The 54,919-nt window shown below is 69.1% G+C and carries 56 protein-coding genes and 1 tRNA gene (2 of these 57 cut by a window edge); 24 read left to right on the top strand and 33 right to left on the bottom strand.

All coding sequences use genetic code 11. The features are described from left to right. Nucleotides 1-710: the 3' portion of an AMP-binding protein gene (locus V5F49_RS07390; RefSeq protein WP_394117996.1), read on the top strand. 889 nt of this gene lie to the left of the window's left edge; only the last 710 of its 1,599 coding nucleotides appear in the window; the start codon falls outside the window, past its left edge; it ends in the stop codon at nt 708-710. Between the two features lie 500 nt (nt 711-1,210). Here the strand turns inward: V5F49_RS07390 and V5F49_RS07385 are convergent, their stop codons facing one another. Continuing rightward, entirely contained in the window at nt 1,211-1,402 is a 192-nt protein-coding gene (locus tag V5F49_RS07385; RefSeq protein ID WP_394117997.1) for a hypothetical protein, read from the bottom strand. 108 nt (nt 1,403-1,510) lie between these two features. Further along, complete coding sequence (locus V5F49_RS07380; RefSeq protein ID WP_394117998.1) at nt 1,511-2,026, bottom strand: cold-shock protein; 516 nt, start codon at nt 2,024-2,026, stop codon at nt 1,511-1,513. A 591-nt stretch (nt 2,027-2,617) separates the two neighbouring features. Here V5F49_RS07380 and V5F49_RS07375 point away from each other — a divergent pair. Next, nucleotides 2,618-3,262 carry a nitroreductase family protein gene (locus tag V5F49_RS07375; protein WP_394117999.1) on the top strand — a complete coding sequence of 215 codons (645 nt, stop codon included), beginning with the start codon at nt 2,618-2,620 and terminating at the stop codon, nt 3,260-3,262. Between the two features lie 8 nt (nt 3,263-3,270). Here V5F49_RS07375 and V5F49_RS07370 read toward each other — a convergent pair whose 3' ends face one another. Beyond that, a complete protein-coding gene (locus tag V5F49_RS07370; RefSeq protein ID WP_394118000.1) occupies nt 3,271-3,528 on the bottom strand; it encodes a hypothetical protein in 258 nt (85 codons plus the stop codon). A 112-nt stretch (nt 3,529-3,640) separates the two neighbouring features. Here V5F49_RS07370 and V5F49_RS07365 point away from each other — a divergent pair, with 112 nt between their 5' ends. Then, a complete protein-coding gene (locus tag V5F49_RS07365; RefSeq protein WP_394118001.1) occupies nt 3,641-5,254 on the top strand; it encodes a gamma-glutamyltransferase family protein in 1,614 nt (537 codons plus the stop codon). A gap of 91 nt (nt 5,255-5,345) precedes the next feature. Here the strand turns inward: V5F49_RS07365 and V5F49_RS07360 are convergent, their stop codons facing one another. Both V5F49_RS07360 and V5F49_RS07355 read right to left on the bottom strand, forming a co-directional pair. Next, nucleotides 5,346-5,516, bottom strand: coding sequence for a hypothetical protein (locus tag V5F49_RS07360; RefSeq protein WP_394118002.1), 171 nt, complete (start codon nt 5,514-5,516; stop codon nt 5,346-5,348). A gap of 126 nt (nt 5,517-5,642) precedes the next feature. Further along, nucleotides 5,643-6,230 (bottom strand): CarD family transcriptional regulator, encoded by a 588-nt coding sequence (locus tag V5F49_RS07355; protein WP_394118003.1) that lies wholly within the window; start codon nt 6,228-6,230, stop codon nt 5,643-5,645. A gap of 547 nt (nt 6,231-6,777) precedes the next feature. Between V5F49_RS07355 and ahcY the strand changes: the two genes are divergently transcribed. The 5 genes from ahcY to V5F49_RS07330 all read left to right on the top strand — a co-directional run bounded on the left by ahcY (nt 6,778) and on the right by V5F49_RS07330 (nt 14,113). Continuing rightward, nucleotides 6,778-8,175 carry an adenosylhomocysteinase gene (gene ahcY, locus V5F49_RS07350; protein ID WP_394118004.1) on the top strand — a complete coding sequence of 466 codons (1,398 nt, stop codon included), beginning with the start codon at nt 6,778-6,780 and terminating at the stop codon, nt 8,173-8,175. A gap of 425 nt (nt 8,176-8,600) precedes the next feature. Further along, a complete protein-coding gene (locus V5F49_RS07345; protein ID WP_394118005.1) occupies nt 8,601-10,487 on the top strand; it encodes a potassium transporter Kup in 1,887 nt (628 codons plus the stop codon). 130 nt (nt 10,488-10,617) lie between these two features. After that, on the top strand, nt 10,618-11,721 hold the full coding sequence (locus tag V5F49_RS07340; RefSeq protein WP_394118006.1) for a putative bifunctional lysylphosphatidylglycerol flippase/synthetase: 1,104 nt from the start codon (nt 10,618-10,620) through the stop codon (nt 11,719-11,721). 146 nt (nt 11,722-11,867) lie between these two features. Continuing rightward, nucleotides 11,868-13,085: an acyl-CoA dehydrogenase family protein gene (locus V5F49_RS07335; RefSeq protein WP_394118007.1), complete on the top strand. Its 1,218-nt coding sequence runs from the start codon at nt 11,868-11,870 to the stop codon at nt 13,083-13,085. After that, complete coding sequence (locus V5F49_RS07330) at nt 13,082-14,113, top strand: phosphotransferase family protein (RefSeq protein ID WP_394118008.1); 1,032 nt, start codon at nt 13,082-13,084, stop codon at nt 14,111-14,113. The genes V5F49_RS07335 and V5F49_RS07330 overlap by 4 nt, the downstream gene beginning before the upstream one ends. A gap of 45 nt (nt 14,114-14,158) precedes the next feature. On the opposite strand, the gene V5F49_RS07325 is transcribed toward V5F49_RS07330, so the two are convergent. Together V5F49_RS07325 and V5F49_RS07320 are read right to left on the bottom strand one after the other, a co-directional pair. Further along, nucleotides 14,159-14,956: a TetR/AcrR family transcriptional regulator gene (locus V5F49_RS07325; RefSeq protein WP_394118009.1), complete on the bottom strand. Its 798-nt coding sequence runs from the start codon at nt 14,954-14,956 to the stop codon at nt 14,159-14,161. Between the two features lie 72 nt (nt 14,957-15,028). Next, nucleotides 15,029-15,247 carry a hypothetical protein gene (locus V5F49_RS07320; RefSeq protein ID WP_394118010.1) on the bottom strand — a complete coding sequence of 73 codons (219 nt, stop codon included), beginning with the start codon at nt 15,245-15,247 and terminating at the stop codon, nt 15,029-15,031. 215 nt (nt 15,248-15,462) lie between these two features. Between V5F49_RS07320 and V5F49_RS07315 the strand changes: the two genes are divergently transcribed. Continuing rightward, nucleotides 15,463-16,626: a type I restriction endonuclease gene (locus tag V5F49_RS07315; RefSeq protein WP_394118011.1), complete on the top strand. Its 1,164-nt coding sequence runs from the start codon at nt 15,463-15,465 to the stop codon at nt 16,624-16,626. 165 nt (nt 16,627-16,791) lie between these two features. Continuing rightward, the gene (locus tag V5F49_RS07310; RefSeq protein ID WP_394118012.1) at nt 16,792-17,613 is read left to right on the top strand and encodes an exodeoxyribonuclease III; all 822 of its coding nucleotides are present in this window, start codon (nt 16,792-16,794) and stop codon (nt 17,611-17,613) included. Between the two features lie 111 nt (nt 17,614-17,724). Here V5F49_RS07310 and V5F49_RS07305 read toward each other — a convergent pair whose 3' ends face one another. Next, nucleotides 17,725-18,432, bottom strand: coding sequence for a hypothetical protein (locus tag V5F49_RS07305; RefSeq protein WP_394118013.1), 708 nt, complete (start codon nt 18,430-18,432; stop codon nt 17,725-17,727). A gap of 238 nt (nt 18,433-18,670) precedes the next feature. Between V5F49_RS07305 and V5F49_RS07300 the strand changes: the two genes are divergently transcribed. The 7 genes from V5F49_RS07300 (at nt 18,671) to phoB (ending at nt 25,772) form a co-directional block, all read left to right on the top strand. Then, complete coding sequence (locus tag V5F49_RS07300; protein ID WP_394118014.1) at nt 18,671-20,026, top strand: ATP-binding protein; 1,356 nt, start codon at nt 18,671-18,673, stop codon at nt 20,024-20,026. A 123-nt stretch (nt 20,027-20,149) separates the two neighbouring features. Then, a complete protein-coding gene (gene pstS, locus V5F49_RS07295) occupies nt 20,150-21,190 on the top strand; it encodes a phosphate ABC transporter substrate-binding protein PstS (protein WP_394118015.1) in 1,041 nt (346 codons plus the stop codon). Between the two features lie 306 nt (nt 21,191-21,496). Next, nucleotides 21,497-22,474 carry a phosphate ABC transporter permease subunit PstC gene (pstC, locus tag V5F49_RS07290; protein ID WP_394118016.1) on the top strand — a complete coding sequence of 326 codons (978 nt, stop codon included), beginning with the start codon at nt 21,497-21,499 and terminating at the stop codon, nt 22,472-22,474. A 17-nt stretch (nt 22,475-22,491) separates the two neighbouring features. Then, nucleotides 22,492-23,325, top strand: coding sequence for a phosphate ABC transporter permease PstA (gene pstA / locus V5F49_RS07285; RefSeq protein ID WP_394118017.1), 834 nt, complete (start codon nt 22,492-22,494; stop codon nt 23,323-23,325). Nucleotides 23,326-23,376: 51 nt separating this feature from the next. Continuing rightward, entirely contained in the window at nt 23,377-24,201 is an 825-nt protein-coding gene (gene pstB, locus V5F49_RS07280; RefSeq protein ID WP_394118018.1) for a phosphate ABC transporter ATP-binding protein PstB, read from the top strand. Nucleotides 24,202-24,221: 20 nt separating this feature from the next. After that, nucleotides 24,222-24,950 carry a phosphate signaling complex protein PhoU gene (gene phoU, locus V5F49_RS07275; RefSeq protein WP_394118019.1) on the top strand — a complete coding sequence of 243 codons (729 nt, stop codon included), beginning with the start codon at nt 24,222-24,224 and terminating at the stop codon, nt 24,948-24,950. Nucleotides 24,951-25,070: 120 nt separating this feature from the next. After that, on the top strand, nt 25,071-25,772 hold the full coding sequence (gene phoB / locus V5F49_RS07270) for a phosphate regulon transcriptional regulator PhoB (protein WP_394118020.1): 702 nt from the start codon (nt 25,071-25,073) through the stop codon (nt 25,770-25,772). Nucleotides 25,773-25,991: 219 nt separating this feature from the next. Here phoB and V5F49_RS07265 read toward each other — a convergent pair whose 3' ends face one another. Then, nucleotides 25,992-27,344, bottom strand: a complete 1,353-nt coding sequence (locus V5F49_RS07265; RefSeq protein WP_394118021.1) for a flavin monoamine oxidase family protein — start codon at nt 27,342-27,344, stop codon at nt 25,992-25,994. Between the two features lie 465 nt (nt 27,345-27,809). Then, nucleotides 27,810-28,736, bottom strand: a complete 927-nt coding sequence (locus tag V5F49_RS07260; RefSeq protein ID WP_394118022.1) for a polyprenyl synthetase family protein — start codon at nt 28,734-28,736, stop codon at nt 27,810-27,812. A gap of 159 nt (nt 28,737-28,895) precedes the next feature. Here V5F49_RS07260 and V5F49_RS07255 point away from each other — a divergent pair, with 159 nt between their 5' ends. From V5F49_RS07255 to V5F49_RS07245, 3 genes are all read left to right on the top strand, one after another. Next, a complete protein-coding gene (locus V5F49_RS07255) occupies nt 28,896-29,567 on the top strand; it encodes a biosynthetic peptidoglycan transglycosylase (RefSeq protein WP_394118023.1) in 672 nt (223 codons plus the stop codon). 105 nt (nt 29,568-29,672) lie between these two features. Beyond that, nucleotides 29,673-30,260: a septation protein A gene (locus V5F49_RS07250; protein ID WP_394118024.1), complete on the top strand. Its 588-nt coding sequence runs from the start codon at nt 29,673-29,675 to the stop codon at nt 30,258-30,260. Nucleotides 30,261-30,343: 83 nt separating this feature from the next. Beyond that, a complete protein-coding gene (locus tag V5F49_RS07245) occupies nt 30,344-30,790 on the top strand; it encodes an RrF2 family transcriptional regulator (protein WP_394118025.1) in 447 nt (148 codons plus the stop codon). A gap of 10 nt (nt 30,791-30,800) precedes the next feature. Here V5F49_RS07245 and V5F49_RS07240 read toward each other — a convergent pair whose 3' ends face one another. Genes V5F49_RS07240 through V5F49_RS07230 form a run of 3 tightly spaced genes read right to left on the bottom strand, consistent with a single transcriptional unit; the run spans nt 30,801 to nt 35,687 of the window. Continuing rightward, nucleotides 30,801-31,979 (bottom strand): ABC transporter permease, encoded by a 1,179-nt coding sequence (locus V5F49_RS07240; RefSeq protein ID WP_394118026.1) that lies wholly within the window; start codon nt 31,977-31,979, stop codon nt 30,801-30,803. Nucleotide 31,980: 1 nt separating this feature from the next. Next, complete coding sequence (rbbA, locus tag V5F49_RS07235; protein WP_394118027.1) at nt 31,981-34,731, bottom strand: ribosome-associated ATPase/putative transporter RbbA; 2,751 nt, start codon at nt 34,729-34,731, stop codon at nt 31,981-31,983. Next, nucleotides 34,692-35,687: an HlyD family secretion protein gene (locus tag V5F49_RS07230; protein ID WP_394118028.1), complete on the bottom strand. Its 996-nt coding sequence runs from the start codon at nt 35,685-35,687 to the stop codon at nt 34,692-34,694. Before V5F49_RS07230 ends, rbbA begins: the two co-directional genes overlap by 40 nt. Nucleotides 35,688-35,935: 248 nt before the next feature. On the opposite strand from V5F49_RS07230, the gene V5F49_RS07225 reads away from it, so the two are divergent. Beyond that, nucleotides 35,936-36,238 carry a hypothetical protein gene (locus V5F49_RS07225; protein WP_394118029.1) on the top strand — a complete coding sequence of 101 codons (303 nt, stop codon included), beginning with the start codon at nt 35,936-35,938 and terminating at the stop codon, nt 36,236-36,238. 75 nt (nt 36,239-36,313) lie between these two features. On the opposite strand, the gene V5F49_RS07220 is transcribed toward V5F49_RS07225, so the two are convergent. Both V5F49_RS07220 and V5F49_RS07215 read right to left on the bottom strand, forming a co-directional pair. Next, entirely contained in the window at nt 36,314-37,252 is a 939-nt protein-coding gene (locus tag V5F49_RS07220; protein WP_394118030.1) for a DUF72 domain-containing protein, read from the bottom strand. A gap of 59 nt (nt 37,253-37,311) precedes the next feature. Further along, nucleotides 37,312-37,716, bottom strand: coding sequence for an Lrp/AsnC ligand binding domain-containing protein (locus V5F49_RS07215; protein WP_509210780.1), 405 nt, complete (start codon nt 37,714-37,716; stop codon nt 37,312-37,314). A 353-nt stretch (nt 37,717-38,069) separates the two neighbouring features. On the opposite strand from V5F49_RS07215, the gene V5F49_RS07210 reads away from it, so the two are divergent. Both V5F49_RS07210 and V5F49_RS07205 read left to right on the top strand, forming a co-directional pair. After that, nucleotides 38,070-40,391, top strand: coding sequence for a thiamine pyrophosphate-binding protein (locus V5F49_RS07210; RefSeq protein ID WP_394118084.1), 2,322 nt, complete (start codon nt 38,070-38,072; stop codon nt 40,389-40,391). A gap of 650 nt (nt 40,392-41,041) precedes the next feature. After that, nucleotides 41,042-41,131, top strand: a tRNA-Ser gene (locus tag V5F49_RS07205). Nucleotides 41,132-41,375: 244 nt separating this feature from the next. On the opposite strand, the gene V5F49_RS07200 is transcribed toward V5F49_RS07205, so the two are convergent. From V5F49_RS07200 to V5F49_RS07120, 17 genes are all read right to left on the bottom strand, one after another. Beyond that, entirely contained in the window at nt 41,376-42,977 is a 1,602-nt protein-coding gene (locus V5F49_RS07200; RefSeq protein WP_394118032.1) for a terminase large subunit, read from the bottom strand. After that, the gene (locus V5F49_RS07195) at nt 42,943-43,305 is read right to left on the bottom strand and encodes a phage terminase small subunit P27 family (RefSeq protein ID WP_394118033.1); all 363 of its coding nucleotides are present in this window, start codon (nt 43,303-43,305) and stop codon (nt 42,943-42,945) included. The genes V5F49_RS07200 and V5F49_RS07195 overlap by 35 nt, the downstream gene beginning before the upstream one ends. Before the next feature lie 46 nt (nt 43,306-43,351). Next, a complete protein-coding gene (locus tag V5F49_RS07190) occupies nt 43,352-43,696 on the bottom strand; it encodes an HNH endonuclease (RefSeq protein ID WP_394118034.1) in 345 nt (114 codons plus the stop codon). A 26-nt stretch (nt 43,697-43,722) separates the two neighbouring features. Beyond that, nucleotides 43,723-44,109, bottom strand: a complete 387-nt coding sequence (locus V5F49_RS07185) for a hypothetical protein (protein WP_394118035.1) — start codon at nt 44,107-44,109, stop codon at nt 43,723-43,725. Between the two features lie 26 nt (nt 44,110-44,135). Further along, on the bottom strand, nt 44,136-44,609 hold the full coding sequence (locus V5F49_RS07180) for a hypothetical protein (RefSeq protein ID WP_394118036.1): 474 nt from the start codon (nt 44,607-44,609) through the stop codon (nt 44,136-44,138). A 12-nt stretch (nt 44,610-44,621) separates the two neighbouring features. Further along, the gene (locus V5F49_RS07175; protein ID WP_394118037.1) at nt 44,622-45,800 is read right to left on the bottom strand and encodes a phage major capsid protein; all 1,179 of its coding nucleotides are present in this window, start codon (nt 45,798-45,800) and stop codon (nt 44,622-44,624) included. A 2-nt stretch (nt 45,801-45,802) separates the two neighbouring features. Then, nucleotides 45,803-46,306, bottom strand: a complete 504-nt coding sequence (locus V5F49_RS07170; protein ID WP_394118038.1) for an HK97 family phage prohead protease — start codon at nt 46,304-46,306, stop codon at nt 45,803-45,805. After that, nucleotides 46,306-47,412: a phage portal protein gene (locus V5F49_RS07165; RefSeq protein ID WP_394118039.1), complete on the bottom strand. Its 1,107-nt coding sequence runs from the start codon at nt 47,410-47,412 to the stop codon at nt 46,306-46,308. Before V5F49_RS07165 ends, V5F49_RS07170 begins: the two co-directional genes overlap by 1 nt. 547 nt (nt 47,413-47,959) lie before the next feature. Further along, nucleotides 47,960-49,297, bottom strand: coding sequence for a phage/plasmid primase, P4 family (locus tag V5F49_RS07160; protein WP_509210779.1), 1,338 nt, complete (start codon nt 49,295-49,297; stop codon nt 47,960-47,962). Between the two features lie 50 nt (nt 49,298-49,347). Continuing rightward, a complete protein-coding gene (locus tag V5F49_RS07155) occupies nt 49,348-50,250 on the bottom strand; it encodes a DUF7146 domain-containing protein (protein WP_394118041.1) in 903 nt (300 codons plus the stop codon). After that, entirely contained in the window at nt 50,247-50,636 is a 390-nt protein-coding gene (locus V5F49_RS07150; RefSeq protein ID WP_394118042.1) for a hypothetical protein, read from the bottom strand. Before V5F49_RS07150 ends, V5F49_RS07155 begins: the two co-directional genes overlap by 4 nt. After that, entirely contained in the window at nt 50,633-50,923 is a 291-nt protein-coding gene (locus V5F49_RS07145; RefSeq protein WP_394118043.1) for a hypothetical protein, read from the bottom strand. Before V5F49_RS07145 ends, V5F49_RS07150 begins: the two co-directional genes overlap by 4 nt. Then, nucleotides 50,923-51,267 (bottom strand): hypothetical protein, encoded by a 345-nt coding sequence (locus V5F49_RS07140; protein ID WP_394118044.1) that lies wholly within the window; start codon nt 51,265-51,267, stop codon nt 50,923-50,925. Before V5F49_RS07140 ends, V5F49_RS07145 begins: the two co-directional genes overlap by 1 nt. Beyond that, nucleotides 51,260-51,460, bottom strand: coding sequence for a hypothetical protein (locus tag V5F49_RS07135; protein ID WP_394118045.1), 201 nt, complete (start codon nt 51,458-51,460; stop codon nt 51,260-51,262). Before V5F49_RS07135 ends, V5F49_RS07140 begins: the two co-directional genes overlap by 8 nt. 151 nt (nt 51,461-51,611) lie before the next feature. Continuing rightward, nucleotides 51,612-52,196, bottom strand: coding sequence for a hypothetical protein (locus tag V5F49_RS07130; protein ID WP_394118046.1), 585 nt, complete (start codon nt 52,194-52,196; stop codon nt 51,612-51,614). A gap of 111 nt (nt 52,197-52,307) precedes the next feature. Next, nucleotides 52,308-52,850, bottom strand: a complete 543-nt coding sequence (locus V5F49_RS07125; protein ID WP_394118047.1) for a hypothetical protein — start codon at nt 52,848-52,850, stop codon at nt 52,308-52,310. Next, on the bottom strand, nt 52,847-53,584 hold the full coding sequence (locus V5F49_RS07120; protein ID WP_394118048.1) for a hypothetical protein: 738 nt from the start codon (nt 53,582-53,584) through the stop codon (nt 52,847-52,849). The genes V5F49_RS07125 and V5F49_RS07120 overlap by 4 nt, the downstream gene beginning before the upstream one ends. A gap of 115 nt (nt 53,585-53,699) precedes the next feature. On the opposite strand from V5F49_RS07120, the gene V5F49_RS07115 reads away from it, so the two are divergent. After that, complete coding sequence (locus V5F49_RS07115) at nt 53,700-53,927, top strand: helix-turn-helix domain-containing protein (protein ID WP_394118049.1); 228 nt, start codon at nt 53,700-53,702, stop codon at nt 53,925-53,927. A gap of 806 nt (nt 53,928-54,733) precedes the next feature. Here V5F49_RS07115 and V5F49_RS07110 read toward each other — a convergent pair. Then, nucleotides 54,734-54,919, bottom strand: partial view of a hypothetical protein gene (locus tag V5F49_RS07110; RefSeq protein ID WP_509210759.1) — the 3' portion only. The gene runs 33 nt beyond the window's last position; only the last 186 of its 219 coding nucleotides appear in the window; its start codon lies off the right edge, out of view; its stop codon occupies nt 54,734-54,736.

Genomic DNA, 54,919 nt, shown 5'->3' with positions numbered 1-54,919 from the left:
GCTTCGGCTTTGATCTGCGCACGGTGGGCTCGGCCGGCGAGGCGCTCGGGGCGGAGACCTTCGCCTGGGGCCGCGAGGCGCTGGGCGTGCCGGTGAACGAGTTCTACGGCCAGACCGAGTGCAACTACGTCATCGGCTCCTCCGCCGCGCTCGGCGTGGCGCGGGCCGGGGCCACGGGCAAGGCGGTGCCGGGCCACGAGGTGGCGGTGCTGGGCGAGGACGGCGCCGTCCTCCCGCCGGGCGAGATGGGGCAGATCGCCGTGCGCGCGCCGGACCCGGTGATGTTCCTGCGCTACTGGAACCGGCCCGAGGCGACGCAGGAAAAGACCCGCGACGGCTGGCTGCTCACCGGTGATCTCGCGACGCTGGACGAGGACGGCTATTTCCATTTCCACGGCCGCGACGACGACGTCATCACCTCGGCCGGCTATCGCATCGGGCCGGCGGAGATCGAGGACGTGCTGCTGCGCCATCCGGCAGTGGCGCTGGCCGCCGCGGTCGGCCGCAAGGACCCGCTGCGCACCGAGATCGTCAAGGCCGTGCTGGTCCTGATGCCCGGCGTGGAGCCGAGCGCGGCGCTGGAGGCTGACCTCAGCGATTTCGTGCGCACGCGCCTCGCAGCCTATGAATATCCGCGCGCGTTCGAGTTCGTGCGGGAGCTGCCGCTCACCACCACAGGCAAGGTGATCCGCCGCCTGCTGCGCGACTGAGCGGCCCCGGCACCGGTCGCAGCATCCGCCCTCGGACCGGCCGGCCGGTCGGTGCGATGGCCGGGTGGATCGAGAGACGTGGCTTGAGAGGCGTGGTCTGCCGGCAAGGCGCGGGGGCGGGAACCGTCACCCGCTCTGGAGCGGGCGCGCCCATGTCCAGACGCGGCCGGCGACTTCGCGTGGGTGCGCGACCGCGATCGCAATCTCAACGACGGCTTTGCGGTTGGGTGGCGGTCGCGTGGGTGCGGCCGACGCACTGGAAAGCCGCCGTTTCGTGGATGCTCGTATAGGTTGAGGTTGCGGCCGCGCTGCTCCTAGGCACCCGGATGGGCGCCTGCCGCAAGGGGGCTGCCCGCAAGGGGGGTGCCCGCAAGGGGGGTGCCGGTGGCTTCCGGACCGGGAACGATGCCGTTCGCGAAACCGGGCACCTCGGCCGTGCCGCGCGGTTTCGCGCCGCGGAAGCCCGAGGGCCGTATGCCCCAGAGCGGGATGTCGGGCGCTCAGCGGCGCGCGTCTTCTTCCTGAATGAGGGCCTCGGTGGCGGCGATGGCGCCTTCGAGGTCGGAAAGCTTGCGCAGCATGCCGTCGGAGGGGAGGGCGGAGCTGCGGGCTGCGGCGAGCAGAAGGTCGCGCTGTGCTGCCTTCAGGCGATCGAGGAGCCTCTGCAGGTCTGCCTCAGGCTGTTGGGCCATGTTGTTCTTCTTCTCCAGACAAAGCGAAAACAGGCGAAGCGCAGGGCTTCGCCTGTTCGTCAGATCCGTTGTCGCCGCCCCGGCGAAGGGGCGGCGGCAGGATATCTATCAGTCGGCGAGCTCGATGCCGCGGGCTTCCGGACCCTTGGGGCCCTGACCCACCTGCACCACGACGCGCTGGCCCTCGGCGAGGTCGCTGAGGCCCGAGCGGGAGATGACGGTGACGTGGACGAACACGTCCTTGCCGCCGCCTTCCACCGCGATGAAGCCGAAGCCCTTGTCGGGGTTGTACCACTTCACGGTGCCGACACGCTCCTCGGTCGGGCCGGTGGCCGCGCGGGGACCGCCGGAGCGGGGCGCGCCACCGAAGGCGCCGCCGGCGCCAGCACCGCCGCCGAAGCTGCGGCGCGGGGGAGCGGCCTCGGCGGTCGAGGTGTCGACCTCGAGCACCTCGGTCACCTGGCGGCCCTTCTGGCCCTGGCCCACGCGGACCGAGAGCTTGGAGCCGGGGGGGACGCTCTCCTGGCCGGCGGCCTCGAGGGCGCGGGCGTGCAGGAACACGTCACCCGAACCGTCGGAGAGCTCGACGAAGCCGAAGCCCTTCTCGGGGTTGAACCACTTCACGGTGGCGTCGAGGGGCGGGCCCGACGGGATGGGGGCGCTGAAGCTGCTGCTCGGCGAAGAAAACGGACGGTCCCCTCCGAAGCCGCGGTCACGCGGCGGCGCAAAGTCGTCGTCAAAGCCACGGCGGCGCGGCTCTCGGAAGTCTCGGTTACGGCTCATGTGTATTTCCGTTGAGGTCTATCGCCAATTTTGGCTTAAGGGTCATCCACCACTGCCGGATATATATGCGCTCTTCGTGCGGTTATTGTTTTGCACGGTCCCGGCGTCTCAAGATCCGCCTTCGCACAACGCTTAATCCAGCCACCCGCGTCTCGCCTCGCAGCCTAATGGTCAAGGCCCAGACATGCCCATAACGATGGGCACATGCCTGCGACCAGCAAGCACACTAACACATCTGCCCTGCTTTGGTACATGAATGTTGGACGACACCGCCCGTTCCGCCGGCGGGCACGATGCGGCGCCCGGCTGCGGGGGCGGCGCGGCTGCGACTGGCGGCCCGGACAAGACTAATTCCAGTTCTACTTTCACCGCGCAGGTGTTGTTCTCGCGGCCGCCGCGCCGGCGGGGCGGGTTCGACAGGATAGGCCGTCCATGACTGAAACCGTATCGGGCCACCACCATTCCGCTGCCCCGGGCGAGCTGCTCGCGCCCCTGGGGCTGGAGCCGGTGCCGGAGGCGCTGGCGTTGCTGGAGGCGCGGCGCTCCCTGCCGCTGCGGGCGCTGGTGGCGCCGGGGCCGAGCCCGCTGGAGCTGGACCGCATGCTCGCCATCGCCGCGCGGGTGCCGGATCACGGACGGCTGGTGCCGTGGCGCTTCATCGTGCTGGAGGGGGAGGCCCGGGCCGCGGCCGGCGACCGGCTCGATGCGCTCTATGGCGCGCAGAACCCCGGCCTTGCGCCGGAAAAGGCCCACATGTGGCGTGACTACCTGCTGCGCGCGCCGGTCACCGTGGTGCTGGTGAGCCGGCCGGATCCGGCGGCCAAGGTGCCGGAGCTGAACCAGGTGCTGTCGGCGGGCGCGGCCGGCATGAATCTCGTCGTCGCGGCCGGCGCCATGGGCTTCTCGGCGCTGTGGCTGCTGAAATGGCCGGGCCGTGACCCGCAGGCGGCGGCGCTGCTGGGCGTGGGTCCGCAGGAGAAGGTCGCCGGCTTCATCCATATCGGCAGCCCGGCCGCGCGCGTGCCGGACCGGCCGCGCCCCGCCCCGGAGGCGGTCGTGACGCGCTGGCGGCCCTGAACGCGGCGTCAGATGCCGCTCGCTTCCACCTTCACGGCGCGGCGGAAATACACCACCGTCACATAAGCGGCGGCGACCGAGAACAACGCCATGAGGGCATATTCGCCCACGTCGCCGAGGTTCAGCAGGCCTGCCAATGCCCAGCCGGCGGCGACGGCGGTGGCAAACGCCTCGGTGGCGACGAGGGCCGTCGCGCTGGCCACCGTCAGGAGGTTGCCGCGCTTGCCGCCCGCGCCCGCCGAACCCGCTTCCACAGAACCTGCCATCATCGTCTCCCGCAGTGGAGCCTTTGCCCGCCGCTGCTCTATATGGGGCTGGAAACTGCGACGGCCGGGCCTTCGGGTCAAGTCCGCCACCCGTAACCAGGAGATCCATCGGATGCTGCCCGCCGAAGCCCACGAAAGCGTTCATGCCCGGCGCGGCATGGTCGCCGCGCCCCATCTGCTTGCGGCCGAGGCCGGGCGGGAGGTGCTGGCCGAGGGTGGGAACGCCATCGAGGCCATGGTGGCGGCCGCCGCGGCCATCGCCGTGGTCTACCCGCACATGAACCATGTGGGCGGCGACGGCTTCTGGCTCATTCGCGAGCCGTCGGGGCGGGTGCGCTACATCGAGGCCTGCGGCTTCGCCGGCGCCGGGGCGAGCGTCGCGGCCTATCATGCGCGCGGTCTCGATGCGGTGCCGACGCGCGGGCCGCTCGCCGCCGTCACGGTGCCCGGCGCGGTGGACGGCTGGCGCCTCGCGCTGGAGGCGGCGCGGGCCCATGGCGGCAGGATGACCGTGCGGCGCCTGCTGGAGCCGGCGATCCGTCATGCCCGGGAAGGCGTGCCGGTCACCCGCTCCCAGTCGCGCCTGACCGCGGAGAAGAAGGCCGAGCTGGCCCCCGCGCCCGGCTTCGCCTCGGTGTTCCTGAATGCCGACGGCAGCGTGCCGGAAGTGGGGCAGGTGCTGCGGCAGGAGCGCCTTGCCGACACGCTGGACCACCTCTCCGGCGCCGGCCTCGCCGATTTCTACCGCGGCGACGTGGGCCGCGAGATCGCCGCCGACCTGGAGCGGATCGGCAGCCCCGTCACCCGCGAGGATCTCGTGCGCTATCAGGCGATCGAGCGCAAACCCCTGTCGGTGAAGATCGGCAAGGCGCGCCTCTTCAACGCGCCGCCGCCCACCCAGGGCCTCGCTTCCCTGCTGATCCTCGCCCTGTTCGACCGGCTGGGCGTTGCGCGTGGCGACAGCTTCGAGCACGTCCACGGCCTCGTCGAGGCCACCAAGCGGGCGTTCCGGCTGCGCGACGCCATGGTGTGCGACCACGATTTCCTGCCCGAAGACCCGCATGCCCTGCTGGCCGACGCCAAGCGCCTCGACGCAATCGCCGCCGGGATCGAGATGGGAAGGGCGCTGGCGTGGCCGGACCGTTCCAGCGGCGGCGACACCGTGTGGCTCGGCGCGGCCGATGCCTCGGGACTGGTGGTGTCCTACATCCAGTCCATCTTCTTCGAGTTCGGTTCCGGCTGTGTCTTGCCGGCCACCGGCGTGCTGATGCAGAATCGCGGCGCCAGCTTCTCCCTGCAACCCGGCGCGCTCAACCCGCTGAAGCCCGGGCGACGGCCGTTCCACACGCTGAACCCGGCGCTGGCCGAGCTGGCCGACGGGCGGGTGATGGCCTATGGCACCATGGGCGGCGAGGGCCAGCCGCAGACGCAGGCGGCGGTGTTCACCCGCCATGCCCTGTTCGGCGTGCCGCTGGGCGAGGCCATCGCCCGGCCGCGCTGGCTGCTGGGGCGCACCTGGGGAGACGCGGAAACGCGCCTGAGGCTGGAGCCGCGGCTGGACGGCGAGATCATCGACCGGCTGGCGCACGTGGGCCACGACCTCGCGCTGGTGCCCGAGGACTACAGCGATACCATGGGTCACGCTGGTGCGGTGATCCTGTCGCCGGGCGGCGACATCGAAGGAGCGCACGATCCGCGCTCGGACGGCGGCGCGGCAGGCGTCTAGCCACCGGCGAATCGCCCCGGCGGCGCCCAACGAAAACCGGCTGCCCCCCGGGGAGGGGGCAGCCGGCGGCTTCGACTTCGGTCAGCACCGGTCAGCGCTGGTCGCGCTGCTGATCCTTGTGGGGATCGCGTTGGCCTCCCTGCTGCTGGTGGCCGCCCTTCTGGCCCGGCATCTGGGATTGCTGCTGCTGCTTGCCGGGGGTCTCGCGGCCCTTGTCCTGCTGGTTCTGGGGATTGCGCTGATCCTGGTCACGATTGGACATGATCGCTTCTCCGAGCCAGCCCCTGGGCCGATAACGGGCGGAAACGGGGCTGGTTCCCCGGGCGCGGGCAAAAAAAGACCCGGCCGAAGCCGGGTCCTTTGATCCGCACGAAGAGGGGCTGAGGGATCAGGCGGCCTCGTCGGCCTCGATATCCGCGTCGAGGTCGGCGTCCTCGGTGGCCTTGGCGGCGCCGCGGCGCGGACCCTTCAGCAGGTTCTGCTCGATGAGCTTCACCGCCTCGGTCTCGGTGATGTTCTGCACCGCGGAGAGCTCGCGGGCCATGCGGTCGAGGGCGGCCTCGTACAGCTGGCGCTCGGAGTAGGACTGCTCCGGCTGGGCGTCGGACCGGTAGAGGTCGCGCACCACCTCGGAGATGGCGACGAGATCGCCCGAGTTGATCTTGGCCTCGTATTCCTGGGCGCGGCGGCTCCACATGGTGCGCTTGATGCGGGCGCGGCCCTGCAGCGTCTCCAGCGACTTCTCGACGATGTTGGTCTCGGAGAGCTTGCGCATGCCGACGCTGGCGATCTTGGGAACGGGCACCCGCAGCGTCATCTTGTCTTTTTCAAACGAGATCACGAAGAGTTCGAGCTTGAAACCGGCGACTTCCTGCTCCTCGATGGCCATGATGCGGCCTACGCCGTGGGAAGGGTAAACAATGTGCTCACCCGTCTTGAAGCCGAGACGGGTCTGCGCGTTCTTCTTTGCCGACATGCTCTTGACACTCCTGATCCGGCCCTCGGACGTGACGCCCCGGGCCGAACCTGTTGGTGCGGCGGCCGGCCGGTCCGGTCACCGGGACGACGCGCACCGTAGCGCTGCGGACTTGGGTCGCGGCCGGAACGCCCGACAACCCGCTCTGCCAATCGATGACCGTGGACAGCCCTCGCGCCGCGCCGCAACATGGTGGCTGGCGCGCGAATTCTCGCCCCTCTGTTCCCGAGAAAGCGCCCAAATATCCGCCGAACCGGATTGCAGGCGCGAAGCGGCTGGTGGTGAAAGCAATCGACTGTAAAGTCACGTATATCACATTTTTTGTCGGAATCAAAGCGGCCCGTGTCGCCAACCTTACTTCGATGCCTGCTTTCGCGCCTGCGAGCGGGAACTTGGCGGGCGTTGCAGCATGCGGGTTTGTCGCGGCGTCAGCTAGCCATATAAGCATTTCTTTATATGTTTATTGCCCCTTGCGCCGCTTCGTGCTAGAGGCCCCGCCATCCTGTCCGGCGCCCTCCGGCGCGGCTGTCTTCGAGCGGAGAAATCCATGAGCAACGATTATGTGGTGAAGGACATCAACCTTGCCGACTGGGGTCGCAAGGAGCTGGACATCGCCGAGATCGAGATGCCCGGCCTGATGGCCACCCGCGCCGAATACGGCCCCGCCCAGCCGCTCAAGGGCGCCCGCATCGCCGGCTCCCTGCACATGACCATTCAGACCGGCGTGCTCATCGAGACGCTGAAGGCGCTGGGCGCCGACGTGCGCTGGGCCTCCTGCAACATCTACTCCACCCAGGACCACGCCGCCGCCGCCATCGCCGCGGCCGGCACGCCGGTGTTCGCCGTCAAGGGCGAGACGCTGGAGGAATACTGGGAGTACACCCACCGCATCTTCGAGTGGGCCGACGGCGGCACCCCGAACATGATCCTGGACGACGGAGGCGACGCCACCCTGCTCGTCCACCTCGGCAAGCGCGCGGAAGAGGGCGACACCGCCTTCCTCGACGGCGCCACCAACGAGGAGGAGGAAGTCCTCTTCGCCGCCATCAAGCGCCGCCTGAAGCACAAGCCCGGCTGGTACTCGCTGCTCGCCAAGACCATCCAGGGCGTGACGGAAGAGACCACCACGGGCGTGCATCGCCTCTATGAGATGCAGAAGAAGGGCACGCTGCTGTGGCCCGCCATCAACGTCAACGACAGCGTCACCAAGTCGAAGTTCGACAACCTGTACGGCTGCCGTGAGTCGCTGGTGGACGGCATCCGCCGCGGCACCGACGTGATGATGGCCGGCAAGGTGGCGATGGTCGCCGGCTTCGGCGACGTGGGCAAGGGCTCCGCCGCCTCGCTGCGCAACGCCGGCTGCCGCGTCATCGTCTCCGAGATCGACCCCATCTGCGCCCTGCAGGCGGCCATGGAAGGCTATGAGGTCACCACCATGGAAGAGGCGGCGCCGCGCGCCGACATCTTCGTGACCGCCACCGGCAACGTGGATGTGATCACCGTCGATCACATGCGCGCCATGAAGGACCGCGCCATCGTCTGCAACATCGGCCACTTCGACAGCGAGATCCAGGTCGCCGCGCTGAAGAACCTGAAGTGGCACAATGTGAAGCCGCAGGTGGACGAGGTCGAGTTCGCCGACGGCAAGCGCATCATCCTCCTCTCGGAGGGTCGCCTCGTGAACCTGGGCAACGCCACCGGCCATCCCAGCTTCGTGATGTCTGCCTCCTTCACGAACCAGACGCTGGCGCAGATCGAGCTGTTCACCAAGCCGGGCGTGTACGACAAGAAGGTCTACACCCTGCCCAAGACCCTCGATGAGAAGGTGGCGGCGCTGCACCTCGACAAGATCGGCGTGAAGCTCACCAAGCTCACCGACCAGCAGTCCTCCTATATCGGCGTGGCGCAGCAGGGCCCGTTCAAGCCCGAGCACTACCGCTACTGAGGCCGATGCCGGCGCCGGCCGGCCGCCGCGGCGCCTCCGGGTCGCGGCTCCTCCTTCAGGCCGGACCGTGTCCGGCGTGCCATCCTGCGACGCCGGCCTTCGGGCCGGCGTTCTGCGTCCGGGCCTACGTGGTTTACCGCAGCGCATTGTCTTCCCCCGCGAACGGAGCTAGGTGTTGAGAGCACCCGCCTCGGGCGGGCGGAGCCGGCGGGCTCCGGGCGGCGCCCTTCGGGGCACCGGGCCGGAGCAGCGGCACGTCCGGGGCCGATGGCCGGGTAACGCGCGGGGGCTTGCCTTGAACGGTTTCGTGCGATGGTCGCGAGGCGTGACACTGCGCGTCACGGCGGTGGGGCAGTCCGGTTGCCGGCCGCGGCGCGGGCGTTGCCGCGCGTTCTCTTTCCGGCAGTGAGCCGCGACCCTTCTCCATGGCCATGAGCTTTTCCCGCGACAGCTCGCGCACCCTGCCGTTCGCCGCCGAGATCGGCGCCCTCGGGGTGGTGTTCGGCGACATCGGCACCAGCCCGCTCTACGCGCTGAAGCAGGGCGTGCTGGCGGTGGGCGGCACCAATTTCCTCGGCGCCGACGTGCTCGGCCTGCTCTCGCTCATCACCTGGAGCATCATCCTCTCCGTCACGGTGAAATACGTGATGCTGGTGCTCCGGGCGGACAACGACGGCGAAGGCGGCATCCTCGCCCTCGTCACCCTGCTGGACCTGCACCGCAGCGCCCTCGGCCTGCGCTGGTACCTGCTGGCGGCCGGCCTGCTCGGCGCCGCCATGCTCATCGGCGACGGCGTGCTGACGCCTGCCATCTCGGTGCTCTCGGCCATCGAGGGGCTCCAGGTCATCTCGCCGGAGCTGGAGCACTGGGTGGTGGCCCTCACCGTGGTGGTGCTGCTCGCCATCTTCCTGTCCCAGCGGCTCGGCACCGAGCGCATCGCCTCGTTCTTCGGGCCGATCATGCTCGTGTGGTTCGGATCGCTGGGGGCGCTGGGTGTCTACGGCATCCTCCAGGCGCCGCACGTCCTGGCGGGGCTTGATCCGCGCTACGGCATCATGCTGATGGTCCAGCATCCCGGCCTTGCCGGCGTCATCCTCGGCGCCTGCTTCCTCGCCGTCACGGGCGGCGAGGCGCTTTACGCGGACCTCGGCCACTTCGGCCGCCCGGTGATCGCCCGGGCTTGGCTGTTCGTGGCCATGCCGGCGCTGCTGCTCAACTATTTCGGCCAGGGCGCGATCCTGCTGGTGGACCCGAACGCGGTGCGCAACCCGTTCTACGATCTCTGCCCCGACATGTTCGACGTGCCGCTGCTGTTCCTCGCCACGGCCGCCACGGTGATCGCCTCGCAGTCCATCATCACCGGCGTGTTCTCGCTGGCGAAGCAGGCGATCGAGCTTGGCTACCTGCCGCCCATGCGCATCCGCTACACCTCGGAGCACAACGAGCAGCACATCTATGTGGGCCGGCTGAACTGGCTGCTGATGATCGCCTGCATCGCCGTGGTGCTGGGCTTCGAGGCGTCCGAGAAGCTGGCGTCGGCCTACGGCATCGCGGTGGCCTTCGCCATGGTCACCACCTCCATCCTGTTCATCGCCCAGGTGCATCGGGCGTGGGGCTGGCCGGCGCCGGCGGTGTGGGCCATGGCCACCGGCCTGCTGATGGTGGATTTCGCCTTCGCCTCGGCCAACATGACCAAGATCCACGACGGCGGCTGGCTGCCCCTGACCATCGCGGGCGCCATCATCTTCGTCATGGTCTCCTGGCGGCGCGGCCTCGAGGGCGTGGTGGCCCAGCAGGTGCGCTTCACCGAGCCGCTCGACAATTTCGTCGCCCGCAAGGACAAGGCGGGGGATGCGGAAAGTCCGCGCACCGCCATCTTTCTGTCCCGCGCGGGTGCGATGACCCCGGTTGCGCTCTCGCGCATGGCGGACCTTCTGAAGGTGCGGTTCGAGAAGGCGGTCATCGTTTCGGTGTGGATCGCCGCCCGGCCCAGGGTCTCGGTCGAGGACCGGGTGAAGGTGACGACCCTCAACGAGGGCTTCGTGCGGGTGGATCTGCGCTTTGGCTACATGCAGCAGATCGACGTGCCATCGGTGCTCGGCCCGGCGCTGAGCGCCCGCGGCATCGATCCGGACGCGGCGATCTACGTGATCGGCCACGAACGGATCATCCCGCCCGACGAGGTGATGAAGCTGAAGGACGTGGTGGCCCACGTGTTCGCCTTCCTCGCCCGAAACGCGGAACGCTCGGTGGACCGCTTCGGCCTGCCGCGCGCCCGCACGGTTGAGATCGGCTATCCGGTGAAGCTCTAGCCGAGCCGGACCGCGCCGCCTTCAGGGCCGGCGGCATTCGGATCAATCCTGCGCCGAGGCCCTTGCGCGCCGCGCAGGGCGGGGGACGCGGGCGCCCGGCATCGCATCGGGCCGGGGGAACGGTGACGACATGAGTGTGCGCGCGGTGGCTTCGAAAGTCTGGACCTTCCTGAAGGAGCGCGTGGGCCTGCACGGCCTGGGCTTCATCCTGAGCCTTGCGGTGATCGCGTTCGCGGCCGTGGTGCTCTACCGGATGCTCCACGACCTCAAGCTGTCCGACGTGACCGACGCGCTGGCGCAGAAGGACCCGCGCCATGTGCTGGCCGGCTTCCTGCTGGTGGCGGCGGCCTATCTCACGCTCACCTTCTATGACTGGTTCGCCCTGCGTACCATCGGCAAGGACCACGTGCCCTACCGGGTCGCGGCGCTGGCCGGCTTCTGCTCCTATTCCATCGGCCACAACGTGGGCTTCACCGTGTTCACCGGCGGCTCGGTGCGCTACCGCATCTATTCGGCCTGGGGTCTCGGGGCCATCGATGTCGCCAAGATCTGCTTCGTGGCGGGCCTCACCTTCTGGCTCGGCAACATCGCCGTGCTGGGGCTCGGCATCACGCTCCACCCGGAAGCCGCCACGGCGGTGGACCAGCTGCCGCCCGCCATCAACCGTCTCATCGGCCTCGCCGCGCTGGCCGCGCTCGCCGGCTACATCACCTGGGTGTCGCTGGCGCCGCGCAACATCGGCCGCGCCTCCTGGTTCGTGACGCTGCCGCGCGGCCGCTCCACCCTCGTGCAGGTGGGCATCGGCATCCTCGACCTGACGCTGTGCGCCGCCGCCATGTACATGCTGATGCCGTCGACACCCTATATCGACCCGGTGTCGCTGGCGGTGATCTTCGTCACCGCGACCCTGCTCGGCTTCGCCAGCCACGCCCCCGGCGGGCTCGGCGTGTTCGATGCCGCCCTTCTGGTGGCGCTGCCGCAGTTCGACAAGGGCGAGCTGGTGGGGGCGCTGCTGCTGTTCCGCCTGTTCTATTACATCGTGCCGTTCGCCCTCTCGCTCAGCCTCATGGGCGCGCGCGAGCTGAGCCTGCGCCTCGCCAGCCGGGCGGAGGCCGCCGCCGGAGCCGAGGCGGGCACCCCAGGGAGTTCCCAGGGGAATGTGCCGGTGGGCGCTTCGGTAGCGGCCAAGGTCTCCGCACCCAAGCGCGAGCCCGGCAAGTCCGCCGTCGGCTGAAGGCCGCGCCCCCGCCGGGGGCGTCGCCACCCGCAGGCCCGGATCTTTCGCCATGGGGCAGGCCATTGCGGGAAATGCAGCGTCAGTATAAATAGCGAGCGCTCGCTCGTTTTTTGAGGGCGCATCCGGGGACAGACGAGGCAGCCATGGACTTCACCATTCCTCCCGCCATCGAGGACCTGCGCCGGCGCATCGGCGCGTTCGTGGACGCGCACATCATTCCGCTGGAGTCCGATCCGGCGGCCTATGACGCGCACGAGAACATCGCCGCCGCTCCCCTCGCGGCCCTCCGGGAGAAGGCGCGGGCGGAGGGGCTGTGGTGCCTCCAGCTGAAGCCGGAGACGGGCGGGCTCGGCGTCGGGCGCATGGGCATGGCGGTCTGCTACACGGAGATGAACCGCTCCATCTTCGGCCCGGTGGTGTTCAACTCCGCCGCGCCGGACGACGGCAACATGATGGTGCTGGAGCAGGTGGGCACGGCGGACCAGAAGGCGCGCTGGCTCGCCCCCATCGTCGCCGGCACCGTGCGCTCCGCCTTCGCCATGACCGAGCCTCACCCCGGCGGCGGCTCCGATCCGTCCATGATCATGACCCGGGCCGAGAAGCAGACGGACGGCTCCTATCGCATTTATGGCCGCAAGTGGTTCATCACCGGCGCGGAGGAGGCGGCCCACTTCATCCTCATCGCCCGCACCTCGGATGATCCGCGCACCGGCCTCACCGCCTTCGCCTTCCATCGCGACACGCCCGGCTGGCGCATCGTGCGGCGCATTCCCATCATGGGGCCGGAGGAGCATGGCGGCCATTGCGAGATCGAGTTCGACGGCCTCGCCATCCCGCCTGAAGACGTGCTGATGGGCGAGGGCAAGGGCCTGAAGGTGACGCAGATCCGCCTCGGCCCGGCGCGCCTCACCCATTGCATGCGCTGGTTGGGCCTCGCCATCCGTTCGGTGGCCATCGCGCGCGAGTATGCGGCGGTGCGCACCGGCTTCGGCATCCGCCTCGCCGACCGCGAGAGCGTGCAGACCATGCTGGGGCGCGTAGCGCTGGAGATCGAGGTGGCGCGCCTGCTCACCATGAAGGCGGCGTTCGAGCTCGACCGCGGCGGGCTGGCGCGCAAGGAAATCTCCATGGCCAAGATCCGCGCCGCCAACACCCTGCATCTGGCGGTGGACACCGCGATCCAGATCAACGGCGCGCGCGGCTATTCCAAGGACACCGTGCTGGAATGGATCTACCGTTATGCCCGCCAGGCGCGGCTGGTGGACGGCGCCGACGCTGTGCATGAAATGGTGCTGAACCGGTTCCTGGAGAAGGAAGGCGATGCCTTCTGGAACTGGCCGGTGGCGGAGGCTGGGGCGTGAGCGGGCAGGACACTACAGCGGCGGGCGCCGGCCCCGGCTTCGACGTGGCGGCGCTCGATGCCTATCTGAAGGACCGCCTGCCGGGCCTTGCCGGCGCGCCGCGGCTTGCCGCCATCTCCGGTGGACAATCCAATCCCACCTTCTTCGTCACCTATGACGACCGGTCCCTGGTGCTGCGCAAGCAGCCGGCGGGCGAGCTTCTGCCCTCCGCCCATGCGGTGGACCGGGAGTTCCGCATCATGAGCGCGCTGGGATCGACCGGCGTGCCGGTGCCGCCGGCCCTGCTCCTGTGCGAGGACCGCTCGGTCATCGGCACGCTGTTCTACGTGATGGAGAAGGTGGACGGCCGGGTGTTCCACGACTGCACCCTGCCGGGCGTGCCGCTACAGGAGCGCCGGGCCATGTACCGGGCCATGGCGCATACGCTCGCCGCGCTCCACAATGTGGATTACGCCGCCGCCGGCCTCGCCGATTTCGGGCGGCCGGGCAACTACTTCGCCCGGCAGGTGGCGCGCTGGGCGCGGCAGTGGGAGCTGTCCAAGACCCGCGAGGACGCGAACATCGCGCGGCTGGTGGAGTGGCTGCCGGCCCATGTGCCGGAGGACGACACCACCACCATCTCGCATGGTGATTATCGCATCGGCAATCTCATGTTCCATCCCACCCGCCCGGAGGTGGTGGCGGTGCTGGACTGGGAATTGTCCACGCTGGGCCACCCGCTGGCGGATCTCGCCCATTGCTCCATGGCCTGGGTGTCGCGGCCGGAGGAATATGGCGGCATCGAGGGGCTGGACCTCGACGCCCTCGGCATTCCGGACCGCGCGTCCTTCGTCGCCGACTATGCGGCGGAAGCCCGGCACGGGCGGGCGCTGAGCGATTTCCACATGGCATTCGCCCTGTTCCGCTGGGCGGTGATCTTCGAGGGCATCGCCGCCCGCGCCAAGGCGGGGACGGCGGCCGCGGAAGGCGCTGCCGATACCGGCCGGCTGGCGGAAGCCTTCGCCCGCCGCGCCGCCGCCTTCACCTGAGCGGGCCGGAGCAATCAGCCGGCAGGGCGTGCTGACCGCATCCCCCTAGCCCAACGGCCGCACGCGCGGCGCGGCACCGGCGGCGGCCACGGCCGGTGCCAGCGCGCCTTCGACGAAGGCGGTGACCTGTCGCGCATAGGCGTCCGCATCGATGCCGCGCGCGCGATACTTGCCGCGCTTCACGTACCAGTCCTGCAGCAGCGGCTTCACCAGCGCGGCGGCGAACAGGGCGTCGCCCGGAGCGAACACGCCCGCTTCCATGCCCTGCTCGATGACCTGCGCGAACATGCGCTCGGAGAGGCGCTCGCCGTCCACGGCGCGGCGCCGGCCTTCGGGCGGAAACGCCTTCGCCTCCATGTAGGCGAACAGGAACCAGGGCTGCATCTCCTCGGTCAGCGCCACGTGGCGGGCGATGAGCCAGCGCAGATGCGCGCGCGGGTCGGCCTTCACCGCCTCGGGCGCGGCGCCCAGCGCCTCCTCCACGGCGTGCGACACCTCCTCCAGGATCATCAGGAGCAGGGTGTCCTTGCTGTCGAGGTAGGAATAGAGCCCGCCCATGCTCAGCCCGCTCGCCTCCGCCAGCTGGCGCAGGGTCATGGCGTGGAAGCCGTGGCGGTTGGAGAGGGTGAGCGCGGCGCCGAGGATGCGGGCGAGATTGGCCGCCGCCACGTGCGGCTTCTGCACCTTGATGGTGTCGCGGTGGCGCGCATGGATGCGCGCGGCAAGGTGTTCGAGCGTGTACGTCCCGCCTTGGGAAGCCGGCGCGTCGTGCGCGGGTGTCTCGGGCAGTCCGGCCTTCGGGGTCGCATCCCCGTCTTTCCCGCTGCCCGTCCGTGCGCCCAAGCCTTCGCCCCCGATCATCGACCCCGAACACTGCGGCGGGGCGGGGGAAAGTCAAGGGGCGGGCCCGCGCCTTCACACCATGGCGCAGAGGGCCTCCATGCGGGCGCACACGTCGTTCAGGGTCGGCGGGCGCTCGTGCGGCGGCACGGCCATCAGCAGGTCGGCGAGGTCTCCGGCCTCCTGGCGGCGCAGGAACGCCACCACATCCTCCACGCTGCGGGCCTCGGTCTCGGCATCGCCGATGACGATGCGCAGGGGGAAGGTTTCGTTCGGCAGCAGGCGGCGTCCCATGTTCAGCACTCCCGTCCGGTGGACGTCCGGCGCCCGGCTCGTGACCGGCGGCGCGGCGCGTCATGGCAACCGGGGAGTTAACGCGGCCTTCGCGGCGCGGTTCCCCCGCCTCCTGCGCGCACCGGATGCGGAATAGGTTGTGCGTGAATGGAATATGTACTTATGATTGCGTATCGGACAAGGTGCAGCCCGAGGCACGGGGGAGATCGACGCCGATGGATGCGGGCACGCTGGGGGAGTTTCGCGAGCGGCTGGTGGAGTTCGCGAAGCGGGCAGGGGGCGCGGCGCCGCGGTGCGCCAATGAGGAATCCACCAAGATGTTCCTCGTCCTGCCGATGATCGCGCTGCTCGGCTACGACCCCATGGACCCCAACGGGGTCTTCCCGGAGCATCACTGCGACTTCTCCGAGAAATACAAGAACCGGGTGGATTTCGCCGTCTTCAAGAGCGGCGAGCCGGTGATCGCCATCGAATCCAAGCCCGCCGGCGCGCCCAGCCTCAGGGACGACCGGGGCCAGCTGCGCAGCTACTTCAACGCCGCAAGGACGGTGAAGATGGGCGTGCTCACCGACGGGCTAGTGTGGGAGTTCTACGCCGATTCCGACGAGCCCAACATGATGGACGCCAACCCCTTCCTGCGCCTCGACCTGCGCGAGGTGGCGAAGGGCAAGGTGGACGATTCCGCGCTGGAGGGGCTGCACAGCCTGCGCAAAGCGGTGTTCGATCCGGACAACATCGGCGCCGAGGCCAAGCGCAAGCACATCTACAATTCGGTGCTGGCGCAGGTGGCGGCCATCTTCACCGAGCCGCCGGAGGAGTTCGCCCGCCCGCTTTTGCGCAAGGCCGGCATCGGCCACATCTCGCAGAAGGCGCTCGATGAATACCGGCCGGTGATCCAGTCGGCCCTGCGCGAGTTCATCAACCGCCAGATCCTGCACCGCCTCGACCTGCCCAAGCCGGACCAGCCCCAGCCCGCCGCGCCCACGCCGGCAGATGCGGCACCGGCTGCGTCCGCGCCGGAGCCCATCGTCACCACCGAGCGCGAGCTGGAGGTGTTCCGCTGGACCCAGCAGCGCCTCGCCTTCCTGGTGCGCGAGGACACGCTGTTCGCCGAGATCGCTGCCATCGACTACCGCGACTATCAGGGCAAGTTCGTCGTCTACTACCGCATGGAGCGCAAGGGCCGGCTGTTCGAGTTCATCGAGAGCCGCACCGCCGCGGGCTATCGTTTCGTCTTCCCCGAGGAGGCGGGGCTGCCGCAGGCGGACATCACGGTGCAGTCGCTTGCCGAGATCGACGCGCCGCTCCTCGCCGCCTTCCGGGCGCGGGTCGCGGCCATCGCCCGGGCTCCGGCGCCGAGCGAGGGCGCGCCGGCCTGACGGAGCGGCGCGCATCCGTCCGCGCTTCCCTTTGCGCTTCCTGTTGCGCTTCCCTTTGCGCTTCCCTTTGCGCTCCCGCCCGCTTCCCTGCCGCCTTGCCGCTTGCCTCGCCGCGCGTGCGGGACTAAGGCTCGGCGGTCTTTCCTTTTCAAGATCTGCATTGCCTTGTCCCTCACCGTCTGCACCTGGAACATCAATTCCGTCCGCATCCGCCTCGACATCGTCCGCGCGGCGGTGGAGCAACTGCGCCCTGACGTCCTGTGTCTGCAGGAGACCAAGTGCCAGGATGACAAGTTCCCGCTGAAAGCCATCCGCGAGCTCGGGTTCGAGCACATCGCGCTGAATGGCCAGAAGGGCTGGCACGGGGTCGCCACCTTCTCCAAGGTGCCGTTCGCGCAGGTGCGCAAGGGCGATTTCTGCGGCAAGGGCGACGCCCGCCACGTGGCGGTGACGCTGGCGGCCGGCGACGCGCTCGGCAAGCCGCTGACCATCCACAATTTCTACGTCCCGGCCGGCGGCGACATTCCGGACCCGGAGCTGAACCCCAAGTTCGCCCACAAGCTCGCCTTCCTCGACGAGGTGACCGGCTGGCCGGAACTGCTCGCCGATGCGGCGGACCCGGAGCGCCACGCCGTGCTGGTGGGCGATCTCAACATCGCGCCGCTGGAAACCGACGTGTGGGGCCACAAGCAACTGCTCAACGTGGTCAGCCACACCCCGGTCGAGGTGGAGCGGATGGAGCGGATGCAGGCGGCGGGGCCGTGGGTGGACGTGATGCGCGCCATCGTGCCGCCCCGGGAGAAGCTGTTCACCTGGTGGAGCTACCGTTCGCCCGACCACACGGTGAATGATCGCGGGCGCCGGCTCGATCATGTGTGGGCAAGCCGCAGCCTCGCCCCCTCGGCCCGCGCCATGACGGTGCTGAAGGATGCGCGCAGCTGGGAAAAGCCCTCCGACCACGTGCCGGTGGCCGTTACCTTCGATTGACCCGTCGGGGGGACGCGGCGGTCGATTGGCCGGTCGTCTGAACGTCCGGCACGCATCGTGCGCCCGCCAGATCGCGCCGGGCCCTTCCCACAATCTGTGATCCTCTGCCGGTCAGGGCTTCGGCGGCGCGGCCGGAGCGGCAGGCGGGGGCACGGCGCCGGCGGGCGGCAGGGCCGGCGGCGGGGCGCCGAGGCCGGGCAGGCCAAGGGCGGCGCCGATCTTGCCCTTCGGCACCTTCATCACCTGCACGCCCGGCGGCAGCTGGAAGAGCTTCGGATCCTGCGGCGCGCGGGTCAGGCTCTGGGCCTCGAACACCGTCTGCTTGCGGCCCTGGAATTCCACTTCCGTGCGCACGGCAATGCCGTCCGGCGTGATGCAGGCGGTGGTGGGGCCGATGCGGGAGGTGCCCGGCGGCTCCAGCTTCCACAGGTCGCAAACCTCGCCGGCCACCTGTCCTTCGCCCACGCGGATACCGTTTCCGCTGAGCGCGCCCAGCGCATACTCGGGCGGTAGCTCGATCTCCACCGCCATGTTGGGCAAATTGGGCGCGCGCACCAGCATGCGCCGGGCCTTCAGGTCGATGATGCCGATGATGCTGCCGGGAATGTTCGCGCCGCTCATCTCCACCCGCATCCGCCCCTGGCTGTGGGCGAGATCCATGGCCGCGCCGCTGCGCAGGCTGGCTTTCAGGGCGAAGTCCACGGTGGGCAGCGGCACCGGGTCCGCCACGGCGAGCGCGGGCCAGGCGAGCGGGCCGGCGAGCACCGCCGCGAGAAGCGGGCCGAAGGTCCGGGCCCGGTTCCTGAGGGGTTGTCGCATGGTCAGGTCCTCCGCAGCACCCCCTCATAGCAGATTGGCGGCGGCAAGCGGCAGCCAATCCCCTTCCGTCGCTTCAAAAATGGGATAATGCGGAAAACGGGCCCCGCGGTGGCGGGCGCCGCAGCCGCCGCGCGGCGCCACGACGCGGGGCCGTCGTAATGGCTTCGTGCAGTGTCGCCAGCATCGATCCAAGCGGGCGCCCACGGGCGATTCGCGTGGAGACGCAAAGAGGATGGCCATGGCCGAACCTGAGGCGGTCAGCGGGATGGAGCGCGGCGCGCCCCTCCGGCAGGAGACCGAACAATCCGGCGGGCTCGCCGCGCTGCCGCCCGGCCGCCGGGTGCCGCTGCTGTTGGGGGCGCTGGCGGTGGCGGTTGCCGCCGGGGCGGTGTCCGGCGCCATCGCTCCGCTGCTCGCCGCGGCGATGGGCGTGCTGCTCGGCGCCCTGGCGCTGGCCTGGCCGCGGCCGGCACCGGTGCCTGCCCCGCCGGTGGAAATTTTCTCTCCGTCCGCGCCGCGTCCGCGCAGGGATGCGCAGGCCGCCGCCGTGGTGGCTGCCCTGCCCGAGCCGGCCCTGCTGCTCTCGCCCACCGGCGAGATCGTGACCGCCAACGCCCGCATGGCCCTGGCGGTAGGGCCGACGCGGGTGGGCGACCCCCTCTCGTTCGTGGTGCGCGTGCCGGAGGTGCTGGATGCGGTGCGCGCGGCGGCTGACGACGGCCTGCCGCGCCGGGTGGAGTTCGCCGAGCGCATTCCCCTCGACCGCTGGCTGGAGGCCCACGTGGTGCCGCTCAGGCTCGAGGCGCCCGCCACCGACGGCGCCCCGGACGCGGTGCTGCTCACCTTCCGCGACCTGACCCAGCAGCGGCGGGTGGAGCAGATGCGCGCGGATTTCGTGGCCAATGCCAGCCACGAGCTGCGCACGCCGCTCGCCTCGCTCTCCGGCTTCATCGAGACGCTGCAGGGGCCGGCGCGCAACGATACCGCCGCCCGCGAGCGCTTCCTGTCCATCATGGCCGCCCAGGCGCGCCGCATGTCGCGGCTGATCGACGACCTGCTCTCGCTCTCGCGCATCGAGCTGAACGCCCATGTGCGGCCGCAGAGCACGGTGGACCTGGGCGGCATCCTCGCCCATGTGTGCGACACCCTGTCGCCTCTGGCGAAGGACCGGGGCGTCGCCATCGAGCAGGTCCGGCCCGCCGGCGCGGTGGACGTGCTGGGCGACCGGGACGAACTGATCCGCCTGTTCGAGAACCTGGTGGAGAACGCGCTGAAATACGGCGCCTCCGGCAAGTCGGTGGAGGTCAGCCTCTCCCGCGAGGAGGAGAGCGCGGTGATCCGGGTGCGCGACTTCGGCCCCGGCATCGCACCCGAGCACCTGCCGCGCCTCACCGAGCGCTTCTATCGCGTGGACGTGGCGGCCAGCCGCGACCAGGGCGGTACCGGACTGGGCCTCGCCATCGTCAAGCACATCGTGGCCCGTCACCGGGGCCGGATGAGCGTGGACAGCGTGCTCGGCGCGGGCGCAACCTTCAGCGTGCGACTGGATGCTTTGCCGGAACGCGAAAAAAATGTAATAAAGGCAGAGGCATAGACAGTCATCTCCCTGTCACGCGATGGTCATAGAACCTTGGCGCGCGGGGACTAAGAGTCCTGAGCCCAAGGTTGCCCCGGCGTTAGGCCAGGTCTGGCAACACACATGGCAAGGAGAGATACCGTGAAGCTCACCACCGCTTTCGGCGTGATCGCCGTGGCCAGCACGCTGTTCGCTGGCAGCGCTCAAGCCGTCGATTTCACCGGCGCCGGAGCGTCCTTCCCGGCTCCCGTCTACCAGTCGTGGGGCGCGAAGTTCAAAGAGAAGTCCGGCAACACGCTGAACTACCAGTCCATCGGCTCGGGCGGCGGTCAGAACCAGATCATCAACCGCACCGTCGACTTCGGCGCCTCCGACGCCACCGTGGCGGGCGAGAAGCTGGCGGCCAACAACCTGCTCCAGTTCCCCACCGTGATCGGCTCCGTGGTCGCCACCGTGAACCTGGAAGGCATCGCCACCAACCAGCTGAAGCTGACCGGCCCGGTGCTCGCCGACATCTACCTCGGCAAGATCACCAAGTGGGACGACAAGGCCATCGCCGAGCTGAACCCCGGCGTGAAGCTGCCGTCGCAGGCGATCGTTCCGGTCTACCGGTCTGACGCTTCCGGCACGACCTCCATCTTCACCTCCTACCTCTCGGCCGTCAGCCCCGAGTGGAAGTCCAAGGTCGGCTCCGCCACCTCGGTCCAGTGGCCCACCGGCGCCGGCGCCAAGGGCAACGAGGGCGTCACCGGCAACGTGAAGAACACCAAGGGTGGCATCGGCTACGTGGAGTTCATCTACGCCGCCGCCAACAACCTGGTGGTCACCCAGCTCAAGAACAAGGCCGGCACCTTCGTGAGCCCCGAGGTGAAGGGCTTCCAGGCTGCCGCCGCCTCCGCCGACTGGGACGGCGCCAAGGACTTCGCCGCCTCCATGATCGACGCCCCGGCCGCCGAGGCCTGGCCGATCGTCAGCCCGACCTACATCCTGCTGCCGAAGAACCCCACCAACGTGGCCGCCTCCCGCGCCACCATGGAGTTCTTCACCTGGGCCTACTCGAAGGAGGGCCAGGAGATCGCCGAGGGCCTGCACTACATCCCGCTCCCCGAGGCGGTGGTGAAGAAGGTGCAGGACGCCTTCAAGTCCGAGATCAAGGGTCCGGACGGCAAGCCGGTCCTCTGATCGGGAACAATGCGGTGCCGCCCTTCGGGGCGGCACCTCTTCTCTTGCAGTGAGCGCGTAATTCGGCCGGACGGGCCGCCGGTGCCGGAAGATCGCTCCCCATCCCCGCAGGCGCGGGGGAGGGGCGGCCGGCGCGGCGGGGATGGTCCGCAGCCAAAGGGTTCACAGCCGAAGGGTTCACAGCCAAGGGTCCGCAGGCGAAAGGCCAGGAAACGGCCGCCGGCTCGCGCGGCGCCAGGCGCGGATCCGGTTGCGGGCCCGGTTTCAGATCAGGACGCCGGGAGCGGCGCGGGGGATAGGCATCCGATGGACGCGACGATGGACACTACCCGGTCTGGCTCGGTCCAGCCGATCACGAAGGCCAAGGGGACCGGCACGGTCTCGGACCCGATCTTCGTCGGCCTGCTGTGGGCCAGCGGCATCTTCGTGCTGATCCTGCTCGGCCTCATCATCATCGAGCTGTTCCAGGGCGGCCTGCCGGCCCTCCAGCACTTCGGCCTCGACTTCATCTGGTCGCCCGCGTGGAACCCGGTGACGGAGAACTACGGCGCGCTGGTGATGATCTACGGCACGCTGTTCTCCGCCGTGATCGCGGTGGTGGTGGCGCTGCCCCTGTCGTTCGGCATCGCCTTCTTCCTCACCGAGATCGCGCCCCAGCCGCTGAAGCAGCCCATCTCCGTGGCGGTGCAACTGCTCGCGGCCGTGCCCTCCATCATCTACGGCATGTGGGGCTTCTTCGTCATCGTCCCGCTGATGGCCGCCTACGTGCAGCCGCCGCTGATCGACACCCTCGGCGCCGTGCCGGTGATCGGCGCGCTGTTTGCCGGGCCGCCGCTGGGCTCCGGCATGTTCACAGCCGGCCTGATCCTCGCGGTGATGATCCTGCCCTTCATCACCGCCATGTTCGTGGAGACGCTGGAAGCGGTTCCGCCCATGCTGAAGGAATCCGCCTACGGCGTCGGCGCCACCACCTACGAGGTCTACAAGAACGTCTCGGTGCCCTACGGCAAGACCGCCATGGTGGGCGCCATCATGCTGGGCCTCGGCCGCGCGCTGGGCGAGACCATGGCCGTCACCTTCGTGATCGGCAACGCGACGCGCCTGTCCGCCTCGCTGTTCGCGCCGGGCGCCACCATCGCCTCCACCATCGCCAACGAGTTCCCCGAGGCGCAGATCGGCTCGCTGAAGCTCACCTCGCTGCTGCAGCTGGGCTTCATCCTGTTCGTCATCTCCTTCATCGTGCTCGCCCTGTCCCGCGCGCTCGTGCGCTCGAAGCTCGACTGAGCGACGGAGAAATTCCCATGGCTTCCCTCGCCGCGCGCCGCGCCAAGGACACTACGGTCAAGGCCATCTCGACCGGGTTCGCCGTGCTCGCCATCTTCCTCCTGGGCTGGATCCTGTGGACCCTGCTCGCCCGCGGGCTTCCGGCCCTGGGACTGAACGTGTTCACCCAGGTCACCAAGCCGCCGGGTCAGGGCGGTGGCCTGCTCAACGCCATCGTCGGCTCGCTGATCCAGGTGGGCATCGCCATGCTGATCGGCGGCCCCATCGGCATCTTCGCCGGCACCTTCCTCGCCGAGAACGGCAAGGGCACGAAGATCGGCGCGGCCGCGCGCTTCGTGAACGACATCCTGCTCTCGGCGCCGTCCATCCTGGTCGGCCTGTTCATCTACACCCTGCTGGTGGTGCCGCTGGGCGGCTTCTCCGGCTGGGCCGGCTCGCTGGCGCTGGCGATCCTGGTGATCCCGGTGGTGGTGCGCACCACCGAGGACATGCTGAACCTGGTTCCGGTCGGCTTGCGCGAGGCGGCCTTCGCCCTCGGCGCGCCGCAGTGGAAGGTGGTGATGTTCATCACCTGGCGGGCGGCCCGCGCCGGCATCGTCACCGGCATCCTGCTCGCCATCGCCCGCGCGGCCGGCGAGACGGCGCCGCTGCTGTTCACCTCGCTCGGCAACAACGCCTGGTCCACCGACCTGTCGCGGCCCATGGCGAGCCTTCCGGTGGCCATCTATCAGTTCGCCGGCAGCCCGTTCGATGACTGGGTCGCGCTCGCCTGGGGCGGCGCTCTGCTCATCACGGTGGGTGTCCTCGTGCTCAACGTGGCCTCCCGTCTGGTCCTGGCGCGGACCCACTAGGCCGCGCCCCCACCGAACCCTTCGATATTCAACCTCCGAAGCGAGGCCAAGATGACTTCAGCCGTCGATCCCACCCTGAACATCGCCTCTTCCGTGGCCGTGAAGCCCGATGCGCCGCCCGCGCCCGTGAAGATCAAGGTCGACAACCTGCAGTTCTACTACGGCAGCAACCACGCGCTGCGGAACATCAACTTCGAGATCCCCGAGAAGCGCGTCACCGCGATGATCGGGCCGTCGGGCTGCGGCAAGTCCACGCTGCTGCGCGTGTTCAACCGCATGTACGACCTCTACCCCGGCCAGCGGGCCGAGGGCTCGGTGCTGTATGACGGCGTGAACATCGTCGGCAAGGAGCTCGACCCCACCATCGTGCGCACCCGCATCGGCATGGTGTTCCAGAAGCCCACGCCCTTCCCCATGTCGATCTATGACAACATCGCCTTCGGCGTGAAGCTGCACGAGCGGCTGAACAAGGCGCAGATGGACGAGCGCGTGGAATGGTGCCTGCGCAAGGCCGCCATCTGGGACGAGACCAAGGACCGCCTGCACACCTCGGCGCTCGGCATGTCGGGCGGCCAGCAGCAGCGCCTGTGCATCGCCCGCACCATCGCGGTGCGCCCGGAAGTGATCCTGCTCGACGAGCCCACCTCGGCGCTCGACCCGATCTCCACCTCGAAGATCGAGGATCTGATCGACGAGCTGAAGCAGGAATTCACCATCGTCATCGTGACGCACAACATGCAGCAGGCGGCGCGTTGCGCCGACATCACCGCGTTCTTCTATCTCGGCGAGCTGATCGAGGTGGCGCCGTCGGACGTGATCTTCACCAACCCGACCCAGATCAAGACGCGCGACTACATCACCGGCCGCTTCGGCTGACGAGCAGAAGGATGACTGAGATGCCGGAGCATACCGTAGCTTCCTTCGATCAGGAGCTGAAGGAAATCGGCCGCAAGGTCGTCGAGATGGGCGGGCAGGCCGAGCGCCTCGTCGCTGATGGCGTGACCTCGCTGATCCGCCGCGACGTGGCCCTCGCCCAGAAGGTCGTGCTGGTGGACGCCACCGTCGACCAGATGCAGCGCGAGATCGAGGATCGCGCCATCCTCGTCATCGCCAAGCGCCAGCCGGTCGCCAACGACCTGCGCGAGATCGTGGCCTCCATCCGGATCGCCAACGACCTCGAGCGCATCGGCGACCTCGCCAAGAACGTGGGCAAGCGCGTCATCGCCATCGAGGGCGAGTACCACCCCGCCAAGCTGGTCCGGGGCGTGGAGCACATCTCCGACCTGGTGCTGGAGCAGCTCAAGGAGGTGCTCGACGCCTACGCCGCCCGCAACGAGGCCAAGGCGGTGGAAGTGTGGGGCCGCGACGGCGCCATCGACACCATGTACACCTCCCTGTTCCGCGAGCTCCTCACCTATATGATGGAGGACCCGCGCAACATCTCGGTGTGCACGCACCTTCTGTTCTGCGCCAAGAACATCGAGCGTATCGGCGACCACGCGACCAACATCGCGGAGATCGTCTACTACATGGTGACCGGCCAGAACCTGCCGGAGAGCCGCCCCAAGGCGGACGCCTCCAGCGAGACCACCCTGGCCTTCCCGGGCCGTTCCGCCCAGGCCTGAGCCGGCAACGCCGGCGCGGGGGCATGCAGCACTCCTGAGCCGGAAACGTCGGCGCGGGGCAGGCAAAGCTCCCGAACCGGCAGCGCCGGTGCGGGTCCAGCACGAAGACGGTGATGCACAGTGCCGGCGCGTATTCTGATCGTGGAAGATGAAGAGCCGCTGACCCTCCTCCTCCGGTACAATCTGGAGTCGGAGGGCTATGGCGTGGAGAGCGTCGCCCGCGGCGACGAGGCGGAGACGCGCCTGCGCGAGACCGTGCCGGACCTCGTCATCCTCGACTGGATGCTGCCCGGCCTGTCCGGCATCGAGCTGTGCCGGCGGCTGCGCACCCGGCCGGAGACCGAGCGCCTGCCGGTGATCATGCTCACCGCCCGCGGCGAGGAGACCGAGCGCGTGCGCGGCCTCGCCACCGGCGCGGACGATTACGTGGTGAAGCCCTTCTCCGTCCCCGAGCTGCTCGCGCGGGTGCGGGCCCTGCTACGCCGCGCCAAGCCGGAGCATGTGGCGACCCTGCTGCGCGCCGGCGACATCGAGCTCGACCGCGAGACCCACCGGGTGCATCGCGCCGGGCGCGAGGTCCATCTCGGCCCCACCGAGTTCCGCCTGCTCGAATTCCTGATGCAGAGCCCCGGCCGCGTCTTCTCCCGCGAGCAGCTGCTCGACGGCGTGTGGGGCCAGGACGTCTATATCGACGAGCGCACGGTGGACGTGCACGTCGGCCGCCTGCGCAAGGCCATCAACCGCGGCCGCCAGTCGGACCCCATCCGCACCGTGCGCGGGGCCGGCTATTCGTTCAACGAGATGTTCGCCCGCGCCCACTGAGGGGCGCGCCGATGCCCGAGGTCGCAGCTGGAGGCGCCCTCGGGGGGCGCACCGGTCGTGGTCCGCGTGACCTCCGGTCCGCCGACGGCATCGAAGGCCCGGCGATCGTCGAAGCGGCGGCCGGTGCGCGGGTGGCATCGATGCCGCAGCCCGACGGCCTTAGCGGACGGCGGCAGCATCCTGCCACGCCCTGCACGTTCGCCCGGCCCGCGAACCCACCTAGCCCGAGCGCACGCCGATGAGGCCCAGCACCTGCCGCGCGGCGCGGTCGCCCGAGAGCCAGGCACCGCCCACGGTGCCCCAGAGCGTCTCGTGCGCATGCTCGCCGGCGAACACGAGCCGCCCGGCAACGGTCTCGATGAAGGCGCGCCGCATGTTGCCGTAGCCGGGAAGGGCGCAGGAGAAGGCGCCCATCGCCCACGGCTCCTTGGTCCAGCGCGTGGCGTGCACCTTGCCGACCTTGGCGGCGACATCGGCGCCGAATTCCTGCGTCAGCGCGCTCTTCAGGAAGGCCGCCGCAGCCTCCGGCGCGCCGTCGGCGAGACCGGTCGCCACATCGCCGCCCACCTCCAGCGTGTAGAGGTCGCTGCCGCCGATGCGGGCGCGCAGGGCATAGCCGCGCGGGCTGTCGGACTTGAAGAACACCGTATCGTCGCTGCCGAGCCCCACAGGGTTGCGTGGCAGACGGAAGGCGATGTGGTCGTAGGCGCCGAGCGTGATCTTCTCCACCGCCGTGCGGTAGCGCGGCTGCAGCGCCGGCTGGATGCGCAGCTTGCCGGAGGCGATGATCGAGGGGGGCACGGCGACGATGACCGTGCGGCCGAGCAGCGTTCCCTTGCTGGTCTGCACCGCCACCAGCCGCGCGCCGAGATCGACGCTGCGGGCGGCGGTCTCCAGCCGCACGGTGAGCGGGCGGGCGAGCTGGGCCACCAGCGTGCCGATGCCCTGCCGGCAGACGTCCTCGCCCTCGCGCTCCTCGGCGCGGGAGACGTCCACGGTTGAGATCTGGTCCAGCTCCTTGGCCCGTTCGAACGGCCCCACCACGAAGCGGGCGCTGCCGGAGAAGGCGCCGAGGTCCGGCACGGCGCGGGAAGCCGGCATGTCGCGCCCGGCATCGCCGGCGGCGACGATGGCCCGCTCGGCGCGACGCACGGTGGCGACGAACTCCTCGTAGTCGGCATCGCGCGCCTCGCGGCCGTGGACATAGAGCCGGCCGCCCTCCGGCGCCGCGGTGATGTCCAGCCCCTCGGCGCGGCCATAGGCCGACATGGGGCGCGCCGCCGGCAGGTTCAGCCGGGCCGAACCCAGATCGAAAGGCACGCCGAAGATGGCGGTATCGGTGACGGTGCGGCCGCCGACGCGGTTCGCGGCCTCGATCAGCGCATAGGTGCGCCCGGCCTCGGCAATGCGGCGCGCCGCCGAGATTCCGGCCGCCCCGGCGCCGATGATGATGACATCCACCTCGTTCTGCTGGCCGAGCGCCCGCGACACCGCAAGCGGCATCGTGGCAAGCGCGGCGCTGCCGGCGAGAAAGGCGCGACGGGACAGGGGGGAATGGCGCGGATCGGTCACGGGCCGGACGCTAGCATGAGCCGCGCCCGGCGGCGAGGGTGCGCGGCAGGCCGCCCTCGCCAGCGCTGCGCCGCGCGCGAGGGAGGGGCCGGGACAAGGCCGCAGCAGCGTGGGGGAGGGAACTGGGACAAGGCCACAGCCGCGCGGGGCTGATCCGGCCGCAGAGCCGCAGGCCACGCCGGAGGGGCAGCGCCCGCCCGGCCTCTTGTCGGAGGAGCGCGTCTGGCTTGCGGCCAGCATGCTCGCGATCCCGGCCAGCCGTGGCGTCGGCGAGGGGATTCTCAAGGGCAACCGGCAGGTGGGCCGTGCGGCCGCTCCAGCCGGGCGCAGCCGGAGAAGGATGAGCTATTCCATTGGGCCGCCGCGCGGCTGACCGCTTGCGGGGGCGCCCTTGCGCTGCAGCGGGATGATTCCCGCCGTTTGCTGTCGTCTCGCGAGAAGCGCGGCTCCCGGCGGCCGCGCCGCTCAGCTCTGGCGCTCGGCCACGAAGCGGGCCGCGTCCGCCAGCACCGCGCCCCGCGCGCCGAACGGGGCCAGCGCCTCTTCCGCCTCGGCCACCAGCGCGGCGAGGCGGGCGCGCGCGGCCGGCAGGCCGAGCAGGGAGACCAGCGTGCCCTTGCCGGCGGCGGCGTCCTTGCCCACCTTCTTGCCCACCTGTTCGGCCGTGCCCTCCACGTCGAGAATGTCGTCGGCGATCTGGAAGGCGGCACCCAGCGCCCGGCCGTAGGCGACCAGCGCGGCGCGCTCCGCAGCCGAGGCGCCGCCGAGGATGGCGCCCGCCTCCACCGCATGGGCAAGCAGCGCGCCGGTCTTCATGGCCTGAAGGTCGAGGATGGCATCCTGTTCCAGCGCCAGCGGGGCCCCGCCGGAGAAGCGGCCTTCCGCGGCGAGGTCGAGCATCTGGCCGCCGACCATGCCGCCGATGCCGGCCGCGCGGGCGAGCGCGCGCACCAGCGCGATGCGCACGGCGGGATCGGGATGGGCGTCCTCCCCTGCGAGGAGGTCGAAGGCGAGGGTGAGCAGCCCGTCGCCGGCGAGGATGGCGGTGGCCTCGTCGAAGGCGCGGTGAACGGTCGGCCGGCCCCGGCGCAGGTCGTCGTCGTCCATGGCCGGCAGGTCGTCATGCACCAGCGAATAGCAATGGATGCACTCCACCGCCGTGGCTGCGGTGACGGCCGCGTCCGCCGGGATGCCGAACAGGGCGGCCGCCTCCATCACCAGGAACGGCCGCAGGCGCTTGCCGCCGCCGAGCGCGCCGTGGCGCATGGCCGCCATCAGCCGTTCCGGGCGCAGCCGCTCGCCGGCGAGCGGCGCATCGGCGAGGGCGGCGGCAAGGCGGGCCTCGGTGGCGGCAGCGGCGGCGTCGAGACGGTCCTTGAGGGAAGCGGTCACCTGTGGCCTTCCTGCATGGCGTGGCGGCGATGGAACGCGCCGGGGGCGTGCGCCGTTGACGACGGCCACCGGGTGCCCCAACCCGGCAGCAAGGTCAAGCCGACACGGCGGGCGGAAGCCGCTATGCTCGCGGCGAGGATCGAGGCACGGAGGGCGGGGATGGTTCAACTGGCGCTGCGCATCGTCATCCTGCTCGCGGCCATCCCCATGGGGCTTTCCATCCTCTACAACATGGTCAATCCGGTCTCGACGCTGATGCTCGCGCGCTGGGTCACGGGCGAGCGGGTGGAGCGCGTCTGGATGCCCATCGAGCAGATGCCCGGGGTGCTGGTGCGCACCGTGATCGCCTCCGAGGATGCGAGCTTCTGCAGGAACTGGGGCATCGACCTCGCCGAGATGCGCGCCGCCATCGACAAGGCGGACGAGCTGGAGGACACCCGCGGCGCCTCCACCATCCCCATGCAGATCGCCAAGAACCTGTTCCTGTGGCCGGGCCGCAGCTATCTGCGCAAGGCGCTGGAGATCCCGCTCGCCCTGTGGCTCGACCTGGTGGTGAGCAAGCGGCGGCTGATCGAGATCTATCTGAACATCGCCGAATGGGGTCCCAACGGGGAGTTCGGCGTGGACGCGGGGGCGCGGCGGGCGTTCGGCATCCCGGCCTCCATGGTGAACGCACGGCAGGCCGCGCTGCTGGCGGTGCTGCTGCCCAACCCCCACCGGCGGGATGCCGGCAATCCCACGCCGGGGGTGGAGCGGCTCGCCGCGCGGCTGCAGGCGCGGGTGCCGCGGGAGGGGCCGGAGCTCATCTCCTGTCTCGGCCTGCTGCGCTGACGGCGCGGGCCTGCGCCATCAAGCCCTTGATTGTCCGGCCCACAAGGGCCACATGGGCGCCAGCCGGGCACGCGCCCGGCCCGTGCTTCTCCCACCGGCCCTCCCATGACCCAACCCGCTGCCCCCGCCGCCCCCAGGATGAGCCCGTGGCTGAAGATCGGCCTTGAGCTCGGTCCGCTGGTCCTGTTCTTCGCCGCCAACGGCTATGGCGGCATCTATGTGGCGACGGGCGTGTTCATGGTCGCCACCCTTGCCGCGCTCGCGGCCATGTGGGTGCTGGCGCGGCGCATCGCGGTGATGCCGCTGGTCTCCGCCGTGGTGGTGATGGTGTTCGGCGGCCTCACCCTGTGGCTGCAGGACGACCATTTCATCAAATTGAAGCCCACCATGGTGAACGCCCTGTTCGGCATCCTGCTGCTGGGCGGGCTGGTGTTCCGCAAGCCGCTGCTGCCGTATGTGTTCGACGGCATGGTGAAGCTGACGGACGAGGGCTGGCGGCAGCTCACCATCCGCTGGGGCGTGTTCTTCCTGGTCATGGCGGTGCTCAACGAGATCGTCTGGCGCTCGGTCTCCACCGATACGTGGGTGGCGTTCAAGACATTCGGATACCTCCCGCTCACCTTCGCCTTCGCCATGGCGCAGGCGCCGCTGATGGCGCGGTACGAGCTGAAGGACGGCCAGGACGGGGCCTGAGCGGCCGATGGGGCGCGGGTTTCGGCGCAAAGCCGGTTGACGGCGGGCCGCGCTGTCCGCATAAGCCCGAAAGAGGGCGGAGCATGCTGACGAAAAAAGGAAAGTACGGTCTCAAGGCCGCAGTCCACCTGGCGCGCCTGCCGCCGGGCGCTTCGACCCAGGTGGCGGACATCGCCGAGGCCAACAACATCCCCAAGAAGTTCCTCGACGTCATTCTGGGCGAGCTGCGCAATGCCGGCTTCCTGTCGTCCAAGAAGGGCAAGCTCGGGGGCTACCGCCTCGCCAAGGCGCCGGAGGACATCGTCGTCGGCGAGATGATCCGCGCGCTGGACGGCCCGCTCGCGCCCTTCCCGTGCGCCAGCCGCAACGCCTACGAGGCGTGCGAGGACTGCGACATCGCCACCTGCGAGGTGCGCATCCTCATGGTGCGGGTGCGCGACGCCATGGGCACGGTGCTGGACACCTACACCCTCGCCCAGATGCGCGACCTCTCGCGCGAGGCGCTGTCCTCCTTCGTGGACTACATCTGAGCCGCACGCCCTATTGCTGGGCGGCGAGGAAGACGCGGAAGCGCCTCAGCGCGAAGCCGAAGAACAGCACCCCCATGCCCAGGGTGGCGGCAAAGCGCGGCCACACCGTCTCGAAGCCCGCGCCGCGATAGAGGATCGCCTGCGCGAAGGCGACGAACTGGGTGGACGGAGAGGCCTGCATCACCGTCTGCAGCCATTCCGGCATGCTCTCCAGCGGGGTGAAGCCGCCGGACAGCATGTTCATGGGCAGCACCACCAGGAAGAACAGCAGACCAAACTGCGGCATGGAGCCCGACAGGGTGCCGAGGAAGATGCCCAGCGAGGCGGTGAAGAACAGATAGAGCGCCACCCCGGCGAGGAACAGCGGCACCGAGCCGGCGATGCCGGTGCCAAGCCACCATTTCAGCACCACGAGCACGGCCAGCGCCGTCCCCACGAGGATCACGGCGCCGTTGGCGATGATCTTCGCCAGCATGATCTGCGAGGGCCGCACCGGCAGCACCAGCAGATGCTCCAGCGTGCCGTGCTCCCGCTCGCGGATCAGCGCGGCGCCGGCCAGCAGCACCGAGAGCATGGTGATGTTGGTGATGAGGCCCATGGTGCCGGTGAACCAGGAGGATTCCAGCCCCTGGTTGAAGGCGGCGCGGATCTGCAGCTGCACCGGCGTCACCGTGCCTTCCGCATGACGCTGCACGAAGCGCGCCACCTCATCCTGGAAGATGCCGGAGATGTCGGTGGCGCCCAGCCCGGCCTGCATCAGCGCGGTGGCGTCGATGAGCAGCTGCGCCGAGGGATTGCGCCCGGCCAGCACGTCGGCCTGGAAATCGGGCGGGAAGTCGATGACGAAGGTGAAGCGCGCCGCGTCCATGGCGCGGTCCACCTCGTCGGGGCGCAGCGGCACCGGCTTCTGGAAGCGCGGCGGCAGGAAGGCGTCGAGGATGGCGTTGGAGAGGGCGGAGTTGTCCTCGTCCACCACCGCGATGGTGGCGCGGTTGAGGTCGTGCTTCATGCCCTTCGCCTGCAGCACGATGGCGGCGGTGAAGGCATAGAGCACCAGCACCAGCAGCGCCCGGTCGCGCCACAGGCTGATGAGCTCCTTCTTCACCAGCTCGGCCACGTTGCCGAGGCTGGCACGCCAGCGGGCGGGCCGCGGCGAGGAGTGGGGAGGGCGGGGGGCGGGTGCCGTCATCTCACGCCTCCTGCTTGCGCAGGATGAGATAGGCGAGGGCCAGCAGCGCCGGCCAGAACGCCGCCGTGGCCGCGATGAAGGGCAGAAGCTCGGTGAAGCCGAGGCCCTTGGTGAAGGCGCCGACGCTGATGCGCATGAAATAGGTGGTGGGGAACAGCGTGCCCATCACCCACGCCCCGCCTTCCAGCGTCGCCACCGGCTGGAGCAGGCCGGAGAACTGGCTCGCCGGCATCATGGTGCCGATGGCGGTGCCGAACAGGGCCGCCACCTGGGTATGGGTGAGGGTGGAGGACACGAGCCCGATGGCGGTGCTCGCCAGCACATAGACGAAGGCGCCCAGCGCCAGCCCGGCGAACGATCCCTTCAGCGGCACACCGAACAGGAACAGCGCCATCAGCACCATCACCAGGAAATTGAAGAAGGCCACCGCCACATAGGGCAACTGCTTGCCCAGCAGGAATTCCAGCTTGGTGACGGGGGTGACGTACAGGTTGGTGATGGAGCCCAGCTCCTTCTCCGTCACCACCCCGAGCGCGGTGAGGATGGCGGGGATGAACACCAGCATCAGCGCGATCACCGCCGGCACCATGGCATCCACGCTGCGGAACGACTGGTTGTAGCGATAGCGCATCTCCAGGCTCGCCAGCGGCGTGTAGCTCTGCCCGGCCGCCTGGAGCGCGTCGGACAGGAACAGGGCGTGCACCGCCTGCACATAGCCCTGGATGGTCTCGGCGCGGAACGGCATGGCGCCATCGATGGTCACCAGCACCTCGGTGGGCCGCCCGGAGCGCAGGTCCGCGCCGAAGCCGGGCGGCAGCTCGATGGCGAAGGCGATGGCGTTGGATTTCAGCCGCCGGTCGAGGTCGGCGGGATCGGCGAGCGGCGGCTGGACGCGGAAATAGGGCGAGTGGGCAAAGCCGTCCACATAGGCGCGGCTCTCGGTGGTCTGGTCGCGGTCGAGCACGGCGAACCGCAGCTTGTCCACATCGAGGGTGATGCCGTAGCCGAAGATGACCATCAGCAGCGCCGTGCCCAGGAGCGCGAAGGCGAGGCGCACCGGATCGCGCCTCAGCTCCAGCGCCTCGCGCCAGGCATAGGCGCCGAGGCGGCGTGGCGAGAAGGCGGCGGGCCTGGCCGCGGGGCGCTCGGCGGCAGGGGGCAGGCGGGCCTCGGTGGTCGCCTCGCGCCCGCCCATCTCCATGAAGGCGATGAAGGCCTCCTCCAGCGTCGCCGCCTTCTGCTCTGCCTTGAGCGCGGCGGGGGTGCCGGTGGCGATCACCTTGCCCGCGTGCATGAAGGAGATGCGGTCGCAGCGCTCCGCCTCGCCCATGAAATGGGTGGAGACGAAGATGGTCACGCCCTCCTCGCGGGACAGGCGCTGGAGGTGGTCCCAGAAATTGTCGCGTGCCACCGGGTCGACGCCCGAGGTGGGCTCGTCGAGGATCAGCACCTCCGGCTCGTGCAGCACCGCCACCGCCAGCGACAGGCGCTGGCGCACGCCGAGCGGCAGGCCGTCGGCGAGGGCGTCGAGCTCGCCGGCGAGGTCGAAGGCGGACACGAGATCGGCGATGCGGGCGCGCGCCGCCTCCTCCGGCAGGGTGAAGAGGCGGGCGTGCAGCTCCAGGTTCTGGCGCACGGTCAGCTCGCCGTAGAGCGAGAAGGCCTGGCTCATGTAGCCCACGCGCCGCCGGGTCTCGATGTCGGTCGGGTCCACCGGCACGCCGAACAACAGCGCCTCGCCGGAGGAGGCGGGCAGAAGGCCGGTCAGCATCTTCATGGTGGTGGACTTGCCGCAGCCGTTGGAGCCGAGGAAGCCGAAGATCTCGCCGCGGCGGATCTCGAAGCTCACATGGTCCACCGCCACGAAATCCCCGAACCGCCGCGTCAGCCCGCGCGATTCGATGGCGATGGGCGCGGCGGGATCGAGCGCCGTCACCGTCACCGCGCCATCGGCCGCGCCGCGTCGTCCCTCCGGCAGCAGCGAGATGAAGGCCCGCTCCAGGCTCGGCTGGCCGGTGCGGGCGAGCAACTCCGCCGGCGCGCCATCGGCGAGGATACGGCCGGTATCCATCATCACCACCCGGCCGAAGCGCGCGGCCTCCTCCATGTCGGCGGTGGCCACCAGCAGGGTGAGGCGCGGCCGGTCGGCGCGGATGGTCTCCACGAAGTCCCAGAACTGGCGGCGGGAAAGCGGATCGACGCCGGTGGTGGGCTCGTCCAGCAGCAGCAGGTCCGGGTCGTGCACGAGGGCGCAGCACAGGCCCAGCTTCTGCTTCATGCCGCCGGAGAGCTTGCGCATCAGCCGGTCGGCGAAGGGGGCGAGCCCGGTGGCGGCCAGCAGCGGCGCCACCCGCGCGCCCTTGGCGGCGGCATCCTCGCCGAACAGCCGGGCGAAGAAGGCGATGTTCTCCGCCACCGTGAGGTTCGGATAGAGGTTGCGCCCCAGCCCCTGCGGCATGAAGGCGATGCGCGGCTGGGTGCGGGTGCGCGCGGCGCGGTCGGCAAAATCCGCGCCCAGCACCTCCACCGTGCCATGCTGGATGCGCTTGGCCCCGGCGATCAGCCCGAGCAGGGTGGACTTGCCCACCCCGTCCGGCCCCACCAGCGCCACCGCCGATCCTTCGGCCACGGTGAGATCCAGCCCGTCCACCGCCACCGTCGCGCCATAGCCGTGCCGGATGCCGGCGAGCCGGAGGGCGGCTGCCGGCTCGGTCACTGCCCGGCCTCGCGCACGAGGTCGGACTCGAGCCATGCCGGCCATTGCGCCTTGGGATCAAGCCGCACGTAGCCGATGCCGGTGACGCCGGTCTTCACGTGGTCCAGATACTTCTCCACCAGCGGCCGGGCGACGCGCAGCTTCACCCGGAACATCATGCGGTCGCGCTCGCTCTGGGTCTCCACCTGCTTGGGCGTGAACTGGCCGCGCGCCGAGACGAAGGAGACGGCGGCGGGCACGGCGCGGTCGGGCAGGGGCTCCAGCATCAGCCGCGCCTCGGCGCCCAGCGCCAGCGCGCCGGCATCGGAGGCGGGCAGGAAGATGGTCATGTAGACGTCGGAGAGGTCGATCAGCGTCAGCACCTTGCCGCCGGCGCCCAGCACCTCGCCCGGCTCGGCGAGGCGGTAGATGACGCGCCCGGCCTTGGGCGAGACGAGGGTGCCGTCCGCCACCAGGCGGGTCAGGCGGTCCACCTCGGCGTCGGCGGCGCGGATGGCGGATTCGCTGGCGGCGAGGCTCGACTGGGCAGCGGCGAGAGCGGCGGCGGCGGTAAGCTTGGTGGTGCGATACTGGTCCACCTTCTGCTCGGTGGCGAAGCCCTTGGCCACCAGCGTCTCCTGGCGCTCCAGCTCCTTGGTGGCGAGGTCCAGCTCGCCCTTGCGCTGCTCCACCACGTGGCTGGCGGTGTCGCGCGACTGGCGGGCCTGGCTCGCCTGCGCCTCGGCGGTGCGCAAGGCGGCGGCGGTCTCCTCCACGTCCATGTGGGCGACCACCTGCCCGGCGCGCACGAAATCGCCCTCCTCGACCAGCACGTCCAGGACGCGGCCGGGGGCCTTGGTGGCGACATCCACCTGCGTCGCCTCGATGCGGCCGTTGCCGGAGGCGAAGCCCGGCGGCAGGGTGCGGCTTCGGGAGGCGAGAAACCAGGCGCCGGCGCCGCCCGCGGCCGCGAGCGCGGCGATGATGGCGATGACGAGCAGCGTGCGCTTCATGGACGGCACCTTTTCCGCAGGGCAGGACGCCCACGCGGTGACGGCCGATGGCATGTCACTCCCGCGGGGCATCGGGAACGGTTCTGTTCTGACTATACGATACGTCGCTACCGTGACAGGGGGCGTTGATCGACGTCAACGGTCGGGGGCGGTTCCGGCTTGTCTTCCGGCCTGCGCCCATATTACAGGCGGACACGAACCGCGCGGCTGACGCGCGGGAACGAGAGAGCGAGCGCGGGGAGCACGACATGGCCAAGGTGGACGGCATCTGGGAAGTGGTGACGCAGACGCCCATCGGCGAGCAGCGGGCGCGCATGACCATCGTCTCGGAGGGCGACACCTTCACCGGCAGCTCGGAGAGCGAGATGGCCACCTTCGTGCTCGAGAACGGCCGGATCGCGGGCGACGAGATCACCTGGACCATGCAGCTCACCGTCCCCATGAAGCTGACGCTGGAAGGCCGCGCCACCATCGAGGGCGACACCATCACCGGCAAGATCAAGGCCGGCTTCCTCGGCTCCTCCACCATGACCGGCCACCGGGTCGCCTGAGGACCGGGGCCAGAGCCGGGGCCGGAGCGGTGGAGGGCGGGACGCCAGCCGTCGGGCGGCCGGCGGCGTGGGTTGTCAGCCCGCGTCGATGCGCGCCTGCAGGGCCATGGCCCCGGCGGGCGCGCGCACCTTCGCGCCGTTGATCAGATAGATGAACACCTCGCGGGAGGCGGGGGCGGGCCGGACCGTCTTGGGGGCCTTGGCGCCTGCTTGGGCCCCGGTCTTGGCTTCCGCGACCGGCTTGTCCTCGGCACCGGGTTCGGCCCCCGCCTTCGTCTTGCCTTTCGCGATCTTCCCGGCGGGCGTGCCGACGTCGTGGCCGGCCCCCCGCGCCTCGGCGATCGTCAACCCCTCCGGCACGCGGCCGCCGGCCCAGTCGCGCGCTGCGGTGGCCCAGCGGTCCAGCTCCCCGCCGTCATAGCCGGTTTCCACGTCCTCACGCGCCTGCTGGAGGCGGGCATAGGTGAAATCGGCCGTCAGGTCGGCGATCGCGGGATAGGCCGCGTGGTCGGCGAACACGATGGCGACGGAATGCCGGCGCGCCAGCGCGACGAACTCCGCCGTGACGAAGGAAGGATGGCGCACCTCCACCGCGTGCCGCAGCCGCACGCCCTCATGCTGCTCCGGCAGCAGCGCGAGGAAGGCGCCGAAATCGTCCGGATCGAACGCCTTGGTGGCGGCGAACTGCCAGTTGATGGGGCCCAGCCGGTCGCCCATCTCCACGATGCCGCTGGCGATGAACTTGCCGATGCTCTCGCCCGCCTCCGCCAGCACCCGGCGGTTGGTGACATAGCGCGTGGCCTTCAGCGCGAACACGAAGCCGTCCGGCACCTGCCGCGCCCAGTCGGCGCAGGATTTGGCGCTCGGCGTGCGGTAGAAGGTGCCGTTGATCTCGATGGTCTTCAGGTGGCGGCCGGCGTGCTCCAGCTCGCGGGCGTGGGGCAGGCCATCGGGGTAGAACACGCCCCGCCAGGGCTCGAACGTCCATCCGCCGATGCCGATGCGCACGGTCATGGCCTTCCTCCTTGTGCCTCGGGGCACGTGTGCCCGCTTGTGCTTCGGGCAGTCCTGCCTCAGGGCAGCGGCAGCACGTGGGAATATTTCACCTGCTCGAGGGAGAACGAGCTTTCGATGGAAGCGATCCCCTCCAGCCGCGTCAGCTTCTGCTTCAGGAAGCGCTCATAGGCGTCGAGATCGGCCGCGACCACCCGTAAAAGGTAATCGCGCGGCCCGGTCATCAGATAGCATTCCAGCACCTCCGGCCAGGTGCGGATGGCGGTGGCGAAGGTGTCTAGCGCCTCTTCCTTCTGCCGCTCCAGCTTGATGGAGACGAACACGCTGATGGGCAGTCCCGCCATGCGCTGGTCCAGCACCGCCACATAGCGGGCGATGAGGCCGCTCTCCTCCAGCGCCCGCACCCGGCGCAGGCAGGGGGAGGGGGAGAGGCCGACGGCGGTGGCAAGATCGGCGATGCTCATGCGCCCGTCGCCCTGCAGGGCGGCAAGGATCTTCCGGTCGATGGCGTCGAGGCGCACGAAGCTGCTCCAGATCAGGTCTCCTGTAGCAGGATATGGCGGAAATGGCTGCCCGTTAAGGCAGATTTGAGCGAACCCGCCGGCGCGCTCGCGCTACACTGCGTGCTTTCGGTCGGTGCCTCGGCGCCGGCCGCGATCGCATCCCAAGGATGGCTCCCGTGTCCAGCTCCCTGCCCAAAGCGCCCCGTGCCCCCGCCGCGTCCCCCGCTTCCGCCGGCGCCCGCCGCCCGCCGGACGCGCAGGATCTCGCCATCCTCGCCGAGCTGGAACGCAAGGTGCTGTGGCTGGCCAGCTGGATGATCCACAACGCCAACCACGTGCGCCCGAGCACCGATGGGCTGAAGGTGGGCGGCCACCAGGCGTCCTGCGCCTCCCTCGCCGCCATCATGACGGCGCTCTATTTCCACGTGCTGCGCCCGCAGGACCGGGTGGCGGTGAAGCCCCATGCGAGCCCGGTGTTCCACGCCATCCAGTATCTGCTGGGCCGGCAGGGCCGCGAGCGTCTGGAGAATTTCCGCGGCTTCGGCGGCGCCCAGTCCTATCCCTCGCGCACCAAGGATGCCGACGACGTGGACTTCTCCACCGGCTCGGTGGGCCTCGGCGTGGCGCAGACCCTGTTCGCCAGCCTCGCGCAGGACTACGTCCACGCCCACGGCCTCGCCGGCGACCGGCCGGAAGGCCGGATGATCGCGCTGGTGGGCGATGCCGAGCTCGACGAGGGCAACGTCTTCGAGGCGCTGCTGGAGGGCTGGAAGCACGAGGTGCGCAACACCTGGTGGATCATCGACTACAACCGCCAGAGCCTCGACGGCGTGGTGCGCGAGGGCCTGTACGAGCGCTTCACCGGCATCTTCGAGGCCATGGGCTGGCAGGTGGTGGTGCTGAAGCATGGCCGGCTGCAGCAGGCCGCCTTCGCGGAGCCGGGCGGGCAGGCGCTGCGCCACTGGATCGACACCTGCCCCAATGCCGAATATTCCGCCCTCACCTTCCAGGGCGGCGCGGCCTGGCGCAAGCGGCTGATGGACGACCTCGGCGACCAGGGCGACGTCTCCGCCCTCATCGCGCGGCGCTCCGACGCCGAGCTCGCCGCGCTCATGACCAATCTCGGCGGCCATGACATCGGCGCGCTGATCGCCGCCTTCGACGCCATCGACCACGACCGGCCGGTCGCCTTCCTTTGCTATACGGTGAAGGGCTTCGGCCTGCCGCTGGCCGGTCACAAGGACAATCACGCCGGCCTCATGACCCCCGCCCAGATGGAAGCGCTGCGCGCCGCCATGAACGTCGGCGTCGGGCGGGAGTGGGAGCCGTTCGAGGGCCTCGCCCGTCCGGCTTCCGAGCTTTCCGCCTTCCTCGCCCGCGTGCCGTTCGCCCAGGGCGGCCCGCGCCGCTACGAGGCGCCGGCCCTCGCCGTGCCGGCGCTGGCGCCGCCGCCCAATCCGGTGATCGCGACGCAGGCCGCCTTCGGCCTCATCCTGCAGGATCTGGCGCGGGGCGAGAGCGATCTGGCCGCCCGCATCGTCACCACCTCGCCGGACGTGACGGTCTCCACCAATCTCGGCCCGTGGGTGAACCGGCGCGGCCTGTTCGCCCATGAGGCGCTGGCCGACGTGTTCCGGCGCGAGCGCATTCCCTCCACCTTCGCCTGGGAGTTCTCGCCCAAGGGCCAGCATGTGGAGCTCGGCATCGCCGAGATGAACCTGTTCCTCACCCTGTCGGCGTTCGGGCTCAGTCATTCCCTGTTCGGCGCCCGCCTCGTGCCCATCGGCACGCTCTACGACCCGTTCATCTGCCGCGGGCTCGATGCGCTCAACTATGCCTGCTACCAGGACGCCCGCTTCATCCTGGTGGCGACGCCCTCCGGCATCACGCTGGCGCCCGAGGGCGGCGCCCACCAGTCCATCGCCACCCCGCTGATCGGCATGGCGCAGGACGGCCTCGCCGCCTTCGAGCCCGCCTTCGCCGATGAGCTGGCGGTGCTGCTGGAATTCGCCCTCGACTACGTGCAGCGGGACGGGGAGGGCGCCCCGGACGAGCGCAGCTGGCTGCGCGACGAGACCGGCGGCTCGGTCTACTTCCGCCTCTCCACCCGCGCGCTGGAGCAGCCGCGCCGCACCCTCTCGGCCGAGCAGAAGCGGGCCATGGTGGATGGCGCCTACTGGCTGCGCGAGCCGGGGCCCAATTGCGAGGTGGTGGTGGCGGTGCAGGGCGCGCTGACGCCGGAGGCCATCGACGCGGTGGCCCTCATCGCCGAGGACCGGCGCGACGTGGGCCTCCTCGCCGTCACCTCCGCCGACCGGCTCAACGCCGGCTGGACCGCCGCCAGCCGCGCCCGCGAGCGCGGGCACCATGCCGCCCGCAGCCATGTGGAGCGGCTTTTGGAGCCGCTGCCGCGGCATTGCGGCCTCGTGACGGTGCTCGACGGCCATCCGGCGACGCTCGGCTGGCTCGGCTCGGTGGCGGGCCACCGGGTGCGGGCGCTGGGCGTGGAGCATTTCGGCCAGACCGGCACGCTGCAGGATCTCTATGCCTATTACGGCATCGGCACCGCCGCCATCGTCGCGGCCGCCCAGGCCATCTCCCCCGGCCGCCCGCTGCGCCATCTGCGGGCCGTGTGAGCCGGGGGGACGAGGACGCCGCTGCGAAGCCCGTCGCCGGCGTGCGGGGCTGGCGGGGGCATGGTCGTGAGGTGGAGGCGCCCGAAACCGCAGGGGCGTTTCCCCCGGCGGCGTCACCATCTCTGTTCGGTGCGCGGGGGAGCGCGCGCTCGATGCGGCCTGCGCGAGCGGATCACGACGCCGGGGCAAAGCCCGATGCCGACGTGCGGGGCTGGCGGGCCGTGGCGCGAGAAGCCGGAGATCCGCCCGCCCGCGCTGCGGCGCCCGTGTCGTCCCGGTGAACGCGTCAGCGGCGCCGGTCTGTGGGGGAGGCTTTCGAGGGTCGCCGGCCTGAGGCGGACAGGTCCAGGCGATGTGGGGGAGAGGCTGTCGGGGGCGAGCTTTTCGGGCCGGCAGTTCGGGGCGGCAAGTCGGGGCGGCAGGTCGCGCCGGCTGGTCGGGGTGGCTGGTCGGGGCGGCAAGTCGGGGCGCGGCAGGTCGCGCCGGCAGGTCGGGGCGGCCGGTCGGGCGGCAAGGGCTCCGGCCGCGGTTCTTTCCACACGCGGACGCGCCCCATGTGCGCTCCCCATGCGCGCGCCCGCTTGTGGTCCGCGCCAACCTCCGCTAGAAGCGCAAAACCACGCCCGGCGCCCCGCGCCGTCCGGCCTCGCGGAGAGGTGGCAGAGTGGTTGAATGCACCGCACTCGAAATGCGGCATACGGGCAACCGTATCGGGGGTTCGAATCCCTCCCTCTCCGCCAGTTTTCAATGACTTAGCACTGATGGGCGGCCGCGGATTGCGGGGCCCCTAAAGGCTCAAGTCAGCACCAAGTCAACATCGCGCCGGTGTGCCGGCTTCGAGTGCGGCGGTGGCAGCCTATGCGGGATCCACGCCGGAGTGCGCGGCGGCAAGGGCCCGCGATTGCGAACGCTCGGGACGCAACAGCGTGGTGCCTGTGCGCGGCCGGTCCCGAGCTGAAGCCACCGCAGCGGGGCCGCCGGCGGCTAGAGCACCATCATTTCGGGCGACCAGTCATCGCAATCGTAGATCGACGTTGTGGCCCCGGCTGCCGCCCGTGCCACGGCCATGGCGCAGGCCACCGCCCCGTCGATCCGGTCGCGGCTCTTGCCCTTGTGGAACGCGCGGTTGCCGGCGCTGTCCGTCTGGACCGCGATGTTCTCGAAGTTCCACCGCAGCACCGGATGCCCGCCGTGGGTGAAGGCCCGGCCGACAATGGCCCGTTCCAGCTCCTTCACCGCCGGCGCCATGGTCACCCACCCCTGCCGCATCTCGGTGGCGGGTAAGCCTTCCTCGAGCAGGTTGTTCAGCATGTTGCGGGCGAGATGCGGATCGAACGCGATTTCGCGCACGTCGAAGCGGGAGCACAGGTCGCGGATCGTGTCTTCCACGGCGCGGAAGTCCACCACGTTGCCGGGCGTGGCGATGATGAAGCCATCATCTGCCCATTGCGGGTAAGGCACTCCGTCCCGCTCGGCGCGAGCGCGCAGGTTGTCGGCCGGACAGAAGAACCCTGGGTGGACGATGTAGCCGTCTTCGCCATCCCGCCATGCGGCCACGACACAGGTCAGATCCGTGGTGCTGGACAGGTCCACGCCCAGCCAGCACGGGCGGCCCGCGAGGGCGTCAAGGTCCACCGGCCCGGCGCCTTCGTCGTAGACGTCCATGTCCACGAACGGATCGGCGGAGTGGTCAAGCCAGATGTTCAGGTTGAGCTGGCGGAAGGCCTCCCGGTCGCCCGGCCGGCGTTCGCCCTCGCGCGCGAGCTGGCGCAGGCCTTCGATGTCGGGATAGCCGTGGGCGAGGCCGGGGTTGACGCGGCGCCACACCGCCTCGTCGCGCCAGTCCTCATCTTTCCCTGCCTCGAAGAGGATGGGCAGAATGGAGGGGTCCACCACCTCGCCGCGGGCCACCTTGCGGGCATCTTCCACGATGTCGTGGGCGATGTTCTCCTGCCCCCGGCCGGCGGTGGTGGCGACCACCAGCAGCGAGCCGGGTGTCTTCACGAGGCCCGAGCGGAGCACGTCCCACAGGTCCCGCTTTTTCCAGGCGTGCAGCTCATCCGCCAGCACGAACACCGGCGTGCGCCCGTGCTGGGTGCCGGCATCGCAGCTGATGGCCTCATAGAACGCGCCGTGCTTCTTCGAGGTGATGCGGTTGCGGTAGTCCTGCATGGAGGTGACCGCGCCAAGGCGCTTGTCGGTGCGAATGATGCCCAGGGCCTCGGCATAGCCAAGGCGGGCCTGTTTCCGATCCGCCGCGGCGTTGATGACTTCGCCGCCAGGGATGCGCTCGGGCCCGAGGGTATGCAGGAGCGCCAGCGCCGCGGAAAGCGAGGTCTTCCGGTTGCCGCGTGGCAACAGAAGGACAACCGTCTTCACGATGCGGGTGCCGTCGGCGTGGCGCGGTCCATAGATGCGGCGCACGACGCGCTCCTGCCAGGGGTCAAGCTGGAAGGCCCTCCCCGGCGCGGTGCTCTTGGGATGCCGGAGCGCGCGCAGGAACCGCACGGCCCGCTCGCCGTGGCCGAACGGATCCGGGATCGGCGAGCCGTCAAAGAGCCAGGTCGGATGCGTCGTCGTCGCCATCGTCGTTCCTCATGGCCGGCCGGCTGCGGCTCACCGGCGTGAGCCCGAGCTCGCCGGCCAATTGCCGTGCCTGCGTCAGGCCGTCCGAGCGGATGGAGACGGCAGGGTGTTTCTTCGGTCCGCCCTCGGTCTGGAAGGTCATGCCTTCGTCCGCGATGATCCGCGACGCCTCCGCCACCTGCCCCACCGCCGTGCAGTAGTGAGCGAAGGTCGCGAGGTCGGCCACCGTCAAGGTCTTGCGCTCGGTGATGAGGATGGGGGCGACGCGCTCCCACTCCGCCCGCGCATCGTCGGAAAACCAGCCGGGCGCCTCAGGGACGCTCGCCACGGGCGAGGTTCCGGGCACGATTGCTTCAGGACGACGGCCGCGCATCTCATCTCTCCTGCGCAGAGGCACGACGCTCCACGCTCTGTTTCCACCTGTCGTGGCAGGGGCGGCAAAGCGCCTGCCAGTTGCTTCGGTCCCAGAACAGCCGGTGGTCGCCGCGATGGGGCTGGATGTGGTCCACCACCGTCGCTGGGCGCGGGCACCGTACGCATTCGGGGTGGGTCTTCAGATAGGCTGCGCGCTCGGCGTCCCACTTCGAGGAATATCCGCGCTCCCGCGCCGAAGGCCGGCGCGCATCGGCGGCCGCCTTCCTCCTGCGCTCGCAGGGGCAGTACTCGCCGGAGGCGACCTTCAGGCCGCAACCGCAGATGCGGGGCGCGCGGACAGGCATCTTTCAACTCCCGGCGGCGCCCTCGATCAGGAAATGGGCCGCGGCGCGGCGGATCCCTTCACCAGCATCGCCCCTGCCGCGATGGAGGTGCCGCTGTTCTTGGTGATGACGAGGCGCACATAGCGTTTGCGGCCGATGTAGCCGACGCGCGCCACGGCATTCTCGGCGAGGCTTGCGGGAAAGCCGCCGCGCAGGTCTCCCGCCGCAACGTCGGTGAAATCGCCCGAGGTGGTCGTGTCGCTCTCCTGCACCTTCGCCGTGAAGTTGCCGGATCCGACGATGGTCCCGGTGCTCACCACCATCACGGCGCTGTCGAAGCCGAGAAGGTCCAGGGCCGCGCTGGTCGCCGTCGCGGAAAGCACCGCCGGCGCCACCGCCTGCACAGGGGAAATATTGCTCACAAGATCGCGCATGTCGTCGTTCTCCAGTCCTGTGCAAATCAGAAAGACGGCCGCTGAGTTGGATGGCCCTTCAGCAACAGGGCAGAGGCTGCCACCAGATAGCCAGGCCGAACCCCAGCAACGAGCCTGTATTTCCTTTGCCTCAGGGAGGCATGAAAGGTGTGCTCGGCGCCGGGCTGAAGAAACATCAGCCCGTACCATGTCTGACGGCCGGGGGCGGTTTGCAGCTCGGGGCTGTCCTCCCAAATACCCGTGCCGGGATAGGCTTCCTGCTGGAGCTGGATGCCGAGCCCGAAGCTGCTCGTGGTCACGACAGGGGGAGAGCCGCCATTGCTGGCGCCGACATTCACGATCAGCGCCGCGCTGTTGAAGCCGGCGAGGTCGAAGGCCGGGCCGGGAATGCGCCGGATCGTGTCGGGGCCAAAGAAGCTCCCGGACACAATGTCGTCACCCGAGTAGAAGGCCGGCGCGAGCACCTGCACCACTGCGAAGCCGGTTTTGGGATCGCGCATGGCCGTCTCTCCTCAGCTCGCTGCCATCTTGAGCTTGCGCAGCGCCTTGGGCTGCACGACGCCACCGCCGACGCGGCGGGTGGCGTGAATGCGGGTCACGCCGTCCGTGGCGCGGATGTAGGGATTGACCAGGATCGAAAGCGCGAGGCGGTCCACGATCCGGTATCCGGTGGCGAAGTCGCCGAAGATGATCGGCGTGGCGCCGGCTGCGATGTTCGGCATGTCCACCGCCTCAAGGACAGGGCGGCCGAACAGGGTTTCCGGCTGGCCTGCCTGCACCGCCGGCTGCCAGAGATACTGCCCTTGCCCGTCCTTCAGCTTGCGGCAGGCCGCGAGCGTGGTGCCGTTCATGAGCCACGTTCCGCGCTGGCGGTACGCGGCGGGCATGGCGTACATTAGTGTCAGGAACTCGTCGGCGGAGATCGCCGAGGCGGAGGCCGTGACCGTCGATGCGATGCCGGCATCCGTCAGGAGGCCCGTGGGCTCCAGCACGCCGCCACCCGACACGAAGGCGAGCCCTTCCTTCTGGCCAAAGTCCTCCGCCAGCGCGAGCCGCACCTCGGCTTCCGCCTGCCCCGCGCTGTCCGCGAGAAGCTGGTTGGACACATCCACGTAGGTGTTCACCTCGCGGATGACGATTTCCGTCTGTCCGAAGCTCGGCTCCGATGCCTCGGAGGCCTGTGCCTCACCCTTCCACTTCGCGTTGGTGATGCCGGTGCGCTTGGGATAGAGCACCGAGGGCGAGCCGGTGGTGCGCACAGTGGCGAGGGAGCGGATCGGCGAGAACTCCACCAGGTCGCGGATGAACTCGGTGCTCAGTTCCGGCGGGGCGAGATAGCCGCCCTGCGGATCGGAGGACACCACCAGCGTCTTCAGTTCGTCGGCCGGCGTGCGGTCGCCGTGGCGCAGGTAGGTGCCGAAGGCCTTGCGCTCGGCGCTGGGCTCATCCTTGCGCTCGCCACCGGCCGGGCGGTTCAGCTTGGCCTCGATCTTGTCGAGGCGCTCGCCCAGCTTGTCGAGGCCCTTCGTCTCCGGCTGGGCGTCGGGCTTGGCGCCCGCCTCCAGCTTCTCGATGCGGCCGATCACCTCGCCCTTGAAGCTGTCGAGGGCGGCGGTGACGACGGCCGCCGGATCGTCGGCATCGCCCTTGCGTTCGATGGCGCCGGCGGGCGCCGCGGTGTCCTGAAGCATGTTCACCTCTTCCTGATTGCCGATGCGGCGCGATGAAGGGCCCCGGCGATGGCGAGGGCGGCCGTGGCGGATTTCGCCGCGGTCACCCGCGCGCCGGGGTGCATGGGGATGGAGACGATGGAGCACTCGACCAGATCGAGGGCCTTGATGGTCCGGCCGCCGCCCTTGCGGGGCTCGGCCTTCTTGGTGATGAAGCCGATGGAAAGGCCGCCGGCGGCGCCGGATTTCACCAGCGCACGCACCTCGCGGGCGCGGGCCACATCGTCCACCAGCAGCCGCCCCTTGAGCCGGAGGCCATCGTGTGCCTCGGTCGCCTCGGTCCAGACGCCCACGGGGTCGCTCGGGTCGTGGCCGAAGAGCATGGGCAAGGGCACGCGGGTGGAGGCAAAGGCGCCCTTCTCGATCACGTCGCCCACACGATCCGGCGTGCCGAAGGGCCACGCGAGGCCTTCGATGGCGCCGGCGTCGTCGGCGAGGATCTTGGTTGCGAGGAACAGCCGTTCCATCACGCGCCCCCGCCGGCGGGCCGGCCGCCATCCTGCTGCGGCGCCGCGGCGCCGGGCTGGTTGCTGCCAGTGTTCGGATTGGCGAAGGCCTCGCCACCTGCGTAGGGCGGCAGGCCTTCCCAGATGCGCACTTCGTTCGGGCTTGCCACCCGCGAGGCGATGAGGCTCGCATAGGCCGTGGCCCGGGCGCCGAGGTCGGCGCGGGTGAGGTCGTCGCGCTCGAAGTGGATGCGGTGCGCGGCATAGTCGTCGGGGCTGAACAGGGCGAGGCGCAAGGCACCTTCAAGCGCGCGCAGCCAGGGTTCGAGCGTATAGGTGAGGAACTCCCGCCCCATTTGCTCGCTGTTGGACCAGGTGGCGCGATCCAGATCGAAAAGCATCTGCGGCGGCACGCGGAAGGAGCGGGCGATCTGGAGGATCTGGAAAGCCCGCATCTCCTGAAACTGCGCGTCCACGCTGGTCATGGTGAGCGCGGTGTAAGACACGTCCGCCGGCAAAACCGCTGTCCCGCCGGACGCGCCTCCGCCATGGGCCGCCTGCCATCCGCGCTTCAGGCGATCAAGGGCGTCGGGCCCCATCGGGCTCTTGACCGCGAGCATTCCAGACGGGCGGGCCCCGTTGCCGAAGAACCGCGATGCGTGGGCGTCGAGGGTGAGGGCGAGCCCGATGCTTTCCCGCGCCAGCGACACCGGCGAGCGGCCGAAGGGCGAGCGCAGGTGGATCACGTCCGCCGTAGGCAACTCCCGGCCGTTCAGGAAGTAGCGCCAGGCGCCCGAGCCATCCTCGTGGCGCTGTGCCGTGAGGTGGGCGGTGGTGTAGGCGATCAGCTCCACCGGCCGGCCGCCGACGCGGTTCACCCAGGCGAGGCCGCCGGCGTCGTAGATGAGGGCAGCCGCCACAAGGTCGCGGATGAACTCGAAGCCGGGCGTCCAGTCGTTCACGCGGTCCCGCAGGAGGCCCGCCACCGGATGCTCGGGCACCTCTGTCTCGGCGGCGCCATCCCGGCGCATGACCTTCACGTCGAGCGTGGCGACGGCCTCGCTGATCGCCTGCACCGCGCACTTGACCGCGGGCACCGTGAGGGCGCTGCCAGGGCCGACGCTCACGCCGGCTGCGGTCGGAGCGGCTGCACCAAACAGCGCCAGCATCTCCGCATCAGGCGACGCGAGAGACTTGGCCTCGGGGCGGAACAACTTGCGAAGTCGTTGCAGCATTGGAACATGAGGCCTCGCGCGCGGTATTCGGTCAACGAAATAAACCCATTTAACAGAACATGACTTTGCGCATAGGCGATCCGTTGCGCGCTTCTACGCACCACGACGCATCGCCCCGCCGGAAACCACTGTCTGAAATGTGGAATTAGGCCAGATCTCGCGCGGTTGACCACCGCCGGTCCTGGGGCCTCGGGCGCAAGTCGGAAACCACCCCTCCCCCTGTGACCGTCCGCGAGGGTGACGGGTGACGGGTTGTGACGGGTTTTTCCATATAAGCCGCCGTACGCGCGTGCGCACGCGTGGGGCCGATAATGGGTTTTACCCGTCACCATCCGTCACCCGTCACCCTTCGTGGCAAGATTGTGGCAAGGAAGGGCAACAAAAAACCCGCCATCAAGGCGGGCATCGTCAGGGGAGATGGCTCAAGGCTGCGCCATCGTCATTCGCTGAAGCCGGTTCGCGCCTTGGGCAGGAGCTGAATGCCTCGAAAGCCGCGGGTCTTTTTGGTGCGATACGGAGCAAAGCCCTTTCGCTGCATCGCCTCGCTGAACGACTTCATGGTGCCGGGCTCTTCGCCAGCATCGCGAGCGTATTCGGACCAGCTTTCGAACAGGTCTGCACACCGATCCCAAATATCCATGCGCCCCTGTTCAATCCTGCACATCTCCTCAATCCACTGCCCGAGCAAGTCCTGATCCGAGAAGTAGGTCTGCGTCGCCTCGGTCACGCTCGCGGGCCGGACAAGGCCGTTCTTCTGCCAGTCCAGGCAGCCTTCAATCATCCACCGCAGGATGCCGGGCCACTCCTCCTTCAGCTTCGCCTCCAACTCGGGATCGGGCGACGCCGGCTTGCGGGTGAAGGGAACGATGTTGAACCGGCGCCGAGCCGCGTCGTCCACGTTGCGCAGGGCCGGCTTGTGGTTGCCGACGATTGTGAGCTTGAAGTTCGGCCGAAAGCTGAAAAAGTCCTGCCTCATGAACCGGGCCGTTATGGTGTCGCCACCGGTCATCTGCTTGATCCGGCTTTCCGCCCAGGCCCGGCCCTCCTCGGTCTCGCTCGCGGTCACGAGGCGGGCCCCGCGCAGCATGGCGAGGTCGGTGGGGTGCTTGTCGTTGTGCGAGGCCGTGAAGGTGTCCATTGCGGCCGTGGTGGCGTACTCGCCCATGATGGCCGTGAGCACGTTCAGGAAGACGCTCTTGCCGTTTCCGCCCGGCCCATAGACGAAGATCAGGGCGTGCTCGCGGGTGTCGCCCGTGAGGCTATAGCCGCACCATTGCTTCATGAACCGGATGGCCTCGGCATCCCCACCAGTGGCCTCTTCGAGGAACCGCAGCCAGCGGGGGCAATCGGGTGCACGGGCCGGCGCGCAGCCAGCGAGCTTCGTGATGCCGTCCTTCGGATCGGCCGGTCGGAGGAGGCCCGTGCGCAGGTCCACCGTGCCGCCGGGCGTGCCCAGCAGGAACGGGTCGCGGTCCCACGCCTCAATCGTCACCGCGAATGTTGGATCGGTGCGGGAGAAGGCTTCAACGCCGCGGGCGAAGCTGGTTTTGCCGGTGATGTATCGCACCTTGTCCGGCTCGTTGTCGGCGAGGTTCCGGGCAAGGTCGCGGGCCCAATGGAAGGCGCGGCCGGTGCGGTTCTTCCGCCAGGCCGATCCGCTCCATTCGAACCAGGCCCCGCTGTCGTGGCAAAAGCGCAGCTTGTCCGCGAACAGCTCGGCGAAGCGCAGCGCGGCGCTGTCCTCGGTCAGAAGGTCGTTCGTCCGATAGTCCGCCACGTCGTCGGGCGTGAGGCGGCGCGTCTCGAAGGCGGCGGTTGATGCAAAGGTCAATGCGCGCCCTCCCGCAACACGTCGTTCATGTCACCAGCGATGCGGGGCTCGACCACGAACACCTCGCGGCCCGCCGCCATCCACCGGCGTGCGCACGCCTTCACGGCCTTCGCGTTCGCGCCGCTGTCGTCGGTTTCGCCGAGGATCGTCAGCCGCTCGATGCCGGGCAGGACGGGGAAGAAGGCGATGGCGTCGGCGGATCCAAGAGCCCATGCCGGGGCGAAGCCGAAGAGGCGCCCGGACATGGCCGTCTCGATCCCCTCGCCGATGGTGAGGCTGGGGCCGGCGAGGGCGTCCAGCTTGATCGCGGCGCCCTTGGCTCGCCCGAGCATGCGCCGGTCGATCTTCCGGCCGTCCGGGGTGAGGAAGGTGCGGTGGATGCCGCAGGGCTCATCCGTGAGGATGTCCCGCATCAGCGCGACCATGCCGCCGTGGCCGGCGTCGCCATAACGCAGGCTGCCGTGGAACCGCAGGACGGAGCGCGCCAGATCCTCGCCGAGCGGCAGTGCCCGGCTGTTCAGATAGGTTTCAACGATGCGGCCGCGCGGGTCCACGGCCTGCCGCCACACCCGTAGCGCCCATCCGACGCGCCTCGCAGCGTCGGCGGCTGCATCGGCCTCGGCACGGGCGCGCTCTTCCCGGCGCTGCGCCACTTCCTCGCGGCTGGGCTTGCGGCGCCGCTCAGGAGGCGCGATGCCGAGCGCGTCGCACACATGGTCGCGGCATTCTTTCCAGTTGTCGCCGCAATGCGAGTGCACCAGGAAGCCGCCGGGCGCGCGGGGTGACGGCACGATGGCGAGGGAGCGATCAGCGCGGCTGTGACCGGGCCCGGGCGCCAGCACCTGCCGCCCGACGACTTCGCCACCGAGGGCGCTCGCTATGGTGCGCAGGTCCATCATACGGCGCCACTGTCCCCGAAGGCCGCGACGGTAGCGCGCTCGATCCCGGAGAATTGCGGGCTCTGCTGACGCGCCCGCTCGAAGAGAGACGCGGCTTCCGCTTCGCCCACATTGTCCAAGTCGGCCGCGTTCTCCGACGGCCCGAAGAACAGGGCCCGGATGCGCACGGTGGGCGACACCTTATGCACCACCACGAACAGCCGGCCGCCGGGGGCTGCCCAGGCGTCGCGGAGCGCGCGGTTGAGCTCCACTTCCGGCCCCGAGGCGAGACGCAGCCGGTATCGCCGATCCGGGAAGCGCTCGAAAAAGCGCTTGTCCGAGGCGATGGTGGCTTCGTTCTGGAGAGCGAGGCGCTCCAGCCGCCGTTGCCGGGCGCGCGGGGTCATTTGGTGCCTCGGGTCATGATGGGTGCGCCGAACGCTTGGTGTGCCGGATCGCGATTGACGGCGAGAGCCGTGGTCAATGCCTCGCCGAATTCAACAAGCTCGATTTCGATCCAGGCGCCGCTATCGCCGTCGTGGTCCACGACGAGGCACTGGAAGCTGTCCGCGCCGTCCGGGATGACGCAGATCCGATAGCGGTGCCGGCGCTCTTCCTTGACCTTCACCCAGCCGCAGGGCTGGGGGCTGAAGGTGCGCCGGATGCGGGCCGGCGCGACGATGTGCGCCGCCATCACGCGTGCCCCGCAGGTTCGATATTGGCAAGATCGGAGGCTGCCACAGACTGGATGACGGCCCGAGCGAAGGCCTGCTCGAAGATGCTCATCATGAGGGAGAGGGCGAGCGGCCAATGCTTATCGGACTTGTCGGAGGCGCCGGCGCACTCCAGTTGTGCCTGAACGCTCACCAGATGATCCGTCATCAGGTCATTCCAGGTGTCGGGGCATCCATCCCGACCAAGGGCGATCACCTCCATCAGGAAGCCTCGCGCGTGCCGGGCGCCGAGGTCGCGCAGGCGCTCGATGGCCATATCCACCTCCCTGTCGCCGAAGGTCGGGTGAAGGATCAGATCAGTCATTCGCCACCTCCGAAGTCGAGCTGATTGCGGGGCCGATGCCTTCGGCGCACCAGCGGAGGCCATCGAAAAGGCCGTAAACCACATGCCGGCCGCGCACCTTGCGGAACGGCGGGCCGCCGCCGCGGCAGCGCCAGGTCGAGAGCGTCCGCGGCGAGCAGGGTGCCCCCGTGACGATCCGGATCAGCTTGGCCATCTCCTTTTCCCGCAGCCAAGACCGGCACAGGTCGGGCGGAAGGACTTTGGACAAGTCGGTCAGAGGGACTTTGGACAAGTCGGTCGGAAGGCAAGGCTCCGCCGGTCCCGCCTCCTTGGGCGGGTTGGAAAGCTCAGGCATTGAGTATCCTTTACTGTTCTGCTTTCTGGTCCACGAAATACTCACCCGCCCTCTCGCCACCGAGAACGGCAAATGTGCGCCCGTGAATAGTGTAGCTACGCTTCACGTACCCTCGCCAATGGGTTGCAGGCGATCCGGGTGCCGTGAAATGCTGGCAGAACTCTCCATATTCGCCAGCTTCCGGAGCTTTCACAATAATCTCTGGCCAATTCAGTATGATTTCGACTTCAGTGTCGCGATTTTGGGCCCTGTCCGCAGCGTCGCCATTGTCCTGCTTAATGGCGCAAAGCATGCCGCAGAGCCAATCTTCAGCGGTCGTCCGCTCAATGGACGCAGGAGCACTTTTAGGGACGCCGCCGGCAACAAGAGCCCCATAGGTCGCCACAGTATCGGCGGTGTCTTTGATCTTTGGTTCCAGAGCGATGGCGAGGAAGAGGCGCGCGACGTGCCGAGGCGTAACATGAGCAATCGCGCGCCCGCTGGACTTGGGGAGCAATCCGCCGTCGATGAGGGCGCGCGCATAGGCGTTCACCGTTTCACGCGGTTCACGCGTAATTTTGGCGACGTCGCTCACCAGGTCAGACACAGTGGTCATATCAGCCTCCCGCTGGATTTGGTTTTACAAAATACAAAACCAATGCGCAAGGCCTGTGGTGAAAATTCGTGGCGCGGCCCACATACGCCACGCCCGGTGATCCCCTGCGGGTTACGCCCCCAGCCGCCCCGGCGCCCACACGCCCACGACGCGCCCCACGAGCTTCTCTGTGGCGTGCTCGGTGGTGAACGGGCCTTCGCTGGTGCCGATCCGGCCGGAGCGTAGCGCCGCCTCGCGGTCCCGCGGATCGGCCGGCGGGATCCAGTGGCGGGCCATCCAGCGCGGGGCAGGCTCGGCGCCGGCTTCCGCCTGGTGCAGCCACGGGCCGCCCGGCCGACGATAGCGGGTCCGTTCCACCATCTGGCACAGGGCGAAGGTGTGGCCGCACTCCACCAGCGCGTTGCGATAGGCGATCAGGAACAGCTCGCCCTGCGCCGGCTGGTGGTCGGCGAGGTCCACCACGGCGAACTCGCCGCGGCGCAGGTGCGGATAGAAGGCATCATCCTCTACCGGGAACGTCATGTGCCCCGGCGGGAGCGTCGGGAGCATCATCAGGGCGCGCAGCTCGGGCTGGTGCTCGAACGGGATAGCCGGCGGCTGGGGCCCGGTGGTGAGGGCGCGGCCGGGCCGGCCGGCGAAGGTGCGGCGGATCATACGGCGGTTCCTTCCAGGAAGCTCAGGGCGTCGCGGAGGGCACTGGCCATGAGGCGCACGCTGGCGTGTTCGCCCTCATCTTCCATCTGGTTGCGGAGGACTTCGGCGGCCGTGCTGTCCGGATAGCACCATTCCAGCGCGCGCACCTTCACCATGAAGCCGGCGGGGCTGTTAGCCGGCGTGGCCGCGATCCGGCTGCAAAGCGCGCCGATGTCGTTGGTCACGCGGTCGAAGGCGTCATCCGCTGCGGCCGCTCCGGAAAGCCGCTCGGCTTCCTCCCCGCCTTTCCGCCATGCCTCGTAGGCAGCGAGCACCTCGGCCACCAGGGGCTGCTGTTGCCGTGTGGGCGAGTTCCACATGGCATCGTAGGCGCGCAGCCAATCGTGCATCCTGAAGTTCGTCCGGTACCGTCCGGCTGTCCCCTCAAGCAGCCGTTCCTGATCCCTCTCGAAGGTGAGCAGGATTGGCGCGGGCTCCGGCCGCATCTGCTCAGCCAGAGCGTCGAGACGCTTGCCTTCGGCCACAAGCTCGCGCTCGCGCGCCCACATGGCTTCGAGTTCGCGCCCCATGGCGAGCAACTCGGCGTCGGCCATCTCTGCTGCCTCTGCCTTCGGCAGGATGGCGACGGGCACCGCCAGCGCGGCGATGGTGCCGAGGGCACCGGTGGCCTTGAGGATGTCGCGGCGGGAGGTAGGCATGGGGGCGGCGTTTGCCGCCGCGGTGGGCTTCGGCATTGTGTTGCTCCAGTCATATGAAAACAATGACATTGACAGAATGAGGCGACGAGCGCCGATGTCAACTTAAAAATATGACCTTGTAGCGAAGTGATGAATGGTCTAGGATTTTTGTATGCTCACGCCTGCCCAATGCCGCGCCGCTCGCGCTCTTATCGGATGGTCGCAACCTCAGCTGGCCGCTGCGTCCGGTGCTGGCGTTTCGACAATCCGTGATTTCGAAACAGGCAAGCGAACGCCAATCGCGAACAACATGGCCGCCATCCGCGCCGCCCTCGAAGCCGCAGGCGTCATCTTCGTCGCAGAGAACGGTGAGGGGCCGGGAGTGAGAATTAGGAAATAGGCATTTTTTGGGAGTGGGGGGTGGGGGTAGAAAAAAATGAAAATTCCACAAACACTAAAATATATGCTCATTTTTTATGGGATTATCATTGTATTTATTTGGCTGGCTACCCTCGGTAGAGACTACTCCGCTTCAGGAGAATCCTGCGTAAGTTTGGTTAGAAGGACGATTGGCCCTAAAGCAATAGATGTTCCAACTTTGGAAGAGGAGAGGCAGATTCAGCGTTGCTATGAAGCCTTAAAAGAAGATCGAAATTCGTTCCGCCGCTAGATCGAATGGACACTCTCGAAGCCGCCGGTGTCATTTTCGTTGCGGAGAATGGCGATGGGACGAGCGTGAGGCTGAAGAAATGAACTGGAGACGAGGATTTTTTCGTTTGTGGCTTGTATTATCAGCCGCCTGGATAGGCGTAGCATGCTACTCTGCGGTCAATCATCCGATCCCACAACAAACCAAACGCGTTAATGTTCAAATATTTGATAAAGATTTCGTTTTCGTAGTACCGATAAATACAACAGATGAAATGATAGGAAGTTTCATAAAAAATGATCTGAAAAAAGCAGATAGCTGCTTCGGAGAAAATCCTGATTTTTTATGTCAGTTCAAGACAAATGACGTTTTCATGCCTGTGCCTGAATATATTGATTGGATCGGATGGGCTCCTTGGGCATTGATCCCGCCTGCATCTCTTCTACTGTTCGGATCAACACTCGTATGGGTCATAAATGGATTTCGACGTGCATAAAGATGCTTGGCTCGCACTTGAGCCTTTGTTGCCCCCCCAATCCGCCACTGACTTGAGCGGATCACCTGCCTAACCTCTTCCGCCAGGTGTTGACCGTCTGCGGCGAGACGTACAGGCGCCGGGCAATCTCCCGGTCTGGCAGCTCGGGATGGTCCGCCAGCATCCGCCGCACGTCAGCCTGCTTCTGCGCCATGGTCCGCTCCTGCGGCGGCACCAGCGTGCGCAACACCTCCTCCAGAAGCTCACC

Source organism: Xanthobacter lutulentifluminis (assembly GCF_043194675.2).
Taxonomy (GTDB): domain Bacteria; phylum Pseudomonadota; class Alphaproteobacteria; order Rhizobiales; family Xanthobacteraceae; genus Xanthobacter.
Note: the sequence above shows the minus strand (reverse complement) of the source record. Positions and strands in the feature narration are given on the sequence as shown.

Excerpts from the sequence above, each read along its gene's own strand:
- V5F49_RS07120 (WP_394118048.1), bottom strand. The coding sequence starts at position 53,584 with ATGCCGAAGCCCACCGCGGCGGCAAACGCCGCCCCCATGCCTACCTCC.
- V5F49_RS07340 (WP_394118006.1), top strand. The coding sequence starts at position 10,618 with ATGAGTGTGCGCGCGGTGGCTTCGAAAGTCTGGACCTTCCTGAAGGAG.
- phoU (WP_394118019.1), top strand. The coding sequence starts at position 24,222 with ATGCCGGAGCATACCGTAGCTTCCTTCGATCAGGAGCTGAAGGAAATC.
- V5F49_RS07125 (WP_394118047.1), bottom strand. The coding sequence starts at position 52,850 with ATGATCCGCCGCACCTTCGCCGGCCGGCCCGGCCGCGCCCTCACCACC.
- V5F49_RS07145 (WP_394118043.1), bottom strand. The coding sequence starts at position 50,923 with ATGGCGGCGCACATCGTCGCGCCGGCCCGCATCCGGCGCACCTTCAGC.
- V5F49_RS07210 (WP_394118084.1), top strand. The coding sequence starts at position 38,070 with ATGATCCACAACGCCAACCACGTGCGCCCGAGCACCGATGGGCTGAAG.
- V5F49_RS07355 (WP_394118003.1), bottom strand. The coding sequence starts at position 6,230 with ATGTCGGCAAAGAAGAACGCGCAGACCCGTCTCGGCTTCAAGACGGGT.
- V5F49_RS07155 (WP_394118041.1), bottom strand. The coding sequence starts at position 50,250 with ATGATGGACCTGCGCACCATAGCGAGCGCCCTCGGTGGCGAAGTCGTC.
- V5F49_RS07300 (WP_394118014.1), top strand. The coding sequence starts at position 18,671 with ATGGCCGAACCTGAGGCGGTCAGCGGGATGGAGCGCGGCGCGCCCCTC.
- V5F49_RS07360 (WP_394118002.1), bottom strand. The coding sequence starts at position 5,516 with ATGTCCAATCGTGACCAGGATCAGCGCAATCCCCAGAACCAGCAGGAC.
- V5F49_RS07315 (WP_394118011.1), top strand. The coding sequence starts at position 15,463 with ATGGATGCGGGCACGCTGGGGGAGTTTCGCGAGCGGCTGGTGGAGTTC.
- V5F49_RS07365 (WP_394118001.1), top strand. The coding sequence starts at position 3,641 with ATGCTGCCCGCCGAAGCCCACGAAAGCGTTCATGCCCGGCGCGGCATG.
- V5F49_RS07140 (WP_394118044.1), bottom strand. The coding sequence starts at position 51,267 with ATGACTGATCTGATCCTTCACCCGACCTTCGGCGACAGGGAGGTGGAT.
- V5F49_RS07305 (WP_394118013.1), bottom strand. The coding sequence starts at position 18,432 with ATGCGACAACCCCTCAGGAACCGGGCCCGGACCTTCGGCCCGCTTCTC.
- V5F49_RS07220 (WP_394118030.1), bottom strand. The coding sequence starts at position 37,252 with ATGACCGTGCGCATCGGCATCGGCGGATGGACGTTCGAGCCCTGGCGG.
- V5F49_RS07135 (WP_394118045.1), bottom strand. The coding sequence starts at position 51,460 with ATGGCCAAGCTGATCCGGATCGTCACGGGGGCACCCTGCTCGCCGCGG.
- pstC (WP_394118016.1), top strand. The coding sequence starts at position 21,497 with ATGGACGCGACGATGGACACTACCCGGTCTGGCTCGGTCCAGCCGATC.
- V5F49_RS07250 (WP_394118024.1), top strand. The coding sequence starts at position 29,673 with ATGACCCAACCCGCTGCCCCCGCCGCCCCCAGGATGAGCCCGTGGCTG.
- ahcY (WP_394118004.1), top strand. The coding sequence starts at position 6,778 with ATGAGCAACGATTATGTGGTGAAGGACATCAACCTTGCCGACTGGGGT.
- V5F49_RS07215 (WP_509210780.1), bottom strand. The coding sequence starts at position 37,716 with ATGAGCATCGCCGATCTTGCCACCGCCGTCGGCCTCTCCCCCTCCCCC.
- V5F49_RS07180 (WP_394118036.1), bottom strand. The coding sequence starts at position 44,609 with ATGCGCGATCCCAAAACCGGCTTCGCAGTGGTGCAGGTGCTCGCGCCG.
- V5F49_RS07370 (WP_394118000.1), bottom strand. The coding sequence starts at position 3,528 with ATGGCAGGTTCTGTGGAAGCGGGTTCGGCGGGCGCGGGCGGCAAGCGC.
- V5F49_RS07190 (WP_394118034.1), bottom strand. The coding sequence starts at position 43,696 with ATGCCTGTCCGCGCGCCCCGCATCTGCGGTTGCGGCCTGAAGGTCGCC.
- V5F49_RS07200 (WP_394118032.1), bottom strand. The coding sequence starts at position 42,977 with ATGGCGACGACGACGCATCCGACCTGGCTCTTTGACGGCTCGCCGATC.
- V5F49_RS07245 (WP_394118025.1), top strand. The coding sequence starts at position 30,344 with ATGCTGACGAAAAAAGGAAAGTACGGTCTCAAGGCCGCAGTCCACCTG.
- V5F49_RS07130 (WP_394118046.1), bottom strand. The coding sequence starts at position 52,196 with ATGACCACTGTGTCTGACCTGGTGAGCGACGTCGCCAAAATTACGCGT.
- V5F49_RS07240 (WP_394118026.1), bottom strand. The coding sequence starts at position 31,979 with ATGACGGCACCCGCCCCCCGCCCTCCCCACTCCTCGCCGCGGCCCGCC.
- V5F49_RS07170 (WP_394118038.1), bottom strand. The coding sequence starts at position 46,306 with ATGGAACGGCTGTTCCTCGCAACCAAGATCCTCGCCGACGACGCCGGC.
- V5F49_RS07185 (WP_394118035.1), bottom strand. The coding sequence starts at position 44,109 with ATGCGCGATCTTGTGAGCAATATTTCCCCTGTGCAGGCGGTGGCGCCG.
- pstA (WP_394118017.1), top strand. The coding sequence starts at position 22,492 with ATGGCTTCCCTCGCCGCGCGCCGCGCCAAGGACACTACGGTCAAGGCC.
- V5F49_RS07375 (WP_394117999.1), top strand. The coding sequence starts at position 2,618 with ATGACTGAAACCGTATCGGGCCACCACCATTCCGCTGCCCCGGGCGAG.
- V5F49_RS07345 (WP_394118005.1), top strand. The coding sequence starts at position 8,601 with ATGGCCATGAGCTTTTCCCGCGACAGCTCGCGCACCCTGCCGTTCGCC.
- V5F49_RS07115 (WP_394118049.1), top strand. The coding sequence starts at position 53,700 with ATGCTCACGCCTGCCCAATGCCGCGCCGCTCGCGCTCTTATCGGATGG.
- V5F49_RS07150 (WP_394118042.1), bottom strand. The coding sequence starts at position 50,636 with ATGACCCCGCGCGCCCGGCAACGGCGGCTGGAGCGCCTCGCTCTCCAG.
- V5F49_RS07320 (WP_394118010.1), bottom strand. The coding sequence starts at position 15,247 with ATGGGACGCCGCCTGCTGCCGAACGAAACCTTCCCCCTGCGCATCGTC.
- rbbA (WP_394118027.1), bottom strand. The coding sequence starts at position 34,731 with ATGGCTCGAGTCCGACCTCGTGCGCGAGGCCGGGCAGTGACCGAGCCG.
- V5F49_RS07385 (WP_394117997.1), bottom strand. The coding sequence starts at position 1,402 with ATGGCCCAACAGCCTGAGGCAGACCTGCAGAGGCTCCTCGATCGCCTG.
- V5F49_RS07255 (WP_394118023.1), top strand. The coding sequence starts at position 28,896 with ATGGTTCAACTGGCGCTGCGCATCGTCATCCTGCTCGCGGCCATCCCC.
- V5F49_RS07230 (WP_394118028.1), bottom strand. The coding sequence starts at position 35,687 with ATGAAGCGCACGCTGCTCGTCATCGCCATCATCGCCGCGCTCGCGGCC.
- V5F49_RS07335 (WP_394118007.1), top strand. The coding sequence starts at position 11,868 with ATGGACTTCACCATTCCTCCCGCCATCGAGGACCTGCGCCGGCGCATC.
- V5F49_RS07225 (WP_394118029.1), top strand. The coding sequence starts at position 35,936 with ATGGCCAAGGTGGACGGCATCTGGGAAGTGGTGACGCAGACGCCCATC.
- V5F49_RS07175 (WP_394118037.1), bottom strand. The coding sequence starts at position 45,800 with ATGCTTCAGGACACCGCGGCGCCCGCCGGCGCCATCGAACGCAAGGGC.
- pstB (WP_394118018.1), top strand. The coding sequence starts at position 23,377 with ATGACTTCAGCCGTCGATCCCACCCTGAACATCGCCTCTTCCGTGGCC.